This window comes from Arthrobacter sp. 'calajunan' (assembly GCF_046940185.1).
In the GTDB taxonomy this organism is placed as follows: Bacteria; Actinomycetota; Actinomycetes; order Actinomycetales; family Micrococcaceae; genus Glutamicibacter; species Glutamicibacter soli.
On record NZ_JBKZDY010000002.1, the window covers coordinates 170,363 to 226,905 of the forward strand.

Here is a 56,543-nt window from a genome sequence, read left to right on the forward strand (position 1 = left end):
TCTGGGTTGGGCAGCCCTGCGTCGGCCAGCACCTGGGCCACACGCTTCTTGGGATTGTCCCCCGCCAAGCCGTTGGCCTTCAGGGTTTCCTTGACCTGGAATCCGATCTTCCATACCGGGTTGAGGTTCGACATCGGGTCCTGCGGAACCATGCCGATGTGGTTGCCGCGCAGCTCAACGAATCGCTTTTCGCTGGCGTTGGCAATATCTTCGCCGTCGAACAGGATCTGTCCTGCGGACACACGGCCGTTGCCGGCCAGCAGGCCGATGGCGGCCAGTGCCGACGTCGACTTGCCGGATCCGGACTCGCCCACGATGGCCACGGTTTCGCCGGGCATCACGGTGAAGTTGGCGTCGCGCACCGCGTGCACCGGTCCGTCAGGAGTGGAGAAGGTGATCGCCAGATCCTTGACTTCAAGCAGCGGCTTGGGAGTTGCGTTCTCGCTCACGGGCTAGGCTCCCTTCCGGGCCTTGGGATCCAGTGCGTCGCGCACTGCATCGCCGAGCATGATGAAGCTCAAGACAGTTACTGAAAGGAACAGTGCTGGCCACATCAGCATCATCGGATTGCTGCGAAGCTGGGTCTGGGCGGTGGCAATGTCGTTGCCCCAGCTCATGATATCCGGCGGCAAGCCAACGCCCAGGAAGGACAGGGTTGCCTCGGCAACGATGTATACACCGAGATTCACGGTCGCAACCACGATGATCGGAGCGATCGAGTTCGGCAGCACGTGCTTGACCAACGACTTGAACTTGGACAGGCCCAGCGAGCGCGAAGCCTTGACGAAGTCCGCATTGCGCGCCTCGATGACGGCACCGCGGGTGATGCGGGCCAGCTGCGGCCAGCCGAAGATGGCCAACGTGATGATCACCGTCCAGACGCTCTTGTTGTCTCGGAAGGCAGGCAGCTGCATAACGATGATTGCACCGAGGATCAGCGGCAGGGCGAAGAAAATGTCGCCCAAGCGAGCCAGGATGGTGTCGATCCAGCCTCCGTAGAAGCCTGCCAGCGCACCGATGGTGCCGCCAACGATGATTACGATCAAGGTCGTGAAGATGCCGACTAGGAGGGACGCACGCGTGCCGTAGATGACGCGGGAGTAGATGTCGCATCCTTGGAGGTTGAAGCCCATGATGTGGCCTTCACGCCCCGGCTCGTTCGAATTTTCCAGCGCGCAATACGTGGGGTCTTGCGACGTGAACCACTGAGGGAACGCGGCAACGATGATGACAGCGAGAATCAGGATTGCGGAAATGATGAACAAAGGCTGCTTGCGCAGCGAGCGCCAGGCCTCGGCCCACATGGACAGCGGCTTGCCCGTCTCCTTGACGGAGTCGACTGCCTGCAGAGGTGTCTCGTCCAACGGAGCCACATAGTGCTCGATCTTGTACTTGGAGACCTTGCCAGCTCGGCGGTTGACGGGCAGGCCGGCCTCGGAATTGAAGTTCTGGTTCTCAGGCATAACGGATCCTAGGGTCAAGCAGGGCGTACAGCATATCCACGATCAAGTTGGCGATCACGAACACGATCACCAGGACACCGACCACGGCGACGACGGTGGGCGTCTCGCCCTTGAGGATCGCTCGGTACAAAAGGTTTCCGACACCGGGGACGTTGAAGATACCCTCGGTCACAATGGCGCCGCCCATGAGCGATCCGAGGTCGGCACCAAGGAAGGTCACCACGGGAATCAGCGAGTTGCGCAGGACGTGGACACGCACCACACGGTTGCGGCTCAATCCCTTGGCCGTAGCGGTACGCACATAGTCCGCGCTCTTGTTCTCGATCACGGAGGTACGGGTCAAGCGGATCACGTAGGCCAGCGAAACCAAGCCCAGAACCATGGCGGGGAGAATCAGCTCGCTCCACGTGCCGGCACCGGAGACAGTGGGTTTGGCCCATTCAAGCTTCACACCGATCACGAACTGCAGTACGAAGCCGAGCACGAAGGTCGGAACCGCGATGACGATCAGCGATGCAACCAGAATGGTCGAATCAAAGAACTTGCCCTTGCGCATACCGGCGATCACGCCGAAGATGATGCCGAAAACGCCTTCGATCAGCAATGCCAGGATCGCCAAACGGGCGGTCACTGGGAAAGCCCGTCCAAGCAGGTCGGCCACAGGCTGGCCAGAGAAGGACATGCCGAGATCGAAGGTCACCAGATTCTTCAGGTAGAGCCCGTACTGGATCCAGAATGGCTGGTCAAGATTGTATTGTGCGCGAAGCGCTGCTTCGGTCGCAGGCGTCATCGGCTTGCCACCGGACAGTGCCGCGATCGGGTCACCCGGAGTCGCAAAAACCAGGAAGTACACCAGCAACGTAGCTCCGATGAATACCGGAATCAGCTGCGCAATGCGCTTGAGGGTAAAACTTAACATGCTTGCATCTCACCTCGAGACACCAGAGGGCGCTTGGCCATTATTTTCCTCTTTCCGTCGGAGATTATCCGACGTTACTTTTTTGCGAGGCAGGACAGACACGCCAAAGGGAGACCCTAGTTGTTGCGGGTCTCCCTTGACGTTGTTCCCAGCTATTCAAGCCTTTGATCAGGCTAAACGCTGAACGTAATTACTTGCCGGCGATCTCGTTGTACAGCGGGACACCGTTCCAGCCGAATTCGACGTTGGAGACGTTTTCGCTCCAGCCGCCCTGAACAGCCTGGTACCACAGCGGGATGGCGGGCAGGTCCTTCATCAGGATTTCCTGGGCCTGGTTGAAGATCCCGGCACCTGCAGCAGGATCGGTCGCTGCCAAGCCTTCCTTCAGCTTGGCGTCGAACTCCTTGTTCGAGTAGTCGCCATCGTTGGAGCCTGCGCCGGTGCCGTAGAGGGCGCCGAGGAAGTTGTACAGCGATGGGTAGTCGGCCTGCCAGCCGGTACGGAAGCCGCCGGTCATCTTGCGCTCGGTGACCTGCTCACGCAGTTCCTTGAAGGAGCTGTATGGTTTGGCCACGGCGTTGATGCCCAGGTTGTTCTTCAGCTGGTTGACAACAGCCTCGACGTATTCCTTGTTGCCAGCGCCGTCAACGTTGTAGCCGATGGACAGTTCTGCATCTGCATCCCACTTCGAAATGGCATCTGCGTCGGCCCAGGCCTTCTTGGCGGCCTCGGCGTTGAAAGTCAGCACTTCACTGCCTGGAATGCTGTCGGAGTAACCGTCGATTACCGGTGCGGTGAAGTCCTTGGCAATGACCTTGCCGCCCTGGTACACCTTGTCGATGACCAGCTGGCGGTCGATAGCCTGCGAGATAGCGGCACGGCGCAGGTTGCCTTCTTCGCCCTGCTTGAAGTGATCCAGGTAGCCCGGGATGGTGATGGTCGCGTTGCCTGCGTAAGGCGAGTTGACCGAACGGTCACCCAAGTCACTCTGGTACGAAGCCAGCTGGCTTGGCGGAACCTGATCCAGGACATCCAAGTTGCCGGAAATGAGATCCTGGTATGCCGAGTCAGTCGACTGGTATACCTTGAAGTCGATTCCGCCGTTCTGGGCCTTGCGTGGACCGTCGTACTTCTCGTTGACTTCCAGCTTCAGGTTGACGTCGTGGTTCCACTCGGCCAGCGTGTATGGACCGTTGCCGACCGGCTTTTCGCCGAAGGCCTTGGGATCCTCGAACGCTGCTTCAGGAAGCGGGAAGAAGGCGGTGTAGCCAAGTCGCAGCGGGAAGTCGGACTCAGGCTGCGAGAGCTCTACGGTGAAGGTGGTGTCATCCACGACCTTCAGGCCCTCCATGGTGTCCTTCTTGGCGTTCTCTGCGCTAACTTCCTTGTAGCCCTTGATGGACTCGAAGAAGTAGGAGTTCAGCTGGGCGTTCTTTGCAGCGGCGCCGAAGTTCCAGGCGTCCACGAACGAAGCAGCGGTCACTGGCGAGCCATCGGAGAAAGTCTGGCCGGACTTGATCTTGATGGTGTAGTTCTGGGAGTCGGTGGTTTCGATCGACTCGGCCAGCTCATTCTGGGTCTTGCCATCGGCGGTGTAGCTCACCAGGCCGGTGAAGATCAGATCCATGACGCGGCCGCCACCAACTTCGTTGGTGTTGGCCGGCAGCAGGCCGTTCTGCGGTTCGGTGGTGTTTGCCGAAACGACGTATGAAGTGTCGCCTGCCTGGGCGTCGCCGTTACCCTCAGGGGTTTCAGACGAGCCGCCGCCACATGCCGACAGGGTCAATGCCAGGGCCGCGGACAGAGCTACGGCCTTCGATGCGTGCGAGATTCGCATCCTTCTTCTCCTCAACAGTTCGTTGCTGCTTCCGCAATTCGCGGAGCCGTGCGGTATAGCGTGAGCTATAGCACTTAGTGAATGAGATTACATCAAAGATTGCGAAACAACCAATGAATAATCGTGAAAGTAGTGCTTGATAATCTTTTAGTCACTCAAACTTATAATATAATTACAAGTCAAAAGCTAGACGTAATCAAAGAAAAAAGTTCATCATTCCGGGATCCTCAAGGACCGCACCGATACCGGCAAGTAACTCGCTGGCTTCCTTGCCATCCACGACCCGGTGGTCGAACGACAAGGCCAGCGTTGAAGTATGCCGTAGTGCTACTTCTCCTCGGTACTCCCAAGGCCTAGGCTTGACTTTGCCTAAGGCGAGAATCCCTGTCTGCCCCGGAGGCAGAATAGGCGTACCGGCATCGACGCCGAACACCCCAACGTTAGTTATTGAAAAAGTACCGCCGGTCAGCTGGGACGCCGTCAGGCTGCCGGCCCGCGCATGGTCGATGAGCTCGGTCAATTCAGCGGCCAACAATGTTAGTGGCTTATTCTGCGCCTGTTTGAGCACGGGGACAAGCAGTCCGCGGTCACTGGCGACCGCCATACCGAGATTCACGTCTGCGAATTGGATAATTTCATCGTTCTCGCCGTCCCAGCGCGCATTGACGCTCGGGAAGTTCAGCAGCAGGCGTGAAACCACCAGTGCCGTCAGCGACGTGATGTTCAGTTTCAGGTCCCTGAATTCGCGGCGGGCACGGAGCTTGTCGATCAGTTCCAACGACTTCGTGACATCAACCGTCAAGAACTCGGTGGCATGCGGCGCCGTGAATGCCGACTGCACCATGGCATTGGCGGTGGCCCGTCGCATGGCGCTGATCTTCACCCGCCTCTGCCCATCCACGGCAGCCGGCTCGCCCGCAACAGGCCGCGATTCTACAGCGGGTGCCGCGGGAGAACTGATCAGAGCTTCAATATCCCGGCGCAGCACCAGGCCATCGGGCCCGCTGCCTCTCACCTCGGCGATGTCGATACCGTGGTCTCGGGCAAGCTTGCGGACCGGGGGCGTGCTGCGTGCCACGGTGGCCCGCGCCGCTTCGGGCACCGCGGCAGCACTTGCAGCAGCAGACCCCTCGGCGGCAACGGTCTTGCCGCGGCCGCGGCGAGCCGGACGCTTGCCGCTGGCCGCCGGAGCGCCGTAGCCCACCAGCGTCGGAGTCCGCTCGGCGGCGCCCTCCTTCTCCCCCGGGGCTTCAGCTCCTGGCTGTGCACCGCCCTTGCCGTCCAGGTCCACAGGCTTGTCGTCGAAGGTCACCAAGGGGCCTCCCACAGGAACCACCTGGCCCTCGTCGGCATGCAGCTTCTGCACGATGCCAGCGAAAGGCGAGGGAAGCTCAACCACTGCCTTGGCGGTTTCCACTTCGGCAATGATCTGGTTCAGGCTGACGTGCTCGCCGACCTTGATTTTCCAGTTCAGCACCTCGGACTCGGTCAGCCCTTCGCCGAGATCCGGCAGCTTGAAGGTTTGGGCGGTCATCACTTGGCAGCTCCTTCGGTTGCCTCGTGGTGGCGCATCACGGTGTCGACCGCATGCATCACCCTGTCGAGATCAGGCAGGTGGTGGCTTTCAAGCCGGGATGGCGGGTAGGGGACGTCGAAGCCCGTGACCCGCAGCGGGGCGTGCTCCAGGTAGTCGAAGCAGCTCTCGGTGATCTGGGCGCAGATCTCGGCCCCCATCCCGCTGGTGCGGCTGGCCTCGTGCACCACCACGAGCTTGCCGGTGCGCTTTACCGATTCGGCAACGGTGTCGATATCCAGCGGGTCCAGGCTGCGCAGGTCGATGACTTCCAGGCCGACGCCTTCGTCTTCCGCCGCCTGCGCCGCGTCCATGAGCGTGTAGGTGGTCGGGCCGTATCCCACGACAGTGACGTCGTCGCCTTCGCGCAGCACCTTGGCCTTCGGCGAGGAGTCGCTCTCCGGCGTAGCCAGCTCGACCTCAGCCTTTTCGTGGTAGCGGCGCTTGGGCTCGAAATAGATCACCGGATCATCGCTGGCGATGGCCTGACGCAGCATTGTGTAGGCGTCCTGCACGCTGGACGGCGCGAAAACACGCAGCCCGGCGGTGTGGGCGAAGTAGGCTTCCGGGGATTCGCTGTGGTGCTCGGGCGAACCGATGCCGCCGCCGTAGGGAATGCGCACTGTCACAGGCATCTTCACCCGGCCGCGCGAGCGGTAGTGCAGCTTGGCCAGCTGGGAGACCAGCTGGTCGAAGGCGGGATAGGTGAATCCGTCGAATTGGATCTCCACCACCGGCCGGTAGCCGCGGTAGGCCAAGCCGATGGCGGCGCCCACGATCCCGGATTCGGCCAGCGGGGTGTCGACGACCCGGTGCTCGCCGAAGTCCTTCTTCAATCCGTCGGTGACGCGGAAGACCCCGCCGAGGGTTCCGATGTCCTCGCCGAGCAGGACCACTTTCTCGTCCTCGGTCAGCGCATCGCGCAGCGACTGGTTCAGCGCCTTGAGCATGGTGGTGGCCATCAGTGCCCCTCCCCCTCGAACTCCGACAGGTAGCTGAGGTAGCCCTCGCGCGCCCGGGTGCTGGGCTCGTGCGCCTCGGAATAGACATTGTCGAACAGCTCGCCCACCGCGGGGTCAGGCATCGCGGTGATGGCGGCGCGCAGCTGCGCGGCCAGGTCGTCGGCGGCGTTCTGCGCGCGCTGCTCATAGGACTGGACGTCGGCGCCGATCACGTGCAGGTACTTGACCAGCCGGTCGATCGGGTCCTTGGCCCTCCACTTCTGAAGCTCTTCATCCTTGCGGTAGCGCGTCGGATCATCGGCGGTGGTGTGCGAACCCATGCGGTAGGTGACGGCTTCGATGAATGTCGGGCCCAGCCCGTTGCGGCAGTGCGCCAAAGCGGCTTGGGTCGCGGCGTAGACGGCCAGGATGTCGTTGCCGTCAACACGCCAGGTCTTCAGGCCGAAGCCGTGGGCCCGGTCGGCGATCTGGGTGCGGCTCTGCAGCGCCACCGGCTCGGAAATGGCCCACTGGTTGTTCTGGCAGAAGAACAGCACCGGCGCCTGGTAGCTGGCGGCGAAGACCATGGCCTCGCTGACGTCGCCCTGGCTGGTGGCGCCGTCGCCGAAGTAGGTGATGGCCACGTCGTCGGTTCCGTCGAACTTGATGCCCATGCCGTAGCCGGCGGCGTGCAGGGTCTGCGCACCGATCACGATCTGCTGGCAGGCGATGTTGACCTCGTTGGGGTTCCACCCGCTGGACTGTGCCCCGCGCCAGACGCTGAGGAGGTCCTCGGCCTTAACACCCCGGGCCCAGGCCACGCCGTGCTCGCGGTAGGAAGGGAAGATGAAATCGGAATCGCGGGCGGCGCGCACCGAACCGATCTGCGCAGCCTCCTGGCCGAGCAGCGGGGCCCACAGGCCCAGTTCGCCCTGGCGCTGCAAGGCGGTCGCCTCGTGATCCAGCCGCCGCAGGACAACCATGTCCCGCAGGAAATCCGCCAAGTCCGACTCGGTCAGCTTGGCAACGTAATGGTCTAGTTCTCGGTCCGGGACCCGTTCCCCGGCGACGTTCAGCAGCTGGTGCGTAGGTATGCACTCCGCGGCTACATCGATGTGCTTGGTGGACACGATCAGCATCCTTACTCTCGCGTAGTCGGTGCCCGAGGCAGTTTCACACTTCAGGCTTAATGTGATGCTACTCACGCAACGCAGATTGCACAATGGCCAGATTCGAATTCGGGCAAAACGCACTGTCCGCCCTCCGGTATCGGTGCTAACGTGCTCATTATGCAGCTACTTGACCAGACGGACCGCCGCATCCTGCTTGCCCTGTCCACCGCCGCCAAGCGGACCGCCTCAGCCGTGGCAACCACCTTGGGCCTGGGCCGCAATACCGTGCAGACCCGCATCACCCGATTGGAGAACGAGGTCCTCGATTCGCTCGACCGGCGCATCCCCGCGAAGTCGCTGGGTTACGGGCTGCTCTCATTCGTCGAGCTTCATGTGGACCAACGCCATTTGGAGGACATCGCGGCCAAGCTGGAACAGATCCCGGAGGTGCTCGAGGCGCACGGACTGACCGGCTCGGCGGACATCCTGGTCCGGGTCGCCGCAAAGGACGCCGAAGAACTTTTCCGGGTCCACGGCCAGCTGCTGCATATCGAAGGGGTCAACCGGGCCGATTCGGCGCTGTCGATGGCGGAGCTGGTCCCCTACCGCACCACGCGGTTGCTGGAGCATTCGCTGGCAGACGGGCCTGCGCGCAAGCAACCTGCATGAGCAACGGATCGAGAAGGCGGGGGTGTTTCGCCCCCGCCTCTCACACCACCGGACATGCGGGCCCGCATCCGGCGGTTCGCTAAGTCATTGAAAACGGTCCCACGCACGGCGAAAGAACACCACACCCAAATCCTCCCAATAAGAGGTTGGCAAGGCACGATGCAAAATCGGCGACTTCGCCACACGCCAATACGCGCGCGAACTATTCCCCCACTCGTAAGCCTTCTGCCCCGCGATCCCTAGACGGCGAAGATTCGCCACCCGAGTGCGAGGACGCTTCCATTCCTTCCAACGAATCTGACGCAACCGGCGCCTAAACCATTCATCAAGGTCCGAGAATCTCCTGTTGGTCATCGCCAGCCGGAAATATCCCATCCAACCCCGAACATAATTGTTCAGTTCACCGATGCGGTAGTCCATCGACACACTCCACCGCCGAGAAGTCAGATCCCGGATTCGCCTCTTCATGCGCTTCCACGCCTTCGAAGCGACCCGGACCCTGACCTGCCCTCCTTTGACGAAGTAGAAACCAAAACCCAGCAACGTAGCTACACTCGCCGGATTGATCACTGATTTCTGCCGATTCACCCTCAGCTTCAGACGCTGCTCAAGGACTTTCGTCGCCTGAGCCAACACCCGCTCGGCAGCACGCTTCGACTTCACGAACACCCGGATATCATCGGCATAACGCACAAACCGGTGCCCCCTCGACCAGAATTCCTGATCGAAATCATCCAACATGATGTTAGACGGCAACGGCGACAAGGGCGACCCCTGCGGGGTGCCCTCCACCGTTTCCCGCCGGACACCCTGCGCCATGATCCCAGCCTTCAAATACTTCCGAATAAGCTTCAGAACCCGCCGGCCCTTCACCTTCCGCGCAACCCTGGACATCAGCACGTCATGGTTCACCCGATCAAAGAACTGATCAAGGTCAACCTCGACCACCCACCGATACCCCTGCTCCATGACCGTACGGGCCACCACAGCAGCATCATGGGCGCTCTTGCCCGGCCGGAACCCCTTGATCCCTGAGCCCATCCCCACCGACCACCGGTTCACCACTACGCGCAGAAGAAGTCGAAGAGACCAAAGGTTCCACCGAGCACTCCTAAAATTTCCTTCCGCCCCACGAACAGTGGGCGACTACGATTACCGCAATGAACACGAGCACCGATGCTTCAGATACTCAATTCCCAGCGTTCAGCCCTTCCCCGCCTCCGTCAACGAACCCTGTAAGGGAACTCGGGCTTACCTTCGGGCTCCACACCCGAAGTGAATTCCATGGCAGGTACTATGACCTCTGCTGACTTCTGCCCCATCGATCCCGTCCTCGCGGACAGGATCGCTCCACCAACTAACGCTGGTGACGCACTGGGACAGACCTCCCCAGATAAGAACATCCACTTTCCCCCTGCGCCTGCCACATTTACACATCTGCCGTTTGTTGATGGAACAAAACCGGTGGGACGGGCTTCACCATCTCTAGCTGGCTTACCCCGGCAAACATGCCTTCTATGTGATTCGTGTTCCTCAGTGCAGGATTTTGCCTCCGGCTTCCTTCCCACCCCACCTCACGGTGACGCAGTTGCCATTGGCTAGGCCTTAAACCACCTTCTCGGCCAGAGGACTTTCACCTCCAAGTAAATGCCCATGCTGGGCGCACCAGAAATGCGGACGGGACCAGCCTGAGTGGCTGATCCCGTCCGCATCGGTTTTCCGCTAGGTGATTGAAATGAAGGCTAGTGGTCGACTGCCTTCTCTGCACCGACACCGGTCAGCGAGCGAACTTCCATTTCCGCCGCCTTCTTTGGATCCTCGCTTCCCGGATCGGTGATCGAGCCCAGCCAGCCGAGCAGGAATGCCAGCGGGATGGAGACGAGGCCCGGGTTGGCCAGCGGGAAGATCGAGATATCGATGCTCGGGATCATCGAGGTTGCCGCACCGGAGAAGACGGGCGAGAAGATGATCAGCAGGATGGCCGAGCCCAGGCCACCGTACATCGACCAGACTGCACCGCGGGTCTTGAAGCCCTTCCAGAACAGCGAGTAGAGGATGGTCGGAAGGTTGGCCGAGGCGGCTACCGCGAAGGCCAGCGCCACCAGGAAGGCGACGTTCTGGCCCTGGGCACCGATGCCGCCGGCGATCGCGAAGACGCCGATGACCAGTACGGTGCGACGGGCAACCTTCATTTCCTTCTCCGGGGTGCTCTTGCCCTTGGAGATGACCGATGCGTAGACATCGTGGGCGAAGGAAGCAGCTGCGGTGATGGTCAGGCCGGCCACCACCGCCAGGATGGTTGCGAAGGCCACCGCGGAGATCAGGCCCAGCAGCAGCGTGCCGCCCAGTTCGTAGGCCAGCAGCGGGGCTGCGGAGTTCACGCCGCCCGGGGCGGCCTTGATCTTGTCCGGGCCGATCAGGGCGCCGGCGCCGAAGCCGAGGACCAGGGTGAACAGGTAGAAGGCCCCGATCAGCCAGATGGCCCAGACGACCGACTTGCGGGCTTCCTTGGCGGTTGGCACGGTGTAGAAGCGCATCAGCACGTGCGGCAAACCTGCGGTGCCGAGCACCAAGGCCAGGGCCAGGGAGATGAAGTCGAGCTTTGAGGTTTCGGACTTGCCATACTGCATGCCCGGGTTCAGGATCTCAGGGTTGCCAGCCACTTCGGCGGCCTTGCCCAGCAGCTCGGAGAAGTTGAATCCGAACATGGCCAGGGTCCACACGGTCATGATCAGGGCGCCGGCGATGAGCAGGCAGGCCTTGATGATCTGCACCCAGGTGGTGCCCTTCATGCCGCCGACCAGGACGTATAGGATCATCAGCGCGCCGACGATGACGATCACCAGCGACTGGCCTGCCTTGGAGTCGATGCCCAGCAGCAGGGACACCAGTGCGCCGGCGCCGGCCATCTGCGCCAGCAGGTAGAACACGCACACCGCGAGGGTGGAGATCGCCGCGGCGATGCGCACGGGACGCTGCTTCAGGCGGAAGGAAAGCACATCTGCCATGGTGAACTTGCCGGTGTTGCGCAGCAGCTCGGCCACGAGCAGCAGGGCAACCAGCCAGGCCACGAGGAAGCCGATGGAGTACAGGAAGCCGTCGTAGCCGTTGATGGCGATGGCGCCGACGATGCCCAGGAAGGATGCCGCCGACAGGTAATCGCCGGCGATGGCGGTGCCGTTCTGGGTTCCGGTGAAGGAGCGTCCGCCGGCGTAGTAGTCAGCGGCGGTCTTGTTGTTCTTGCTGGCTCGGAGCACGATCACCAGGGTGACGCCGACGAAGGCTACGAAGATGGCGATGTTCACCAGCGGGTTGCCGACAGTGGTCTTCTCAGCCGCCGCCGCAAGGATGGTTAGGTTGTTCACTGATCTGCTCCCTGGTTCTCCAGACGCTCACGGATCTTGGTGGCCTTCGGATCGAGCTTCTTGTTGGAGAAGCTCACGTAGGCTGCGGTGATGACGAAGGTGGACACGAACTGCAGCAGGCCCAGGACGATGCCCATGTTGATGTTGCCCAGGACCTTGATGGACATGAAGTCGTGGAAGTAATCGGCCAAAAGAACGTAGGCGAAATACCAGACCAGGAAGAAGATAGCCATGGGGAATACGAAGCTGCGGTGGGTGCGGCGCAGTTCCTGGAATTCCTCCGACTTGCTCTCCGCCACGAAATCAATGTCGTCTTCGACATTGTGGTGGGGATTGGCACTCATGATGCCCTCCTTGTGCGGGTGGTTGGATGATTGAAACCTGATGTGATGCAAGGCACATCTCGACTGTGACTAAGTTCACTATCTGCGAAAGTTCCGTCCCCGACTAGGGGTTTGGGCCCAGCCATGGCTCAGCGGAGCAAAACCTGCGCCCAACGGCACATCTATCGACGACAAGCGGTCGGGCAACGGGTTGTGACCTTAGGATTGATGTATGTCCCCAGCCCTGCAGATCACCCTCATCGTCACCATCGTGACGGTCGGCATTGCCGTCATCGGGTATTTCGGATTCAAGATCTCCCGCTCAACCAAGGAGATGGGCACCGACGCGGAGGAAGCGACCTTCACCACCCTGCACCACATGTCCGTCGCCGTTCCCCACCTGGAACGGGGGCTGACGGTGGAAGGAGCCGCGAAGAGCGCCAAGGCGCTGCGCAGGCTGCTGAACTGCCCGGTCCTGCTGATCTCCGACACCCGCCACATCCTTGCCACGGATGCCGGCATCGAATTCACCGCGGATCTCGAAGAGCAAGCTTCGGAAGCATTCAGCACCGCGCTGGCCACCGGCAAAACGCAGGTGAAGCGGCTCTCCGGCCAGGATTTCGTGGCCGCCCCGATCATGGTGGGAAACCAGCCGGTGGGTACGGTGACCGCCCTGACCCCGCGTGCCGGGGCTGGATTCGTCCGCGCCGTCTCGGAGGTGGCGGTTTTCGTCTCCGCGCAGGTCTCCACCGCGCAATTGGATGAGAACAAGGCGATGCTGCTCGAAGCGCAGATGCGGGCCCTGCGCGCGCAGATTTCGCCCCACTTCATCTACAACTCGCTGAACGCCATCGCCTCGTTCATCAACACGGATCCAGCCCGCGCCCGCGAGCTGGTGATCGAATTCGCTGACTTCACCCGCTACTCCTTCCGCCGCCGGGGGGAATTCACCACCCTCGCCGAGGAGCTGGAGGCCATCGACCGCTACCTGCTACTGGAAAAGGCCCGCTTCGGCGACCGCATCAAGGTGTCTTTGCAGATCGCCCCGGAAGTGCTCTCGACCAGGATCCCGTTCCTCTCGTTGCAACCGCTGGTGGAAAACGCGGTGCGCCACGGCCTGGAAGCCAGGCCCGACGGCGGGGTTATTTCCATCACCGCTACCGAGGACGGGATGCACGCGGTCATCAGCGTGGAAGACGACGGCGTGGGCATGGATCCGGAGCAGCTGTCCAGCGTGCTGGCAGGCACCACGGTCAACATGCATGTGGGTCTGCGCAACGTTGACGTGCGGCTTCGCCAGCTCTACGGCAATTCGAACGGGCTGATCATCGACACCGCGCCAGGCGCAGGTACGCAGATCACCTTGCGCATCCCGAAGTTCCTGGCTCCGGGCACGGCATCGATCGACGAATGAATTCCATGGGTCCCGAAGGCAAACACAACAGAAACGATAGAATCAACTCATGATTAATGTGGTTGTCGCCGACGACGAACTTCCGGCAGTGGAAGAGATCGCGTTCCTCCTGAGCCAGGACTCCCGAATCGGGAAAATCCACCGCGCAACCTCTGGCGCCGCGGCGTTGAAAGCGCTGGAGGAAAACGAAGTGGACGCGCTCTTCCTCGACATCCACATGCCCGCGCTCTCCGGCCTTGATATCGCACGGGTCATCTCCCGCTTCGCCAACCCGCCGCTGGTGGTCTTCGTGACCGCCGACGAGGACCAGGCCTTGGAAGCCTTCGAGCTCGCCGCGGTCGACTACGTGCTCAAGCCCATCCGCCCGCAGCGCTTGGCCGAGTCCGTGCGCCGCCTGTGCGAGCTCGTTGAGGAAGCCCCCGCCAAACCCGAAATGATCACCGTGGACCAGGGCGGCATCACCAAGCTCATCCCCCGCGGCGACATCGCCTACGTCCAGGCCCAGGGGGACTACGCGCGCCTGCATACCAAGGACTCCAGCTATCTGATCCGCGTCCCGCTGAATGATCTGGAGCAGCAATGGGCGGAGTCTGGTTACGTGCGCATCCACCGCTCCTACCTGGTGAGCATGGACAAGATCGAAAACGTCCGGCTGCAGACCGGCAAGGCGGCCGTGCTGGTCAACGGGACCGAGCTGCCGATCTCCCGGCGCGCCCTGCCCTACCTGCGCGAGCGCCTGGCCGCCAACCGCGTCCGCCCGCTCTAGGCCCGGCGTGATTCCGTGAAGCGCGACTCCCCGGAGGCTCCCCTGCCTGGACGCTTTGCCCAGCAGCGTCCGCAGCGGGTACGCGTCCAGGCTCCCCAGAATGCCTCGCTGACCGTTTCCGCGGTCAAGCCGGAACATACGGCCCAGGAATTCTACGTCCAGCAGTTGATCCGCTCCCAGTTGCGGCTGGCCTGCGCCGTGGCCGCAGGGCTGCTGACCATGCTCGTGGGCATCAGTGCGCTGCTGGCCCTCTGGCCGACAGTCTATGAATTCACTTTGTGGCATATACCCCTGCCATGGTGGATTCTCGGGGTGGGGATCTATCCGCTGATCATCGTGGCCGGCATGCTGTTCAACGGCGCGGCGGCCCGCAATGAAAAACGCTACCGGAGCATCAGCCGTGATTAATCTGCTTTCAGCCCTGGCCTTGGTGGTGGTCTGCGTGACCACCATGCTGATCGCCTTCCACGGGCTGCGCCTGTCGCGCACCACCAGCGATTTCTACGTGGCCAGCCGCACCGTGCGCCCGTGGTGGAACGCCTCCGCCATCGGCGGCGAATACCTGTCGGCCGCCTCTTTCCTGGGTGTGGCGGGGCTGATTGTGCTCTCCGGCCAGTCCGGGCTCTGGTTCCCCATCGGGTACACGGCTGGCTACCTGATGTTGCTGCTGTTCGTCGCCGCGCCGCTGCGCCGCTCGCAGGCCTATACCATCCCCGACTTCGCCCAGATCCGCTTCGAGGAATCCAAGTCGCTGCGCAAGATCACCACCTACCTGGTGGTGGTGATCTGCTGGCTGTACATCGTCCCGCAGATGCATGGGGCGGCCCTGACCCTGTCGATCGCCACCGGGCTGCCCGGATGGCTCGGCCCGGTGATCGTGGCTGCGGTCGTGTGCATCACGGTGGTCTCCGGCGGCATGCGCTCGGTGACCTTCGTCCAGGCTTTCCAGTACTGGTTCAAGCTGGCAGCGCTCGTGGTCCCCACGATCTTCCTGCTCATCCAGGTGATCCCAGAGCAGTCCAGCACCGCGCGCCTCGACAGCATCGCGACCCAGCTGGAATCGGTGGCCGGGCTGAACCTGTACGAGACCATCTCCATCATCCTCGCGTTGCTCTTCGGCACCCTGGGCCTTCCCCACGTGCTGGTGCGCTTCTACACCAACCCCACCGGGCAGGCCGCACGTTCCACCACCGTGATCGTGCTGGGCTTGCTCTCGGTGTTCTACCTGCTGCCCACCACGCTCGGCGTGCTGGGTCTGCTCTACGCCCCGCAGCTGGGCGGCAACGCGGAGACCGACGCCACGGTGCTCCTGCTGCCCTCGGCGGTGCTGGACGGGTTCCTGGGCGACTCGCTGACCGCGATCGTGGTCGGCGGCGCCTTCGCCGCGTTCCTGTCCACCACCTCCGGGCTAGTGGTCTCGCTGGCCGGGGCGCTGTCCCAGGAATTCTTCGCCGGGACCGTGCGGGGCTTCCGCATCTCCACCGTGCTGGCCACCGCCCTGCCGGTGTTCATCGCGGTGGTGACCAGCTCGCTGGCGCTGGCCGGAGCGATCGGCAACGTCTTCGCTTTCACCGCCTCGACCATCTGCCCGCTGCTGCTGCTGGGCATCTGGTGGCGCTCGCTGACCGCCCGCGGAGCCATTGCCGGCATGCTGACCGGCGCGGCCGCCTGCGGCCTGGCACTGATGATTTCCAGCCTGCTGCCCGAGGTCGACACCCTCTGGTTCCACATGCTGCGCCAGCCGGCTGCCTGGAGCGTCCCGCTGGCCTTCGTGGTCATGATCGCGGTCTCCCGCGCCACCGCGCGCAGCGTCCCCGCCAATGCGGACCGCATCATGGCCCGGCTGCACGTTCCGGACCGCGACTCCGCCTTCTGATCCACCGCCCACCAGCACGTGGAGTGTGCAGAGACGCACAAGGCCGCCGGCCGCCGGGGAATAACCCGGGCAGGCGGCGGCCTGTGAAGCTGCGCGGTGCTAGTCGATCGAGGCCATCAGCTCGACCACGCGGTCGAGGAACGCGTCGACCTGCGACTCCTCGTAGCCGTCGGTTCCGGTGGACGAGCGGAACTCCACGCGGCGCACGGTGTCCACTGACATCGGCACGTCCTTCTCGAAGTAGTCGATCAGCTGGTCGCACAAGCGGTCCACGTCTTCGACGTTGTAGCTCGAAGCGTTGGTGCGCGAGGGGCGGCGGAAGCGCTCCCCCTTGGCACGGTGCAGTCGCCCGCGCAGGATCGCCGCCAGGCGGCCTACCTGCTGCAGCCAGACTTCCTCGCCCTGGTGGGCGATCAGGTCGTCGCGCTCGCGCTTGGCGAAGACGTCTTCCAGCCGGTCCAGCGCGCCGTCGACCTCGCGGGCCTGGTAGCCGCCCTTCTGCGGGGCGAAGGTCGTGCGGCGGATCAGGTGGCTGGTGACCACGCTGTCGTCGTTGCCCCCGCCGTTGAAGGTGGCACGGGCGCGGCTGAGGAACGCATCAACCTGCTTGACGTTGTAGCCGAATTCCGAATCCGGGACCCGGGAAAACGGAGCATCTTGCTGCTGCGACACGACTGATCCTTCTTCTCTCGATAAAGTCAGGGGCGGATCGAGGTGATCCGCGATCCCTAGTTATTCTATGGCGTGAGCCAAGGCATGGGTTAAAAGCCACACCGGCGGGCGTCATCCATGGGAAAGGATCACACCGCGCCGGTGCTGCGGCCTATGACAGGGAAACACTCCATGTCAGCAAGTGGGAGATCAGGTAGCCCAACGGGACGACGAAGACCACCGAGTCCAGCCGGTCCATGATGCCGCCATGGCCCGGCAGCAGGTTGCTCATGTCCTTGATGCCCAGCTCGCGCTTGATCATGGATTCGGAGAAGTCTCCCGTGGTTGCCGCGATCGTGGTGAAGAACGCCAGGATCACGCCGGTCCACCATGGCATGTCCAGCCAGAAGTGCATGGCCAGGGCGCCGACCGCCATGGATCCAAGCATCGAGCCGGCGAAGCCCTCCCAGGACTTCTTGGGCGATATCTTCGGGGCCATGGGATGCTTGCCGAACAGCACCCCGACGATATAGCCGAAGGTGTCGTTGCTGACCGCCAGCAGCAGGATCGTTGCGATCAGCCACTGGCCGTTGGGCTCCTCGAGGATCAGCAGCGCGAAGGACAGCAGCAGCGGGACCCAGCTGATGATGAACACGCTGCTCATCACCGAGGCCGCGGCCCCCTTCAGCCCCTCCGTCAACCGCACCAGCAGCGCGATGACCAGGCAGATCATGTAGGTGAAGCCCATGGCTTCCAGCCCGCCCCAGATCGCGCTGATCGGAAGCATCGCCGAGGCGAGGAAGAGCGGAACCAGCGGGACCGAGGTCTTGGCGTGGGTGGTCGCACGGGCGACTTCCCAGCTGCCCACCCCGGCCAGGGCCACAATCAGTCCGACCAGCAGAGGCTCGTAGAGGAACAGGCCCGCGAGCACCAGTCCGAGCATGAGCAGTCCGACGCCGATGGCGGCCGGCAGGTTGCGCCCGGCCCGGGACTTCTTGGGCTCGGCCGGCGCGCCGACCAGCAGTTCGGTCGGGATCGAGGCCCGGGCGGCGTCCGGTTCACCGGTTTCAGCCAGGTCCTTGGACTCGCTGACCGGAGGGGGCTCGGCAGGACCTTCGACCTTGAGTTCCTCGGGAGGAACCGGAGAGCGGTCCTCCGCGGTGAAAGCCGCCTTGGCGCGCTGTTTGGCCTGCTGCGAGTCCACCGCGGCGCTCGCGGCTGGCATCCCCGGTTCAATCACCGGCTGCGGCGGGCCTGCGTCCTCGGGTTCGCGCGCGGCAGGCTTCTTGCCGCGGCGCTTGGCTTCCTTCTGCTGGGCTTCGTGCAGGGCTCTCGCCTCGCGGCGGGTCAGGGGTTTGGCTTCACCGGATGCCACTGAGGGCACCGCCGAAGCCGTGCCCTCAGTGTGATCTGTCGAGCCTGGCATTAGACTTCCAGCAGCTCGGCTTCTTTGTTCTTCAGAATCTCGTCGACTGCGTCAACGTGCTTCTTGGTCAGTGCGTCCAGGTCCTTTTCACCGCGGTTGCCCTCGTCCTCGCCGATCTCGCCGTCCTTGACGAACTTGTCGATGGCGTCCTTGGCCTTGCGGCGCAGGTTTCGCAGTGCAACGCGGGCATCCTCGCCCTTGGCGCGGGCCAGCTTGACGTACTCCTTGCGGCGCTCCTCGGTCAGCACCGGAAGGGTCACGCGGATCATCTTGCCGTCGCTCGACGGGTTGGCGCCGACCTCTGGATCACCCAGCGCCTTTTCGATCTCGCGCAGGGCGGTCACGTCGAACGGGGTGATGGTGATGGTGCGGGCCTCTGGCACGGCGAAGGAAGCCAGCTGCTGCAGCGGGGTCGGCGAGCCGTAGTAGTCCACCATGACCTTCGAGTACATGCCAGGGTGTGCACGGCCGGTGCGGATCGTGGCGAAGTCTTCCTTCGCGGCCTCAATGGTGCGGTCCATCTTTTCGGCGGTTTCCGCCAGGGTTTCGTCAATCACCGGTACTCCTCAAGTACTCATTGCTGTTTCCACCAAGGGAAAATAAATCTAGAACAATCCTATGCCACGTTCACCGCTTATGCGGTGACGGTGGTGCCGATTCGCTCGCCGCGGATGGCGCGGGTGACATTGCCCTCACCTTCCATGCCGAAGACCAGCATGTCCAGCTTGTTGTCCTGGCACATGGTCATGGCGGTCTGGTCCATCACGCGGATGTTCTTGACCAGCGCCTCGGTGTAGGTCAGCGTGTCGAGCTTGGTGGCGGTCGGGTCGGTCTTGGGATCGGCGGTATACACGCCGTCCACGCCCGACTTGGCCATCAGCACCTCGTCGGCGTCGACTTCCAGGGCGCGCTGGGCCGCGACGGTGTCGGTGGAGAAGTACGGCAGTCCGGCGCCCGCGCCGAAGATGACCACGCGGTCCTTTTCCATGTGGCGGATTGCGCGGCGCGGGATGTAGTTCTCCGCGACCTGGGCCATGGCGATGGCCGACTGCACGCGGGTCTCGACGCCGCACTGCTCCAGGAAGTCCTGCAGGGCCAGGCAGTTCATCACGGTGCCGAGCATACCCATGTAGTCTGCGCGGGAGCGGTCCATGCCCGAAGCCGACAGCTCGGCGCCGCGGAAGAAGTTGCCGCCGCCGACGACGATCGCCACCTCGACCTCGCCCACAGTCTGGGCAATCTGCTCGGCGATGCCGCGCACGGTCTTCGGGTCGACGCCCACCTTGCCGCCGCCGAAAACTTCTCCTGAGAGCTTGAGCAGTACGCGGCGACGCTTGGTTTCTGGGCTGGTTGACATGGGGTCTAACTCCTGCAGTTGGTAATTCTGTGGTGAGGGGATCATCCCGAGTCCCAAGCTACCTTGAGATCCGGGCTCGAGAAAAGGGAGGCGAGTCACCGAGTGTATGCTCGGTGCCCACCTCCCTTTTCTCTAGTGCGGCCGGCTAGCGGCCGCGAACACATTTCGTGCGATTGCCTTCGGCGGTGAAGCTTAGGCGCCTACGCGGAAACGAGCGAAGGCCTCAGCCTTGGTGCCGGCCTCTTCGAGAACCGAACCAACGGACTTCTTGGCATCCTTGGCGAAGGCCTGGTCAACCAGGACAAGCTCCTTGAAGAAGCCGGTCAGGCGGCCTTCAACGATCTTGGTCAGGGCGGCCTCTGGCTTGCCTTCGGCGCGAGCGGTCTCGTCAGCGATGCGGCGCTCGTCGGCAACCTTGTCTGCTGGAACCTCGTCGCGGGTCAGGTAGGTCGGTGCCATTGCGGCGGTGTGCACTGCAACGTCGTGGGCCACGGCAGCAGCAGCTTCCGAAGCGGAGTCGACAGCCAGCAGCACGCCAACCTGGGCAGGCAGGTCCTTGCTGGTCTTGTGCAGGTAAGCAGCAACGTGCTCGCCCTCAACGCGTGCTACGCGGCGGACAACAACCTTCTCGCCGAGGATTGCGCCCTCTTCGATGACGGTGTCGCCAACGGTCTTGCCGTCAACCTCGAAAGCCAGCAGGGTCTCGACGTCGGCTGCGCCCGAGGCGACAGCTGCGTCCAGGACCTTGTTGGCCAGGGTGATGAACTTGTCGTTCTTGGCAACGAAGTCGGTCTCGCAGTTGATCTCGATCATGACGCCGGCCTTGCCCTCGACCTTGGCGGCAACCAGGCCCTCGGCGGTCGAGCGGCCTTCGCGCTTGGTAGCGCCCTTCAGGCCCTTGACGCGGATGATCTCGATGGCCTTCTCGGCGTCGCCGTTGGCCTCGTCCAGAGCCTTCTTAACGTCCATCATGCCGGCGCCGGTGCGCTCGCGCAGTGCCTTGATATCAGCAGCGGTGTAGTTTGCCACGTGCAATCCCATTCAGCTAGGAGTTTCAAGTTAGTTTGCTCGTGGGACGGGTCGGATACCCAACCCGTCCCACGAGAGTGTGGAGTTTCCCTTCACAGCACGCTAGTGCCTAAAGGGAAACTCCAGAAGTCACGGAAGTGACTACTTGGCTTCTGGAGCCTCGGTCTCGGCAGCAGCCTCGGCCTTGGCCTTCTCGCCCTCGAGCAGCTCGCGCTCCCACTCAGCCAGTGGCTCAGCGGCGCCCTCGGTCTTGCCTGCAGCCTTGTTGTTCTTGGCAATCAGGCCCTCTGCCACTGCGTCGGCAACAACGCGGGTCAGCAGGTTGACGGAGCGGATGGCGTCGTCGTTACCCGGGATCGGGTAGGTGACTTCGTCAGGATCGCAGTTGGTGTCCAGGATGGCGACAACAGGGATGCCCAGCTTCTGAGCTTCGTCGATTGCCAGGTGTTCCTTCTTGGTGTCAACGATCCAGATAGCCGACGGGGTGCGGGTCAGGTTGCGGATACCACCGAGGTTGTTCTGCAGCTTGGTCAGCTCGCGCTTCAGCAGCAGCAGTTCCTTCTTGGTGTGGCCCGAACCGGCAACGTCGTCGAAGTTGATCTCTTCCAGTTCCTTCATGCGCTGAACGCGCTTGGAGACGGTCTGGAAGTTGGTCAGCATACCGCCGAGCCAGCGCTGGTTCACGTATGGCTGGCCAACGCGGTTAGCCTGCTCGGCAATTGCTTCCTGAGCCTGCTTCTTGGTGCCGACGAACAGCACCGAGCCGCCGTGTGCAACGGTCTGCTTGACGAAGTCGTAGGCGCGGTCGATGAACGACAGCGACTGCTGCAGGTCGATGATGTAGATGCCGTTGCGCTCGGTCAGGATGAAACGCTTCATCTTCGGGTTCCAGCGACGGGTCTGGTGGCCGAAGTGTACGCCGCTGTTCAGCAGCTCTCGCATGGTTACGACTGGCATGTCGCAACTCCTTTCAGCAGTAGCGGACCGGGCGCACGAACGCCCGCGGTAACTGCCCTAGTTGTTTGGGTTGTTGCAGATGTACATTGTGAACATCCGCCCTGGCATGAACCCCGGAATGCTTGGCATTCCGCACGCCGTCCACCGATTCTCTCGGACCACTGGAACGGCCGGCTTCCCCGCTTGCGCGAGGAAGAACTTCATGCGCGAAGTCAATTTCCTGCCCGGAGCATCCGATTTTGGACACACCTCTGACAGAAAACTGCACTTTTCAGTGTACTACACCCCCAGGGGCCGCTTCGCCCGAGAGCAAGGTGATCTAGCGCCCACCGCGCTGCCCACAATCAGCGGTGAATCCAACACCGGTCGGCCCGGGGCATCGCAGGGTGGATCCATGAAACCCCTTCGAGTACTCGCACTGATCCAACTGCTGATTTTGGGCATCATGCTGACTGCCGCGGGCACATCTGGCAACACGGCCGCACAAGGCTCCTTGCCCACAGCCGCCGCCCGCCCGGGATGGCAATGGCCGCTGGCCGGCGAGCCCGCAATCCTGACCCCGTTCGACAAGCCCGAACAGAAATGGCTCGCCGGGCACCGCGGTGTGGACCTGCGGGCAGCCGAGGACACAAGCGTGCTGGCACCCCACCGGGGAAAGGTCGCGTTCCGTTCCACGGTCGTGGACCGACCAGTGCTTGTGATCGACCACGGCTCTGGTTTTGTCACCAGCCTGGAACCTGTCAGCAGCGAGCTCGCGGCCGGCGCCTGGATCGAGGCGGGAGACAACGTCGGAACCGTGGCCACCGGAGCGCATTGCTCGAAGCGTTGCCTGCACTGGGGTGTCCGACTCGATGGCGAATACATTGATCCGGCGCTGCTTATCAGGGATCTGCGGCCATCGATCCTGTTGCCTTTGCATTAGGCTTGCGCCGTTTCAACAGGACTGCAGGCAATTCACTGAAGACTTGAAACCGAAAAATCGCCCGGCGATCTGCTGGCGCAGATCACCGGGCGACCCGAGATGTAGGGAGTGACGGACTTGAACCGACGACCAAGGGATTATGAGTCCCCTGCTCTAACCAACTGAGCTAACTCCCCATCCGCGAGCTTTCCTGAAGTTTCAGGGGAAGCACACTCGAAATATTCTAGGGCATCACCAGCCCAAACGCCGATTCGGCGCACGGGCCCGAACCCAATTAGTGCATGGTCACCTTGTGTCCGCGGTACAGGGCTTCAAAGGCATTCATTGTTTTCTCCTGCGCATGGTTCAGCACCTTGCGGTGCCCAGCCTTGCCCAGCTTGGCCCGGCCAGCTTCGTCGAGCTGCAGGACCTTCTCCAGCTTCTTTGCAAGGTCTTGCCGGTCGCCCGGGGTGAACATGTAGCCGTTGACGCCCTCATCTACCAGGTGCGGCAGGGCCATGGCGTTGGCCAGCACCACGGGCTTGGACGCGGACAGCGCCTCCAAGGTCACCAGCGACTGCAGTTCTGCGGTGCCCGGCTGGCAGAACACGTCGCAGCGCAGGTAGGCCTTGCGCAATTCCTCGTCCGATACATGGCCCAGGAATCGCACCCTGTCGCTGACCTTCTGCTCGGCCGCGATGCGTTCCAGGTTCTTGCGCTGCTCTCCGCCTCCGACAATCTCGAGAATCGCGTTCGGCACCGAGTGCATCAGCGGCAGTGCTTCAATCAACTCGTTGATGTTCTTTTCCACGGCCAGGCGGCCTGCGAAGAGAATGGTCGGCTCCGCGTTCTTGGAGACGGTCTCCCCTGCAGCCAGTTCGTAGTTCCCGACCTCGATCCCGTTGGACAGCGGAAGGACGTCCTTGAGCCGGGCTCGTTCGCGCATGGCCTTCGCGGCCAGTGGCGTCGGTGTGGTGACGGCTTCGGCGCGGCCGAAGATCTTTCCCATGTCCCGCCACGAGTTGTGCGCGACGATCTTCTTGAACCAGACCGGGAACGGGAGGAATGGATCCAGGTTCTCGGGCATGAAGTGATTCGTCGCGATGGAGCGGACCTTGTTCTTCCGCGCCCAGGCGATGGTGTGCTGGCCGATCATGTAATGGCTTTGCGCATGCACTACGTCAGGCTTGATCTCCGCCAGCAGCTTATCGATCTGCCGATTGACCTCCCACGGGAAAACGATGCGGAAATAATCGTGGGTCGGCACGGAGTGCGACTTCAGCCGGTGGACGATGGCCTCGTCGCGAACCTCGGTGTAGGTCCGGCCGGACTCGCCGCGCGCGGCCAAAACGTGGACCCGGTGTCCGCGTTCGTGCATGGCCGTAGCCAGGCGGTAGCAGAACATGGCGGCGCCGTTGACATCCGGCGGGTAGGTATCGGCGGCGATGACGATGGTCAGCGGTTTATCCTCGGCCACAAGCATCCTTTGTCGTTCAACATGTACAGATTCCATTGCGTGCTGCGAAGCACTGCTATTCTTGTTCGCCCTGCGGGCTCTTCCTGCCCTGCGCTGCATGCTTGGCCCGCCGTTCGATGACGTCGGGATGGTGCCTGGACAGGGCCACCACGCCGATGATTGCCAAAATGCCGGCAACCAGCATGGCCAGCGAGATCAATACCGGAACATCCGGCCGGAGCTCTCCGAGGATGATCACGCCGATGGCAATGCCGATGATCGGGTCGATGACGGTCAGTCCCGCGATGACCAGATCAGGAGGCCCCTTGGAGTAGGCCTTCTGCACGAAATACGAGCCGATCAAGCCTGCGACGACCACGGAGAGTCCGGCGAGCCACGGCAGCTTGGACAGGCTGGAGTCCCCCAGATCCAGGACTGCCACGGCAATCATGCGTACCAGCACGGCGACGAACCCGAACAGGATTCCAGCGCCGGCGATGTAGAAGAAGGCCCCGAGCTTTTTGTGGAACAGCACGGTGCACAGGGCCACCGCAACCACCACGCAGGCGAGGATGAATTCGATCAGGTGGGCTTCGGCCCGCGTCATGCTCTGGTTGGTATTCGTCACCATGATGGCCATGAGCACGAAGCCCACCGAGCCGACCATGCAACTGGCGATTGCCAGTACCGTGGGCCGGTTCATCGTCAGGTCGGATTCCCTGGCATTGACCAAGGCGGTGATGACCAAGGCGATGGCGCCGATCGGCTGCACGACCGTCAGCGGAGCGTTCGCCAGTGCGAAGACATTCAGCGCCATGCCCAGGACCATCAGGAGCAATCCGCTCATCCAGCGTCCGTTGGACACGAGCTTGCTGATGTTCCCGATCTTCAGGTCGAGCCCGCCCACTGAATTGCGCACGGCCATGGCTTGGAAATGCGCACCGAAGGCAAGGCAAAAGGCACTGCATAGAGCCGCTGTAATAGCGATCCAAACCATGTCAGTGCCTTTCTGGCCTTGTTGTTTTCATGCCGCGAGGCGTTGCGTGTCCGCCCTGGGCATCAAAGCCTAGGAGCGCTTGAAGAGCTTGCGGATCACAACCGCCAAGGCGGTTGCCGATCCTGCTGCTACGACGAGAGGTTTGGCTTTTTCCATGCGTTCTGCAGCGGCTCTGTCGGACTCCGATAGGTCTTCACCGGCAGTGGATGACGGGCGAACGAAGCTGCGTGCCTTGGCGGCGGCATTGCTGACGCGCTCACCGGTGCTCTCAGCGAAGTGGCGCACCTTGTCGACCTTGGCCAACGGAACCTGGATGCTTTCGCCGAGGTTGTCGCGCAGGGCCTGGATCTGGCGGCGGCGCCGCTTCGTGCGCAGGATGAGCTCGTCGGCGCTTGGTGCCGGAGGCTTCGGCTCGCTGGGCTTGGAGTCCTTGCCTTCGGCGTCTTCGGACTTCTTCTTCAGCGGTTCGTCCAAGGTGCTGACGTCGAAGTTGCTGCCGTCCTTGAGAACACCGATATCGTGGCGGATGCCGCGGATCGCTGCTTCAGGCTTGAGCGGCATGGCCTTCTTGATCTTGCGGTATCCGACGAGTCCCAGAATTGCGGCAAGGATCAGGAAGAATCCGGCCAAGATCAGCGCTGCTGCCCAGCCGGGGAGCCAAATTGCCAGTACGTTGATCAACGTGACCACGGCGGCAATGCCGAAAAGCAGGACGAGGACCAAGGCCGCGCCTGCCATGGCGCCGGCCATGCCCAGGCTGATGCCCTTGCTTTTGAGCAAGGTTGTCGCGAGCTTGAGTTCGTCCGAGATCTGCTGCGGAACAAGTTCCTTGAGGCCTTCAACTTGCGCTTTGGCACTCTTGACGCTCGACTTCAGACTTTCATCAGTCTGCGTCGATTCAGCTTCAGACATGGTTTCTCCATATTCTTGATCGCCGGATAACCGGTAGTACTCACGCTAGCACTCCAGTTGTCGCGGGCGACTCAGTCTTCAGGCGTAATACTCATGGCTCGATCTCATGCCACGGGTGTATCTGTTCTCGTTCGAAAGTCTATCGCCTGAAACCGGCTGACTATAAGCGATGCAAAAATTTGTGCGTGCCCTGACCAGTACCTGAGCACTTCTGTCTACGAAAAAGAGAAACCTCCCAATCACCACAGGCGATTGGGAGGTCTATTTCGCTCCTCCAACTGGACTTGAACCAGTAACCCTTCGATTAACAGTCGAATGCTCTGCCAATTGAGCTATGGAGGATTGCAACGAGATATACTTTATCACTGGCCAAGCCGGGTTTTCAAATCGGCGGCGCCCCCGCGCCCGATGGGTATTTTCGCCTTGAATTTCCGGGTTTCACCGCTTGGATCGGAAAGCTTTTCCCGCGCTCCCCCTCAACTTTGCCCTGTGATTTGAAGCATATTCCGCGAGCTCGATCAACTGGCGGGCAGAGCGCTCCCAGGAATAATTTTCTGCGCGCAGCACCGCGAGTCGCGAATACCGGCTCCAAGTCTCATGATCTGCCAACCGGCGCACTTGGTCCGCAAAACCTCGGGGGTCGTCTGGTGCGGCAAAGAGAGCTGCATCATCCGCGACCTCCCGGAAGATCGGCATGTCGGTGGCGACCACCGGAGTTCCCATGCTCATGGCTTCAACCAGCGGCAGCCCATAGCCCTCTTCACGCGACAAGGTCACCAAGGCGGTGCATTCTCCCAAGAGCTCTTCGTATTCCTGGTCGCTGACGCCGTTATGGAAGATGACCTTTGCCCCCTCGGGCATCTGTTGCTCAAGTTCGCTGCGGCGCTGCTCTGCGATTCCGCTCAGCAGGTGCAGTTCGAAGTCGGGCAAGAATTCCATGCCGGCAAGCAGCGTCTCGACGTTTTTGTATTCCATGAATGAACCCATGTACAGCAGGGTCTTCTTGGGCTCGGCAGTTTCCGAGCGCCGAGCGAAGGTTCCACTGGGCGCATTCGAGACCAATCCAATGTGCTTGCGCGTCAGGTTGTGCTTGCGCATCAGGGAGGCTGTCGTATTGGAGACCGTGGCCACCGCATCCGCCCGATTCAGGAGCCAGCGCTGCGGCCAATACACCTGGTGGAAGAGGAACCAGCCGAGCCGGATCGGAGCCGGCAGAAATTTCGGGGCATGGGGATGCGAATAATAGATCAGGTCATGCAGGGTCAGGATTACCGGGTATTTGCGACCGAAGGTTCCCATGGTCTGCATCGGCGAGAACACGACGTCGGGGTTCAGCTTGTTGACCTGCAACGCCACCAGCGGCTCCAGTGCGCTGGTTGGGGATGACACCTTCAAGTAGGGCACGTCCGGCAGCATCGGCAGTTGCCTCGGATCGTTGACCAGCATCGTGACCTCGGCCAGCTCGGAGGCCGCCGCGATCAGCCCTGCCGTGAAACGGCTGATCCCATCGTGGTGGGTAATGCGGGTATATCGGGCATCGATCACGAGTTTCACGAGGTGAGTCGCCTTTGTCGTTGGCAGCGTATGGGAAGTTAAGCCTATCCGCTACGGTTCGGGGACTTCTTCATCGACAGACGGATCCTGCGCACGCCGGCCCGCCATGGCGAGCGACAGGTAGCAAACCAATCCCAGGACGTTCGCCAGTACCCAGGCGCCCAAGGCCGCGCGAATTCCGAAGACCGCGCCGATCCCTCCACCGAGCAGGCCTCCGAGCGGCACGACGCCGAAGGTGAACAAACGACGTGCGCTGGTCACGCGCCCCAGCAGCTGTTCCGGGGTAATCTCAGCCACCCACGTTGCCATTGACACATTGAACACCAAGATGAGCACGCCCCATCCTGCGGCATGTACCACGAGCAGAATGATGGCCAGCGGCGGCGCAGCGAATCCGGCGGCAAGCACCACCCCCGATAAGACAATTTGTCCAGCGATGGTCGGCAAGGCGAGCTCGCGTGGCGTAAACTTTTCGGCCAACCGCGGTGCCAGCAGGGCACCTGCCAGCCCGGAGAGCCCGCCCAGCGCCGCATACAGGCCGAACCCTGCAGCGCCCAGCCCCAGCTCATTGATGATAAAAAGTCCTTCGACGGCGGAGCCGATCGCCAGTCCCAAATTGGAGAACGCGACGCTCAAGGTCAGCGCCTTGAGTACCGGGCTGTCCCACACGTATCGCAAACCGGCGGGGAAGGCCCCCTGTCGCGAAGCGCTTCCCACGGATTCAGTCTCGGTTGGACGCGTAGCTGTCTTCCCCCGGACCGCGCACGAGGTGCCGAAGGCCGCGAGCAGCAGGGCTGCGGCGGCAGCCAGCAACGGCGGAGCGCCCAAAAGCGCGAACAGCGTTCCCGCAGCTGCAGGAATGATGATGCTCAAGGCCTGGTCGGCGGCGGCCAGCCGCGCAATGAGCCTGGCCATCGATGTCCGCTCATCGGCCAGCGCCGGGGCGGCGGCCGCTTGGGATGTTTCGCTGAAAACGTTGCAGAAGCCCAGAAGTGTCGCCAAGACCAGCCCCAGCGCGACGCTCAGCGCCCCGGCGGCGCTGAGGATCAGCAGGCACACCATGAGCGCGACTTTGGCTCCGAGACCAAGCCGCAGAACCCGCAATGGCCCGAGCCGATCGACCAAATATCCCGCTGGGAGCGTGGCCGCCACGAACGCCAGCGTTCCCAGGGCGTTGAGCAGACCCATGTCGAAGGCGTCGGCTGCCAACGTGGAAATGAAGAGCAGTTCCACGGTGAAATCACCAAGATTTCTGCCAGCGGCGTCCGCAGCATTCGAGCGCAGCAGCATTCGTTGCGACTTGTGCAGATCAGGCATGCGGACCCTCCTTTGGTTACTGAAACTTACCAGTCAAGGTGCCATTTTTACCCTCTCATGCATGTCGATCGATTAGCTCAAAGTTTCAAGTTGACCGATTCGGCGGAAAACACTCCGTTACCGGCGCCGAGTCGGGCGCACGGAGCACTGAAACCACCAAGTCAAACGGGTGAGAAACCTGCTCCCATACCACAGAATGCTGGCCAACGACCCCTGCGTCACGAAACTTTCTATTCGAGTTACCCGGTTTGCATTAACTAATTATCCTATGTTGTTAATAGTTTTCGTTAGGTAAGCCTGACCATACATATCCGCCAAGCTGAGGAGCATACACATGGGTACGCCAATGCCTTCCATGCAAAGAGTCACCGTCGATTCGCCGCCCGGCGACAGCTCGCTGTTATGCGCGCAGACCGCGGCGCAATTCGAAACCGAGACCGCCCGCGTAGTGAGCCATGTGGCCGCGCAGCTATCCACCGTGGCCTCCCCCGCCACCGGCGCAACCCCAGATCAACTCCGGCCGGCCATCGAGGCGGTTGACCTGAACAGCCCGCTGGGCAATCTCACCGAGGCCTTGGAGGAAATCCAGCATCTCTACTTGCGCGATGCGATCTACTTCCACGACACCCGTTACGCCGCCCATCTGAACTGCCCCGTGGCTATCCCCGCGGCAGCCATCGAGGCAGTGGTCACCAGCGTGAATACGTCGATGGACACCTTCGATCAAAGCGCCGGGGCAACCTTGATCGAACGCAAGCTCGTGGACTGGACCGCCGGGCTCATCGGCTTCGATGTCCAGGGCGCGGATGGGATCTTCACCTCCGGCGGCACCCAATCAAACCTCCAAGCCATGCTGATCGCCCGGAACATCGCGGCCTCCAAGCTGGACGGTCCGCTGCCCCACCGCCTGTCGAGGCTCCGGATCTACTGCTCTGCCGATGCCCATTTCTCCATCCGTGATGCCGCCATGCTGCTCGGCCTGGGCAGCGAGGCAGCCGTAGCGATTCCCACCGACTGCCTGCACCGCATGGATCCAGCCGCCCTGCGCCGGCAGATCGATGCGGATCTGCAGGCGGGGCTGCAGCCGATGAGCATCAGCGCAACGGCCGGCACCACCGACTTCGGCGCCATCGATCCACTGCTCGAACTGCGGCGCATCGCCTCGGAGCACGGAACCTGGCTGCATGTCGACGCCGCCTACGGGTGCGGCTTGCTGATCTCCCGGCACCACCGCAGCCGTCTGGCCGGCATCGAATCCGCGGACTCCGTGACGGTGGACTACCACAAGTCGTTCTTCCAGCCCATCGGATCCAGCGCGCTCATTTTGGCCCGCGGCCGGGATTTCGGTTGCATCGCCCATTACGCCGAGTACCTCAATCCGCGCTCCGAAGCCGCTGGCAGCGCCAATCAGGTGGACAAGTCCCTGCAGACCACGCGCCGCTTCGATGCCCTGAAGCTGTGGACGACGCTGCGCACGCTGGGCGCAGACCGGCTGGGATCCATGTTCGACCAGGTGATCGAGCTGGCGGAGATGGCCGAGCGCGAGGTGGCCCTGCGCGACGAGCTGCGGCTGGCCGCCCCGGTGCAGCTGAGCACGCTGGTCTTCGCCTTCAACCCACCGCATCTTTCCTTGCCGCAGGCGCAGAAGAACCAGCTCGCCGACCAGATCCGCCACCGGCTCTATGCCTCCGGCGAAGCCATGATCGCCGCCACCACCCACGACGGCGAGCGCCTGCTCAAGCTCACCTTGTTGAACCCGAACACGTCCCTGTCCGATATCAGCGCCATCCTCGATGCCATCTGCAAGGCAGGACGCGAAGTACTTTCCGATTTCGAAGCTGGAGTATCACTGTGAAGCATTTTGACGTCATTGCCATCGGGGCCGGCCCCTTCAACCTCGGTCTGGCAGCGCTGGCCGAACCGCTGGACCAGCTGAGCCTGGCCGTTTTCGAAGCCCGGGAAACTATCAGCTGGCACCCGGGCATGATGCTGCCCGGGACCCACCTCCAGGTCCCCTTCATGGCCGATCTGGTTACCATGGCGGATCCTACCAGCCGGTTCTCGTTCCTGAACTACCTCAAGCAGCAGGGCCGCATCTACCCGTTCTACATCCGCGAAGACTTCTATGCCCTGCGCTCCGAGTACAGCGCCTACCTCGCCTGGGCCGCCGGGGAACTGGCCAGCGTCCACCTGGGCCACCGGGTGCTGGCGGTCGAGCACTCCGCGGGCAGCTACCGCCTCTCCGTGCTCAGCGCCGGGGGCGTTGACGAATTCAGCTGCGACAAGCTGGTGCTCGGCACCGGTTCCCAGCCCTACCTCCCGCCGGTGCTCGGCGAGGGCGCCGCGGCCCGCGCCGTCCATTCGAGCGATTACCTGAGCCATCGCGACCGCCTGCTGCAGCCGCGCACGGCACGCCCGCACGTGACCACCGTGCTGGGCAGCGGGCAGAGCGCGGCCGAGATCTTCCTGGACCTGCTGCGCAACCTGCCGGACGAAGACCACCTCATCTGGGCGACCCGTTCGGAACGCTACTTCCCGCTGGAATACACCAAGCTGACCTTGGAGATGACTTCGCCGGAATACATCGACCATTTCCATGCGCTGCCCCAGGAGTCGCGCGACCAGCTGGCCGCCGAACAAAAGGGGCTCTACAAGGGCATCAACGCGGACCTGGTTAACGAGATCTACGACGAGCTCTACGAACGCAGCGTGGCCGGCCGCCCCGACGTCCATTTGCGCACCGGGTGCGCCGCCACCGACATCCAGCTGCGGCCCGAAGGCCTGGCCGTGAAGCTGCGCCACGAACGCACGGCGCAGGATTTGTCTTTCGTCACCGACGAGCTGGTGATGGCCACCGGCTACAAGAGCCAGCTGCCCGATTTCCTGACCGGAATCAGCTCTCGGATCAACACCCTGCCCGACGGACGGCTGGACGTTGACCGGGAGTACGGGATCGGTGAAGACATTTTCGTGCAGAACGCCGAGCTGCACACCCACGGGTTCACCGCCCCCGATCTGGGGATGGGCGCCTACCGCAATTCGGTGCTGCTCAACCGGATCACCAGGAGCACCGCCTACCCGGTGGAAGAACGCATCGCCTTCCAGCGCTTCGGCGCCGCGTCCCTCGACACCCTGCCCACCGCAACGGCCACCCACGCCTAGGAGCACCCATGACTTTTGAATTCCGTACCGTCAGCCTGCCGCACGACACGCAGCTGCTGCATTCCTGGATCGCCACCGAGCACGCCGCGTTCTGGGGAATGCGCCACGCCACCGCTGCACAGGTGGAGTCGGCCTACGCGCAGCTGCTGGACACGCCGCGCTACCAAGTGCTGCTGGGACTGGAGCACCAGGATCCCCGCTTCCTGGTGGAACTCTACGATCCGCTGGAGTCCCCGCTGGCCGGTGCCTACCGCCACATTCCCGGCGATCTCGGTCTGCATTTCCTGGCCCCGGCCGCCACCGCACCCGAAGCGGGGTTCACCTACCGTGCCCTGGCCGCCGCCGTGCAGCAGGGCTTCGACGATCCGCGGGTGCAGCGGATCATCGTCGAACCGGACCTGCGCAACAAGTCGATCCATGCGCTCAATGCCAGGGTGGGCTTCAGGCCCGTTGGCCCGGTGCGGCTGACCGAGGCGGACGGCGGCACCAAGCATGCGCTGCTGTCGATCATCACCCGCGCTGAATTCGAACAGGCCACCGGTGCGGTACTGACCGGTACCGTGCTGTCCCCCGAGCGCTGGGAACGCGCCAACCGCCATGTGCTGGCCAAGGCGCTGGGCGAATTCAGCCATGAACGGCTGCTGGAACCGGCAGAGCACGGCGAGCAGTGGTACAGCCTGCACAAGGACGGGCACCGCTACCGGTTCACCGCCGGGCGGTACCGGATGAACCACTGGCTGGTGCAGCCGTCCTCGATCATCCATGAACGCTTCGCTGACGGTTCCTGGCAGCCGGCCGGGGTCGACGTGCTCGATTTCGTCACGCTCTACCGCCAGGAGCTCACCCTGAGCGAAGCGCAGCTGCCCACCTACCTGGAAGAGCTCTCCTCGACGCTCAGCAGCCACTGCTACAAGCAGTTGCAGGCCTCGCACTCCAGCGCGCAGCTGGCGCAGCTCGCCGGCACTGCAGCGCAGTCGTTCCAGCGGATCGAAGCGGCTATGACCGAAGGACATCCATGCTTCGTCGCCAACAACGGGCGCATGGGATTGGGCCGCGCAGACTACCTGCGCTACGCCCCGGAGACGGGAACGGCACTGCCCTTGGGCTGGGTCGCGGCCCACCGTTCGCGGGCGCATTTCAGCTCGATCGACACCTTGGACTACGATGGCCTGCTGGCCGATGAACTGGACCCGGGCGAACGCGCACGGCTGGAGGGGGTGCTGGAGCGCGCACTCCGCGACACCGGCGACACCGGCGACACCGCAGCGGACTACATCCTGATGCCGGTGCACCCATGGCAGTGGGAGAACAGGCTGTCCATCACCTTTGCGAACGACATCGCCGCCCGGAAGCTGATCTGGCTGGGCGCCAGCGCGGATCACTACCAGCCGCAGCAGTCCATCCGCACCTTCTTCAACGTCGATACCCCGCAACGGCACTACGTGAAGACAGCCATGTCGATCCTCAACATGGGTTTCATGCGGGGCCTGAGCGCCGAATACATGAAGGCCACCCCGGCGATCAACCAATGGCTGGGCGAGCTTTTCGAGAAGGACGCGGTGCTTTCCACCCAGCCGGTGGCGCTGCTGCGCGAAATCGCCGCGGTGGGATACCGCAACCCCCAGTTCGAGGCAGCCACCGACGCTTCGGCGGCGCAGCGCAAGATGCTTGCAGCCCTGTGGCGGGAATCCCCTATCGGCGCGCTGGCCGACGGCGAGCGCCTGGCCACCATGGCAAGCCTGCTGCACGTCGATGACCAGGGCCGGTCTTTCGCCGCGGCCTTGATCCGCAGCAGCGGCCTGGACCCCGAGCAGTGGTTGGCCGCCTACCTTGACGCGTATCTGGTTCCCCTGGTCCACTGCCTGGCCGCCTATGACCTGGTGTTCATGCCGCATGGCGAGAACGTCATCCTGGTGCTCAAGGACGGGGCGGTGCAGCGGGTGCTGCTCAAGGACCTGGGCGAGGAGATTGCGGTGCTCTCGGACAGGGTTGAACTGCCCGATGAGATCCGCCGGGTACGCACCGGCGGCGACCCGGTGCTGTCGATCTTCACCGATGTCTTCGATTCGTTCTTCCGCTTCCTCGCGCCGCTGCTGGATGCCGAAGAGGTGCTGGGCGAGGACGACTTCTGGCGCATTGTCTCCCAGCGCCTGCTGGGCTACCGCAGCGCGTACCCGTTATTCGCCGAGGACTTCGACCGGTTGGGGCTGTTCGTTCAAGCATTCCCGCTCTCCTGCCTGAACCGCCTCCAGCTGCGCAACAACCAGCAGATGCTGAATCTTGCGGACCAGTCCGGCGGACTGCTGTATGCCGGAGAGTTGGAGAACCCGTTGGCTTCGGCGCTCGTTGCCATGAAGTAGCCCTTTCTTCTCTACGGGCGCCACGCCGGGACCATGCTGTGTTCCGCTGCGGCGCCCTACCCGATGCGGGCGGCGAGGGCGGCGGCTCCGTCGCCCTCGAGCCGGGGGCAGGCTTCGCGCCGCCCGGCCATTGCCATCACCAGATCCAGCAGGCTTCCGCGCACTTCAGGGCCGGCCCCGGTGGCGAAATCATTGTCCAGCGCAACCAGGGCCAGCCCCTTGACCAGGCCCTTGCTGTTCACCGCGAAATCCTTGGCTGCGAAAAACTCTGCGACCTCCCGCACCGCCGGGGCCGATGGCTCCAAAGCCAGGTTGTTGGGCCGGGCAATGTCCTGCCCGTGCACCAGCACCTCGCCGAGCAAACCCTGGCTGGAGCCCAACGGGGCGATGCGGCGGGTGCGGGCCAGGCGATAGCGCGCCAAGGTTTCGGAGAAGTCCCGCCCCAGCTGGCCGGCCAGCAGCCGCGTGTTGTGCCGGTCGGTGTTGAACCCCGAGCGTGCCATGTTCACCAGCCACCCCGGGGTCGCGGTGGACCCCGCCGCGCTGAGGTGCGCGACCACGTGCTGCACGTCCCAGTCCTCGCACAGCGTCGGCAGCTCCCATTGCCCGGGCTGAAGCGCCGCCAGCACGTTGTCCAGGCGCTGGCGTTCCTCATCAATCAACCGCCATCTTGCTGCATCGTCCATGGTTCCCAGCCTAGTTAGTTGTCGGGGTCTTCCGACCGGAAAATTTGTGCGCGCCCAATTCCATGTGGGAACCGCGATTGCCCTGAACTGGAAAAAACTTCACTACTAAGTGTTGCTAACTACTACTACTGAGTTCTACTATCTACCTGTACTCAACATCGCTAAGTAGACAGGAGATGCCATGGGAACACAGATGACCGAAATGCTGAAAGGCACCCTTGAAGGCATTGTCCTCTCGATCCTCGCTGAACGCCCCGCGTACGGTTACGAGATCACCGCTGAACTGCGCGAACGCGGCTTCACCGACATCGCCGAAGGCACCATCTACGCACTGCTGATCCGCATCGAAACCAAGAAACTCGTCGCGGTGGACAAGGTCCCCTCCGCCAAGGGGCCGCCGCGCAAGGTCTTCACCCTCAACGATGCAGGCAGGGCCCAGCTCAGGGACTTCTGGTCCACCTGGAACGAGCTGGTCAGCCGCATCGACAACCTCCCCCACGAAAGTAAAGGACACTGAATCATGGCAGCCAAATGGATCGAAATGATGACCGGATCCCTGGAACAGAAAAAGCAGTACAAGCGCAACGTCGCGCGGCTGGAGGCACTGGCCTCCCCGTACAAGGAAACTGCCGCCGCGCTGCAGCGCTACTTCCTCTACCAGGGCGCAGTCACCGACGGAGACATCCTGGTCGCCATGCTCGGAGACCTGGCCGAGCTCTTCGAGGATGCCGCCGCGGCCGGCACTCCGGTACGCGACATCGTCGGTGAGAACCCGGTGGAATTCGCCGAGGAATTCACCGCGGCCTACGGAGGCCAGCGCTGGATCGACAAGGAACGCACCCGGCTGATCGAGGCAATCGACCAGGCCGAACGGAAGGAAGAAGGGCAGTAGCCATGCAGGCAATCGAGGTCCACGGGCTGCGCAAGTCCTACAAGGACCTGCACGTGCTGCGCGGGGTGGACCTGGCAGTGCCCGCCGGAAGCATCTACGCGCTGCTGGGGTCCAATGGAGCCGGCAAGACCACGCTGGTCCAGATCATCAGCACGCTGCTGTCCGCCGACGCCGGGCAGGTGCTGGTCAACGGTTTCGACACCGCGGCCCAGCCCCGCCAGGTGCGCGAGTCGTTGAGCCTGACCGGACAGTTCGCCGCCATCGATGGCGTGCTCACCGGCCGGGAAAACTTGATCCTGCTTGCCAGGCTGCGCCGGGATCCGGACCCGGAGCGGGCAGCCGACGCGCTGCTCGAACGCTTCGACCTCACCGAAGCCGGCGCCCGCCGGCCCTCGACCTACTCAGGCGGCATGCGCCGGCGGCTTGACCTGGCCATGGGCCTGGTCGGAGGCGCCCCGCTGGTGCTGCTGGATGAGCCGACCACCGGCCTTGACCCGCAGTCCCGGATCCAGATGTGGAACATCATCCGCGAGCTGGCGGCTTCCGGGACCACCGTGCTGCTGACCACCCAATACCTGGACGAGGCCGAACAGCTGGCGGACCGGATCGCCATCCTGCACGACGGCACCATCATCCAGGAAGGCACCCTGGCCGATCTGCGCAAGCTGCTGCCGCCGGCCACGATCGAACACGTTCTCAAGGAACCGACGCTGGAAGACATCTTCCTGACCTTCGTCGGCTCCGCCGGCGCCCCGGAAGGAGCCTGATCATGAGCATCGCCGCGCTGCACGACACCCGCATTCTCACCGGACGCTCGCTGCGCCACATCCTGCGCAGCCCCGACACCATCATCACCACCGCGATCACCCCGATTGCCATGATGCTGCTGTTCGTTTTCGTCTTCGGCGGGGCGATCAACACCGGAAGCAGCGAATCCTACGTGAACTACATGCTGCCCGGAATCCTGGCCATCACCATCGCCTCGGGCGTCGCGTACACCTCCTACCGGCTGTTCCTGGACATGTCCGAGGGCATGATGCTCAGGCTCCGCTCGCTGCCCATCTCCCGCTCGAGCATGCTGTGGGGCCATGTGCTGACCTCGCTGGCGGCCAACGCCGTCTCCTTGCTGCTGGTCATCGGCGTGGCCTTCCTGGCCGGCTTCCGGCCCCGGGCCACCGTCCTGGACTGGCTGGCCGCCGCGGCCCTGCTGCTGCTGACAACCCTGGCCTTGACGTGGATCGCGGTTATCGCCGGGCTCAGCGCCAAGACCGTGGACGGGGCCAGCGCGTTCAGCTACCCGCTGATCCTGCTGCCGTTCATCAGCTCGGCGTTCGTTCCCACCGATTCCATGCCGAGCGCAGTAGCCTGGTTCGCCGAGAACCAGCCGATCACCGCCATCGTTGATTCGCTGCGTTCGCTGCTCACCGGGGCCGCTCTGGATGCGTCGATCTGGGTCTCCGTGGCCTGGCTGCTGGGCCTGCTCGCAGCGGCATGGGTCGTCTCCCTGTTCGTATTCAGGAGCAAGACCCGCGGCTGAGGCCACGAGCGGACGATACGGCCAAAAACAAACAGCCGCAGGATTCAATCCTGCGGCTGTTCGTGCGAGCTGGATCTACTTGGTGGCCCAGAGGCCGGACTCGTCCTTGAAGGACAGCGTTTCGGTCACGCGGATCTTGGCGTCCTCGACCGCCGCGGCAGGCACGTCGAATGCCAGCTGGTAGGAGCCTTCGCCCCCGGCGGTCAGGGTCGGCACATCCGTTGCCGGGTGCTCAGTCACCGCCATGCTGCTCGTGGTGCTGTAGATGCGCGAATCGGAGCCGACCAGCTCGACCGTCAGGTCGATCCACGGGTCGCCCTCCTCGGCACCGTTGAATTCGGTGGTGAGGTCGACCAGCACGTACTGGCCCTCGGGCTTCTCGTTGAACGGATTCGCGGCGGCGATTTCCTTGTCGGCTTCCAGGTTCACCGCATCCACGCTGACCGTGTATTCGCCGATGCCGGCAGACTGCCCCAGGCCCAGAGCCTGGGCCGGATCCTGCGCCTGTTCCAGCACTTCCTCGGACGCGGCGACTTCGCCGTCACTGGCATCCTCGATGGTGGCCGACAGCTCGTCCAGCGCCTTCACGTAGGCGGCCTGGGTGGCGAAAACCAGCACGATGGACACGACGGCGATGACGGTCGAGGCGATGCCCAGTCCCTTGCCGCCGTTCTTCTTGGACGCGATGATCAGCGAGATGACGCTGAGGACCAGGGAGATGAAGCCCAGCACCGCGGCGAAGTTGTTGACGATCGGCACCCAGCACAGGCACAGTGCAACGATGCCGATGACCAAGGCCGCGACGCCCAGGCCCTTTCCGGCGGACGACTTCGCAACAGGGGCGGGTGCCGGTGCCGGCATCTGGGGGCCGGGGTCCAGCTGATTTCCAACAGACATGAATGATTCCTCGAGTGATGATGGCGCGCTCGGCGCACCGGGTTTCAGCAGCGGCAGAAGGTGCAGCCCTCCTGCCTGCCGAGGTCTTGAACGACCTGGAATTCATCATTCCAAGGGCAACCTACAGAATGGCCCCACTCGATATTCCCTCCCTTTCCCCTAGCCAGAGCCTGCCGCCCCGGTGCAGAATGCGGTTATGGGCAACATGACGGATCGTCCCCACGGACTGGAGACCCTGCGCTACGTGCGGCTGATGCTGCTGGTCGTGCCGTTGCTGCTGATCGTCGCGATTCTCATCTACGCGGTGGTGAACCACCGGATCGAGGACTCGATCAGCTCCTACTACCTCGGACCGGCCCGGGACCTGTTCGTCGCCATGGTGGTCGCCACCGGCATCCTGCTGGTCGTGTACTCCGGCGCGCCGATGGAGGATCTGGCCCTGAACCTGGCGGGGTTCTACGCCATGTTCGTCGCGCTGGTTCCCACCCGCTTCGAAGCCTCGCTGGCCCTGCTCGATGAGGCGGGGCGTTCACGCGCCGTCCTGTCCGTGCGCGTGGCCATCATCGCGGTGCTCATCGTCACCGCGGTCTTTGCCTATCTGGGCCGGCGGACCCGGCGCTGGCCGAGCCCCGACCTGCTGGGCACGCCGCGGCGGCGCTTCTTGATGATTTTGTGCGGGCTGTTGCTGGCAGCATTCTTGCTGCTGGTCATCTGGCGGGTTATCGAGGGAACGTACTTTGCCGGCGTCCATATCACCGCGGCGTTCCTGCTGGTGTGCTCGATGGCTGTGGCCATCGCCAGCCATCTGGGAACCGGGGGCCTGTGCGACGGCGACACCAGCGGTGGACGGCGGACCCACTACGCGGCGATCCTCTGGCTGATGGGAGCGGGCCTTGCCGCTTGGCCGGTCCTCGTCTGGCTGGGGGTGCGGCAGGCGGTGTTCATCGTTGAATGGTTCCAGATCGGGCTGTTCGCCTACTTCTGGTACCTGGAATCGCGCAGGCTCTGGGAGCACTGATTTCCGGGGAAACAAAAATCTCCCAGCCGTGTGATACGGCAGGGAGATTTTCCTTGGCTCCTCCAACTGGACTTGAACCAGTAACCCTTCGATTAACAGTCGAATGCTCTGCCAATTGAGCTATGGAGGATTGCAACGAGATATAACTTTACCCGAGGTATTCCCGAATGCAAAATCGGTGCGCTAGGTTCCGCGAAGGATCCTCCGGCGCATCTCCAGCTCCATCAATTCCTTGTTGATCTGGGAATATTCGTTGCCGTCCGGATCCATCTCGGCGCGCTGCAGCTTGCCGATCAGCTCCGCCTTGCGATGTGTGATTTGAAGCTCAATCAATCCGTTGATGATGTCCGAGCAGTACCGATTCAGGTTGTGCTCGTCCAGCGCCGGAATGATGGTCACCGCAAGCTCGGAGACGAAACTGCGCAGCTGCTCGGGCACCTCCTCGCGGATGACCTCCACCCAGGAAGCGGCGGAGGCGCCCGCGGTGGAGGCCGCCACGATCCCGTCATGCACCGCGGCGTGGGCAGGGGCCATGAAGCGCGCCTCGTAGAAGGCCTGCCACTGCTCATCCGCCAGGCGCTGCGGCTGCTGGATGACAACTTCCAGGGCCTGGCGTTCAAGGCGCATCACCGGGTCGCGGCTGTCCGGGCGCTCGAAGGCGGGCGCCGCCTGGGCTCCCGGCGCGTGGCCCTGGGCGTGTGCCGGGGGCTGTGCCGCGGCGGCGTTGCGCGGCAGCTTGGCCCGCTTGATGGACGCTGCCACCGACCGGTTGACGTCCTCGTTGTTCATGCCCAGCCAGCCGGCCAGCTCGCGGGCGTAGGCCGGGCGGATCGCCGAGTCGCGGATCGCCGCGACGATCGGCGCGGTCTGGCGCAGCGCCTGGACGCGCCCCTCCACGGTGTCGAGGTTGAACTTCTTCAGCTCCGCGCGGATGGCGAACTCGAACAGCGGGCGCTTGTTCTCGATGAGCTCGCGCACCGCCTCGTCCCCGCGGTGCAGGCGCAGGTCGCAGGGGTCGGCGCCGGTTGGCTCCACGCACACGTAGGTCTGGGCGATGAAGCGCTGGTCCTCCTCGAAGGCGCGCAGCGCCGCCTTCTGACCGGCCGCGTCGCCGTCGAAGGTGAAGATCACCTCGCCGCCAGTGCCGTCGTCCTGCAGCAGCCGGCGGGAGATCTTGATGTGGTCGGTGCCGAAGGCGGTGCCGCAGGTGGCCACCGCGGTGGTGATGCCGGCCAGGTGGCAGGCCATGACGTCCGTGTAGCCCTCGACCACCACGATCTGGCGTCCCTTGGAGATCTGCTTCTTGGCCAGGTCCAGCCCGTAGAGCACCTGGGACTTCTTGTAGAGCTGGGTCTCCGGGGTGTTCAGGTACTTCGGGCCCTGGTCGTCCTCGTAGAGCTTGCGCGCGCCGAAGCCGATGGTCGCCCCCGACAGGTCGCGGATCGGCCACATGACCCGGCCGCGGAAGCGGTCGTAGATGCCGCGGTTGCCCTCGGAGAACATGCCGGTGAGCTTCAGCTCCTCGTCCACGAAGCCGCGGCTGCGCAGGTGCTTGAGCAGCCCGTCCCAGCCCTTGGGCGCGTAGCCCACCGAGAAGTGCGCCACCGCCTGCTCGTCGAAGCCGCGGCCGGTGAGGAACTCGCGCGCCGCGGCCCCCTCTTGGGTTTCCAGCTGGGCGCGGAAGAACTCCTCGGCGACCTTGTGCGCGTCGACCAGGCGCTGGCGCTTGCCGTAGTCCTCGCGGCGCGGGCCCGGGCCGCCGTCCTCGTAGTGCAGCTCGTAGTTGATGCGGGCGGCCAGCAGCTCGACGGTCTCGGTGAACGAGGAGTGGTCCATCTTCTGGATGAAGGCGATGACGTCGCCCGACTCCCCGCAGCCGAAGCAGTGGAAGGTGCCCAGCTGCGGCCGGATGTGGAAGGAGGGGCTGCGCTCGTCGTGGAACGGGCACAGCCCCTTGAAGGAGCCGATGCCCGCGGATTTGAGCGTGACATAGGATTCGACGACCTCGCGCAGGTCGGTGCGGTTGCGCACCTCGTCGATGTCTTCGCGCTTGATCAGCCCTGCCATGATTCCCTTCTAAAACAGCGTTGCGTCCGGGGCCTCGCCCTTGACCAGGTAGGAGTGCCACTGGGTGGCCGACACGTCGGTGAGCGAGGCAACCTGGTCGATCACCACGCGCAGCTGCGCGTCCGTATCCGCCGCGTCCTCCCAGTCCGCGGCGAAGATGGGCTCCAGGTTGTCCCGGCCGGTCTCCATCAGCAGCTGGACCAGTTCCGAGAGCAGCGTGCGCTGGTCCTCGTAGAGCGGCTGGCGCCCCTCAGAAGTCATCACGTAGCTGGCGGCGATGCCCTTCATCACCGCGATCTCGTGCGCGGTGGCTTCCGGGACGATCAGGCTCGCGTTGTAGCGGGTCAGGTGCCCGGTGCCGTAGCGGGCGCGGGTGGCGTCCATCGCGGCCGCGGCGAAGCGCCCGATGAACTGACTGGTCATGTCCTTCAGCCCTGCCATGGAGCGGCGCGATCCGTCGAAGTGCGCCACCCATTCCTGGCTCTGCTCCAGGCGGCGCAGCGCCGCCTCGATGTCCTCTTCCGCGGTGGTGGGCAGGTACCAGTCCTTGGTGACCTGCAGCGCCCGCGCACGGGCAGCGTCTTGCTTCAGCCAGCGCAGCTGCAGGTTGCCGCCGACGATGGCGTCCTCCACATCATGCACCGAATAGGAGATGTCATCGGCCAGGTCCATGACCTGGCCCTCCATGCACACCACGCCGGTTTGGGCCTCGGGCACCGAGCGCAGCCAGTCGAAGACCGGTGCGTCATCCGCGTAGACCCCGAACTTGCGGGTGGGTTTCCCGTCGACCTGCGGAGCGTCGGCGCGCAGCCACGGGTACTTGCAGGCAGCGTCCAGCGAGGCGCGCGAGAGGTTCAGCCCGGCCGAGTGGCCGTTGTGCCTGAAGGTCTTGGTTTCCAGCCGGGTCAGCAGCCGCAGGGTCTGGGCATTGCCCTCAAAGCCGCCGATGCCAGCGGCCAGCTTGTCCAGCGCCTTCTCGCCGTTGTGCCCGAAGGGCGGGTGGCCCAGGTCGTGGGCCAGGCAGGCGGTGTCCACCACGTCCGGATCGCAGCCCAGCGCGGCGCCCAGCTCGCGGCCCACCTGGGCCACCTCCAGGGAATGGGTCAGCCGGTTGCGCACGAAGTCGTCCTGGGTCGGGGCGACCACCTGGGTCTTGGCGCTCAGCCGGCGCAGCGCCGAGGAGTGCAGCACGCGGGCGCGGTCGCGTTCGAAGGCGGTGCGGTAGGATTTCTTGGCCGGCTCGGGCACCCAGCGTTCCGCATCGGCATCGGTGTATCCGGGGATCTGAGTCATAGCTCCAAGTCTAGTGACTAATTGGCGGGCCGCCGGGGTTATCCACCGTCGGCGTAGAAGCTGGCCTAGCCGCCGGAGATGTCCAGCTCGGCGGCCTTGATCATTTCGCGGTGCGCATCGGTCATGGTGCGGGTGTCCAGCCAGCCGTCAGGGACGTGGGTCTTCTTGGGGTGGCCGGCGCGTCCACGGGTGCCTTCGGCGGCCTCGCCCGGGTACGGCAGGTCCAAATCCAGCTGGTCCAGCAGTTCGCGCAGGCGCGCAAGGGACGGGACCTGGGCCAGCTGGGAGCGGATCTCCCCGCCCACCGGGTAGCCCTTGAAGTACCAGGCGATGTGCTTACGGATGTCGCGCATGCCCTTGCCCTCGTCCTCGAAGAACTCGGCCAGCAGCTCGCCATGGCGGTACACGGTGTCCGCGACCTTGCGCACGCCGGGGCGGATGCGGTCGGCACGACCCTCGAAGGCCGCCTGCAGGTCGCCGAAGATCCACGGGCGGCCCTGGCAGCCGCGGCCGACCATGACGCCGGCGGCGCCGGTCTGCTCCACCATCTCGATGGCGTCCTCGGCGCTGAAGATGTCGCCGTTGCCCAGCACCGGCATGTCGTCCATGGCCTCGCGCAGGGTGGTGATGGCCGACCAGTCGGAGTGGCCGGCGTAGTACTGGCCCGCGGTGCGCGCGTGCAGGGTCACCGCGGCGGCGCCGTGGTCGCGGGCGATCTTGGCGGATTCCAGGTAGGTCTGGTGGTCGTTGTCGATGCCGGTGCGGATCTTCACGGTCAGCGGGACATCTCCCTTGGCCGCCTCGCGGGTGGCCGCCTCGATGATCGAGGTGAACAGGTCGGTCTTCCACGGCAGGGCCGAGCCGCCGCCCTTGCGGGTTACCTTGGGCACTGGGCAGCCGAAGTTCAAGTCGATGTGGTCTGCGCGGTCCTCTTCCACCACCAGGCGCACGGCGGCGCCGACGGTGGCCGGATCCACGCCGTAGATCTGGATGGAGCGGATGTCCTCGTCGTCGTCATGGGAGATGATGCGCATGGATTCCGGGTTGCGCTCGACCAGCGCGCGGGCGGTGACCATCTCGGTGACATACAGCCCGCCGCCGTATTCGCGGCACAGCCGGCGGAAGGCGCGGTTGGTCACGCCGGCCATCGGGGCCAGCACCACCGGGGTCTCGATGGTGAGTTTGCCCAGCTGCAGCGGGGGCAGCTTGAGGGTCGGCGTTTCGCTTTGCACATCAGTCAGGGTCGTCACCACTCCATTATCGCCCATGGGGGCAAATCCAGTGGTGAGATCTTGATCAAACCGCAATGTCACAGTACTGGTTTATCAATCCGCGGTAGTAGAAAATTAGGCTATGACAAGTATTTCTATGCCTGCGAAGGGCGCATTGATCGCCCTGGCAACGCTCAGTGTGGGCTTGATTATAGCCGCCCTGATTGTTGTTTCCCTGCGCCCCGCCCCTCCGCTGCGCGATGCTGACACCCCTACCGGGGTGGTCCAGCGCTACGTGCTCGCGTTCCAGTCCTCGGACCTGTCCGCGGCGCAGAAGCTTGTCGAGGACGGCGGCGACAAGCAGGTCTGCGACCCCTACTCCAGCGAGGGTGAGATCGCACAGGTCAGCCTGGTTCGCGAGGCCACCACCGAACAGACGTCGACCATTACCGTATCCATGGCCTACGGGAGCGAAGGCGGGTTGTTCTTCGAATCCTACGAATCGCAGGACGTCTTCGAACTGAAGAAGGTCAACGGCACCTGGCTGATCACCGCCACACCGTGGCAGATGGGCCTGTGCACCGCCGAAGAAATGGGGCTCTAGCCATGAGCTCACCGTCTAAATCCGCCACCGGGCAGACCGTCAACGCCCTGCGCGGCCTGATCCTGCACGGCCTGCTGCTGGTCCTGCTGATCCTGCTGGGCACGGGGCTGTCGTTGCTCGTCGGCATGGCCCTGCGTGGCCTGGTCGTCGACGACGACCGGCAGCTGGTCCTGGCCACCGCCTTGGCCTTCACCGTCATCCCCGGGCCATTGGCCTGGCTGCTGTGGGTGTGGATCCGCAAGAAGCTAATCGACGCGCACCCCACCGATGCGGCCATCTGGTCCCTGCAGGGGGCGGCCGTCTACCTGATCGCGCTGGTGATGTCCTCGGTCGCGCTGCTACGGCTGCTTTCCGGGCTGGTCGACGGCATTGCCTCGAATTCCTGGCAGGAGTTGACCGGCACCGTCGTGGGCTGGGGCTTGGTGGCCTTCTGGCAATTCCGGATGCTGAATTCAGTGAAGTACGCGCCGCGCGAACTGCCGCACCTTGCGGCCTGCCTGGGCAACGCCTATGCGCTGGGCCTGACCGCATTCTCCCTGGCCGCGGCACTGCGCACCGCGCTGGATCTGCTGTTCGTTCCGTCCGTGATCTTGGTGGGCCAGAGCCCGCTGCCGCGCCTGCTGGGCTCGGTGATCTGGGTGTTGGGCGCCGCCTTATTGTGGTTCTGGCACTGGAAGCTGCAACGGGTCCAGGCCCTGCGCGATATCTTCAGCTCCTTCGTGGTGATGCTGGTCGGCGTCTGCCTGGCCGCGCTGGCCACGCTGCTGGCGGCCGCGGCGACGTTGAACATCGTCATCCCGCTGCCGTGGGATTTCACCGAGATGGGCCTACGTTTCGCGGACTCGGGGCCGCTGGCGATCTCCGCGCTGCTGTCCGGCGCCATTTTCTGGACCTACCACCACCGGCAGCTCGCCGGCCGCGGCCTGCTGGTGGTAACGGTGTCGCGGCAGATCATCAGCGGCATTTCGCTCGCGCTGTTGGCCAGCGGCTTGGGCATGGTCGTGAACGCGCTGCTCGCTTCGGTCTCCTCGCCGCTGAATTCCGACACCGCTCCGTCGGTGCTGCGCACCGGCATCGCGCTGGCAGTGGTCGGTGTGGTGTTCTGGGCATTGTACTTCCGTCCGGGGGTCCCGGCAGATCCTGAGTCCCGGCGCGTGTACCTGGTGCTCTTCTTCGGCGTCAGCGCCGTGGTCGCCCTGGTTGCGCTGTTGATTGTCGGTTACCGCGTCTTCGAGATCCTGGTGGCCGGCACGTCTGCTGCGCTGAACCTGTTGGACTACATCCGCGCCCCGCTGGGATGGCTGCTCGCCACCGCGGGGGTGTCGGCCTACCATTTCGCCCTGTGGAAGTCGGACCGGGAACGGCTGGCCGCCCAGCGGCCGCAAGCCCCGGCGGCCCCGTCCGCAGGCTCCCCGGTTCCGGCCGAGCCGGCCCCGGCAGCAGCACGGACGGTCATCGTGGTGGCGCCGCATGGCAGCGACCATCTGCTCGCCACGCTGCAGCTCACCGAAGGACTGGCGGTGCGCTGGATCGCTTCCAGCGGCCCGCGCCTGCCCGAGGAAATCACCCAGCAGCTGGCCAACCGGATCACCGAAACCCTGGCCGCCCGGCCCGGCTCGCTGCTGGCCGTGGCCGGCTCCGACGGACAGGTGAGTTTCACGGAACTGGCGGACTGATCCCGGGCACCGCCGCGAGGGGTGCGGCAAGGAAGGCGCGCTCCTGGCTGGAGACGACGCGTGATCCCACGGCGGACAACGACAGGCCAGGGCGCCTTCGCCTCTTGCCTTCGGGCTCGAGGCCTGCAGGGGTCGATCGGTATTGAACCCTTAGGCATCAACGGGCGAAGGAATCCGACCGGGACTCAACCGAAACGGAGAATTGACGAATGGACCACGTGCGCTTGAGCGGCCGGCTGCTGTGCAAAAACACGACGGAAGCCGAACTGATGACGGCTTATCTCCCCGGGCATATCGAGCTCACCCGCAAGGAGCCGGGCTGCATCCTTTTCGAGGTCGCACCGACGCAGGATCCGCTGATCTGGTTGGTCGAGGAACGTTTCACCGATCCAGAGGCGTTCAGGACCCACCAAGAACGCGGGGCTTCGAGCTTGTGGGGACGGATGACCAGCGCAATCACCCGCGACTACAAGATCAGCGGGCTGGGCTGATAACGCCGCAAGCCATGGCAGGCCCTCCGGAGCCGTGTTAGCGTACAGCCGTGGCGGGCGCGCAGGAGTCGACCAGACCCGCTTTTTGGGGTCGGGTTCTGGCTTCGCTCGTGGATTACCTGATGATCCTCGGGTGGATGCTGGCGCTCGCGGCCACCGTCGCTCTGCTCTGGTTAAGCACCGGCAAGATCTATAACTGGCTTGAGCTGAGCCCGACCGGCGCACAGCTGCTGGGTTTCGCGGTCCTGGCGCTGCCCGTGGGCAGCTCCCTGTTTCCCACCGAGTCCTCCGCCGCCCGGGCGACACTGGGCCAACGCCGGCTGCAGCTGCAGGTCGTCGACGAGCGCACCGGTGAACGGGCTTCCTTACCGCAGATCCTGCTGCGCATCGCGGGCAAGCTGCTGCCGTAGAAGATCGCGCCTTTCTCCGTCTGGAATTTCGCGGCCATCGCTTCCACCGCCAGCAGCATGTTTCCGGTCTGGCTCTACACGGCGGCGGTTGTCGCCAACGTGCTGCCGGCGATTTATCTGCTGATGCCCGAGGTACAGCGCGAGGGCCGCGGACCACATGACCAGGCGGCCGGCACCAAGGTCCTCAGGCTCCGGCCAGCGCCAGCAGAACTCCTCCCAGGGCGCCGATAACCACCACGCTCCACGGCGGAAGCTTCCACGACACCAGCAGCACGAAACACAGCAGGCCCAGGACGAACTGTCCTGCTCCCGTGACCGCGCTGGTGAACACCGGGCTGTATAGCGCGGCGGCCAGGATACCCACCACCGCCGCGTTGGCTCCGCGCATGAGGGCCTGCGCCCGCGGATGCGCTGACACTTTGTTCCAGAACGGCAGCACCCCCACTAGCAGCAGGAAGCCGGGAAGGAAGATGGCCGCCAAGGCGATCGCTGCACCGAGCACGCCGCCAGGACCCACCGTGGAGATGGTTCCCAGATAGGCGGCGAAGGTGAACAGCGGCCCTGACACTGCCTGCGCCGCTCCGTATCCGGCCAGGAAATCCTGGTTCGAGACCCAGCCGGTGTCCACCACCGCGCCCTGCAGCAGCGGCAGCACCACATGCCCGCCGCCGAAGACCAGCGCGCCCGAACGGTAGAACGCGTCGAACAGCGACAGCGCTCCCCACCCCGTGGCCGCCGCCGCAATCGGGGCACCCACCAGCAGCAGGGCCAAAGTGCCCAGGCTGACAGCGCCGGCACGGCGGCTGACAGTGAAACGCAGCGGCGCCTCCGAGCTCCCTGCCTGTGCAAGCTCAGGCGTGCGGCAAAAGAAGTAGCCGGCCGCCAGACCCAGCACGATCGCCAGCACCTGTCCCAGGCTGCCGCCCAGCAGCAGGGCGGCCAGCGCGGCGACCACCGCAATCGTGGCGCGGGTGGCATCCGGGGTCAGCGTCTTGGCCATGCCCAGCACCGCCTGGGCGATGATGGCCACCGCCACGATCTTCAGCCCGGAGAGCACCCCCTGGCCTATCGTCCCGGAGAAGAGCGAGGCACCGTAGGCGAACAGGGCCAGCAGCACCGCGGAGGGCAGCGTGAAGGCGGCAAAGGCGGCCAGCGCCCCGCGCATCCCGGCGCGATGCAGGCCCAGGGCGAAACCCACCTGGCTTGAGGCAGGCCCGGGAAGGAACTGGCACAGGGCCACCAGCTGCGCATACTGCGTGTCGGTGACCCAGCGGCGGCGTTCGCTCAGCTCGGTCCGGAAGTAGCCCAGGTGCGCTATCGGCCCGCCGAAAGAGGTTAATCCTAGCTTCAGGAAGACCCGGAACACTTCCCACGCCGATCCCCTTGGGGTGTGCTGCTCGCTGTTCATGGAATCAGCCTACTCGGGCAAGGAAAACACCAGGTAAACGGCGTTTCGTCCAGAACTAGCGGTGGATTTTCTGCCGGGTTTCCACCGCTGCGGTGGTCCCGCGAGCCCCCGATACCGAAGCCAGCGCCACCGCCAGCAGGGTCAGCAAGGTGCCCAGCACCGTCGCGGTGCTCACGTGGCTGCCGGCGGCCGGCACCACGATGTCCAGCACCAGCGAACCGACCAGCTGCCCGCCCACCGCGGCCAGGCTGGTGACCAGCACCCCCAGCCGCTTGATCACGGTGGCGGTCAGGCCCACGAAGATGCAGCCCAGCAGCCCGCCGATGTAGTACCAGGGCTCGGTGGGCAGCGGCGCGAGTTCCACCCCGCCGGCCAAGCGCGCGAGCAGCACGGTGGCCAGCACCGCGAAGCCCACCACGAAATTCACCATGGTGGCGGCGATCGCACTGCCGTAGGCCGCTGACTGCGCCCCGTTGGCCGCGCCCTGGAAGCCCATCAGCATGCCCACCAGCAGGGCGAAGCCCATGGGCAGCAGCTGGCTGGCCAGCTCGGTTCCGGCCGCGCCGGGGTTCACCGCCCACACCACACCCGCAATGGTCAGCACCACGCCGGTCACGCGCAGCGCGTTGATCTTGCGCGGCACCGCCCCGCCGAATCCCACGCGGTCCATCACCATGGAGCCGATGGACTGCCCGGTGACCAGGCAGACGGTGAACAGGGCCACCCCGATCAGCGGGACCGTGGCGGACTGGCTGAACACGATCATCGCTCCGACCGCTCCGGCGGCCAGGTACCACCAGGGGAACCGGCGCGCGCGCAGCACCGCAGGGATCCGCCGCACGCCCCGACGGGCCGTGGGCGTCACCAGCGCGGTGAGCACCAGGGCCAGCATGCCCACCCCGAAGCTGAACGTGGCCGCGGCGATCGGGTCGCCCAGCGCCGTGGCCAGCGCGCCGTTGATGCGCGACTGGATGGACAGCAGCAGCCCGGAACCGACGCTGAGCAGGATGAAAAGCAGGGTGCCGCCGGTGCGGGAGCCCGGCGTGGTGGTGCGGGAGGTCAAGAGCTGGCTTTCGTGCGGTAGATGTCCGGTTCACAAACTGCAACGGGACCTGCAATGCAGGTCCCGTTGCGGTGTGCCATGGCTAGCGAGCTGCGTCGCTGGCCATGATGTGGGTTGTGGAGATGACGGTGGCCTGCTCCACGCTGGCCAGCGCATCGACCAGCGAGGAGAGCACGAACATCGACGAGTCGACTTCGAGCTTCACCGGGTACTGGTAGACCAGCATGGCGACCATGTCGCGCACCGCCTCGGCCACCTCGTCGTCGCTGAAGGCCGGGTTGTGTCCCACCAGCACGTCGGAGGGGGCGTTCTCGCGGGCAGGGATGTAGCTGACGGCGAAGGCCAGCGGCACCCCGCCCTCGGACTTCGGCTTATCGCGCAGCACCAGCGCGGCCTGCGCCCCGGTGTTCTCGTCCAGCAGCATACGCTGGGCCGAGCCCACGGTCATGGCCGCCGGGTCCCAGTCCGCGTGCACCGCATTGTAGAAGTCCATGACCAGGCGGGTCAGTTCCACGCTGCCGGTGGACAGCTCCTCGATGACGCGGTCATTGGTGTCGAACACCGGTTCCGCCAGGGCTCCGGGTTCGATGATGACGTCTCGCGAGACCTGGATTTCGCCCAGGCCCAGCGCGGCGCAGAACGCCGCGGCGGCCTGCGCGCTGTCGCCGGCGGTCACGGTGTAGCGGGCCTTGAGCTCGCTCGCGGTCCCCGCCGGGATCTGCTCGCGCAGCCGCGCCACCAGTTCGGTGCCCACGCCGTTGCGGCGCATGTCCGGGGCGACCTCGACGTACAGCCACAGCCGCTGCGGGTGCAGCGACGAGGCGAAGACGACGCCCGCGCCGACGGCCACCGTGTCGACGGTGGCCACCAGCGTGCGGGAGAACGGCGCATCGCTGTTCTCGCGCAGCATGGTGCGATCCTGGTGGGCCTGCGGGGACCGCGGGTCGCCGAAGATCTGCAGCAGCTCAAGGTCGTCCCCGGAACGCCAGGGGCGGAATTCCAGTTCATTCATCGGGCGCCTAGGCTCCGTTCAGACGCTCGGCGAGGTAGGTCGCCACCTGGTCCAGGGAGACGCGCTCCTGGGCCATGGTGTCGCGCTCGCGGATGGTCACTGCCTGGTCCTCGAGGGTGTCGAAGTCCACGGTGATGCAGAACGGGGTGCCGATTTCGTCCTGGCGGCGGTAGCGGCGGCCGATGGCGCCGGCATCGTCGAAGTCGATGTTCCAGCGCTTGCGCAGCTCGGCGGCCAGGTCCTTGGCCTTCGGCGAGAGGTTCTCGTTGCGCGAGAGCGGCAGCACCGCGGCCTTGACCGGAGCCAGGCGCGGGTCGAGCTTGAGCACGGTGCGCTTGTCCACGCCGCCCTTGGTGTTCGGGGCTTCGTCCTCGGTGTAGGCGTCGACCAGGAATGCCATCATCGAACGGGTCAGGCCGAAGGACGGCTCGATCACGTACGGGGTGTAGCGTTCGCCGGTGGCCTGGTTGAAGTAGCTCAGCTCTGCGCCCGAGGCCTTGGCATGGCTGGACAGGTCGTAGTCGGTGCGGTTGGCGACGCCCATGAGCTCGCCCCATTCCGAACCCTGGAAGCCGAAGCGGTACTCGAAGTCGATGGTGCCGGCCGAGTAGTGGGCGCGCTCATCCTCGGGAACGTCGAACTGGCGCAGGTTCTCTTCCTTGATGCCCAGGTCCAGGAACCAGTCCCAGCAGTCCTTAACCCACGCATCGAAGAACTTCGGTGCGTCTTCCGGAGCAGTGAAGAATTCGATCTCCATCTGCTCGAACTCACGGGTGCGGAAGATGAAGTTGCCCGGGGTGATCTCGTTGCGGAAGGCCTTGCCGATCTGGCCGATGCCGAACGGCGGCTTCTTGCGGCTGGCGGTGAGCACGTTGGCGAAGTTCACGAAGATGCCCTGGGCGGTCTCCGGGCGCATGTAGGCCAGGCCGGCTTCGGAGTCCACCGGGCCGAGGAAGGTCTTCATCAGGCCGGAGAACTGCTGCGGTTCGGTGAACTGGCCCTTGGTGCCGCAGTCGGGGCAGGCGATTTCGCTCATGCCGTCCTGCGGGGCGCGGCCCTTCTTGGCCTCGAAGGCCTCGATCAGGTGGTCCTGGCGGTGGCGCTTGTGGCACTGGGTGCACTCGACCAGCGGGTCGGTAAAGGTTGCGACGTGGCCGGAGGCCTCCCAGACGGCCTTGGGCAGGACGATAGACGAGTCAAGACCCACCATGTCCTCGCGGCCGCGCACGAAGTTCTGCCACCATTCGCGCTTGATGTTTTCCTTCAGTTCGGTGCCCAGGGGCCCGTAGTCCCATGCGGAGCGGGAACCGCCGTAAATTTCACCGGCCTGGAAGACGAACCCGCGACGCTTTGCGAGGGAAATGACCTGATCAAGCTTGGACTGTGGCGCCATATCAACTCCATAGGAAATTACGAGGCCGCTGGTTGCGGTCCGTAGAAAAATACATACCCTCCAAGACTATCGTTTCAAGGCCTGTGAAACTAAGTCGGTCCAAGTTATCGGCAGGTGAACTTCCCCGCTCTTTTGCCACAGCAGCGCATGGACACCCCGTGCATAGGGAAGAATGGAGCACATGAGTGCTTCCGAAGCTTTTGAACTTGAAATCCGCGACGAGTCCATCCGGCTGGGACAGCTGCTGAAGCTGGCCAATCTTGCCGAAGACGGCATCCACGCCAAGGAACTGATTTCCGAGGGCGAAGTGACCGTGAACGGCCAGGTGGAAACCCGCCGCGGCGCCCAGATCCGCCAGGACGACGTGGTGTGCGTCAACGGAGAATGCGTGAAGGTTTCCAGCCGCGCCTAGTTCAAGGAAGTTCGGCTTCTGGGGGCGAAGGCGCTTGCCGACTGATTGGGAAGAGATGTCGGTATCCACAGGGCAAGTCTCGATCTTCAAGCACCGGCTTGTCGCTGATGGAGACTGGACGCGGGCAACCGAACAAGAAGGATGCCGTTCTGCTACCAGGATGGACCGGACGGCGCATATTGTGTCAAAGCTTCTGGCTGCAAAGTGCCTGTTGGCAATCTGAAGCGACTATCTATCGCTTAGAACCGTAGACGGTCGTCTGGGTGTGCCATGAAGCCAACGCTGCCGATGACCGACCGTTCACCAAGGCGTCCCCCGAAGATCGATATCGCCTTCCGGCCATTCACTCGCATGGCGCTTGACGGAACAGACGAGATTCGGGGCTCCCGCTGACACAATTTTTGAGCTCTGGTCGAGACGAGACAAACTACGCTCCGTGGCGTAAATCCGAACCCATCCTGCAGACTCGTAAAACGGTACAACTTCTTCTCTGCATCCAAGAAAACCAAATTCGATGCCAGCATCGTCGCGCATCACAGTTTGAGCGCAGCGCATTGTTTGTCTACCGATGCCGGTCCCGCGAAAACGTTTGTCTACTAGGACGCCGCCTGTTCCTGCAACCAGGATGTCCCGTGTCCCGACTAAAATCAGTCGACGCTGGAAACCAACGTGTGCAACCAACTCTCGTCCATGGAACGCCAACACATGAGTATCGGCAGGAGAATAGCCGTAGGGTTGTTCGGAGTCCCATGCGCCGAACTCGTTTAGGTACTCACTGTCGAAAAGTCTCTCAAGTGCACCAATTTCTTCCGTCGTAAGCTCGAAGTGCCGACGCACCTGCATAACTCCGTCCATGCCTCGCGTCTAAGCCGATGCACTGGTTGTACAGTCGATGCCGGGCTGCCCGTAGACCGGGTTTTTACAGGTGACGATGGGGTTCATGTCCGTCTATCCGCGTAAAACAAAAATTTCGTCCGGTCCGTCGCCGAACGACACCGGCTCATTTGCAGAAAAGACGCTCACTGACCATGGCGATGTGAGGCGAAATGGGGTTAGGTGCCAATCGGAGAATCGGTGCATCAGGTTCCGCCCGTTCCGGCCACAGCCTTGTCATGAGCTTTCGGTCCGCCTTGGAAATCTGTAGTCGTACCAAGGACGAAAATGCCGCCATGATTCAGCAATTCTGCGACCTGGCGAAAACTTGCCTTTGGTTCATCAACCTTCAAGAATGAAGGAATGTTCCCCGACATGAGGATTGCATCATAGGATCGGGAAGACCTTTCAGAGCGAGGTTTCCGGATGTGGTGTCGATGGCCGCTATGTTGCGAAAATACGCATGGCCATAGAGGTCTGCTGCAACGTCGGGGACTTCAGTGGTTGGATCAACTCTGTAAGCATCATGCCCAAGAGTTCGCAACCCGTTGACGGCATTGCCGATGCCGCACCCGATATCAAGGACAATGGAATTTCGCTTGATCATCATGTCAACAAACCGAACATCGACTTCCATATCATAGTCCAGGCTGAGAGCCCTTCATCGCGGGCCACAGGGCCTGAGCCAAGTACTCCGGCTCCGCAGGTCCGGCCTAGGATTCCAGCTTCAAGACTTCGCGTTTGAGGAAGGCATCGACATCCTGGATTTCTTCCATGCTCACCGAGTGGGCAATCTGCGGGTAGGTCTCGCTGGTCAGCTCGGTGTGGGATGGAACCCAGCCAAGGGTGAATTCGATCTTGTCACGGGTGATGACCGGGTCAGCGAGGTCCCGACCCCAGAACAGCGGCAACGGGTTGGCTTTGAGCTTCGCGTCGTCGAAGATCTCCAGTTCCGGGGCTTCTACTGCGAAACCGGACAGGCCGACCACTGCGGACACCGCCTCGCGCTGGTAACGGGCCAGCGACGTGGCCATGGCCATGCCCTGCGAGAAGCCGAGCAGCGTGAGGGACGAGTGCTGCGCCGCAATCGGTTCCAGGAAGGCCCAGAGGCCTTTCACGCTTTGCGCCACTGCGTCGACAGAGTAGTCGATCTCCTGCGACAGCGGGAACCAGCTGAACCCCGGTCCGGCCTGCAGCGGAGCCCGCACCGAAAGATAGGTGAATTCCTGCGGCAAATAGCGCGACAGGCCCATCAGGTCTTCTTCATTCGAGCCGTAGCCGTGCAGGAACACCAGCAGCGGCGTGCCCAGTCGGGATTCATCATTGCGGGAAATCAGCGCAACCGTGGATGCTTCAGGATTAGTCATAGTGTTCTAAGCCTAGCGACCCCCGCCCCTCGCCAGCGCATCGGACGACGCCAAAAGTACCAATCGCCCCGTTGCAATTCTGTAACGTTTGGATTTACTCGGGGCGTTGGCTTAACCATCGTGGTTGACTTGTGGAAATAGATGAACGATGTTTTCTCCACCCACCGAAAGCAGCCTCCGCGATGAATTTTGATGACGCCCCGCCGGAACTGATCGAAGAGCTCAACGATCCGGAAACACTATTCGATTCCGACCCGACCGGCACCATGGACGCGGCCTTTGCCGGCGTCAGCATCTTGTCCATACTCTTCCTTGTCGTTTTCACGCTGGTAGTCGTATTCATCATCGTTGTCTGGGTGCGCAACTACCGGGCGGCGAAGAACGCCGGGGTTGACATCTTCACCGTGCAGACCGACATCGCGGCCAAGGCCTCGAAGTCCGCGCTGCTCGCCCCGGCCCAGTCAAAGGAGGACCGGCTGCGCGAGCTGGAGGATCTGCGTTCCAAGCAGTTGATCAGCGCCGAGGAATACGCCGAGGCCCGCAGCAAGGTCCTGCTCGGATAGTTTTCTCGAATCGTTGACACAACGTTACTAACGAGTAACAATGTAGCTTGTGGCTATTTCCCCAAGTTTCGAAACTCCTGATTCCGAGAATTCCACGGTGCACCCTTGGCGGCGCTATGTAGCGGTCGGCGATTCTTTCACCGAGGGCGTGGGAGACCCCGATCCCCTGGCCCCGCAGTCCTTCCGAGGCTGGGCCGACCGTCTGGCCCAGGAGCTCAGTCGGGGCGTGCCTGACTTCGCCTACGCCAACCTCGCGATCCGCGGCCGGCTGATTGCCCAGATCATCGAGGAGCAGGTCCAGCCGACCATTGATCTGAAGCCCGACTTGATTTCCATCTGCGCCGGAGGCAACGACGTGCTGCGCCCGGGAGGGGATCCGGACAAGATCGCCGACCAGCTCGATTCCACGATTTCCCGGCTGAATTCCACGGGGGCCACCATCCTGCTGTTCACCGGGCCGGATATCCGGGACACCCCGGTGCTCGGAAGCATCCGCGGCCGCGTGGCCATCTACAACGAGAATGTCCGCACCGTCGCCGCACGCTACGACGCGATCGTGGCAGACATGTGGGCGCTGCGCGAACTGCACCAGCCGGTGATGTGGTCTGCGGACCGCCTGCACTTCTCGCCGCTGGGCCACCAGCGCATTGCGGCGATGGCACTGGATGCCTTGAACGTCCCGCACACGCTTGACACCCGTATCGACGCAGTCGAGGACACCCGCAGCTGGAAGGAAGCGCGGATCGAGGACCTGCACTGGGCCCGTGAGCACCTCGCCCCATGGGTACTGCGCCGGCTGCGCCACCAGTCCTCGGGAGATGGCATCACCGCCAAGCGCCCCACCCCGATGCCCTTTGCGGACAGCGCCCCGAACGACTCGCTGGGCGCCGGCGACAGCGCCCGATAGCCCCCGGACACGGCGGAGGCCGCGCCACCGATAACTGGTGGCGCGGCCTTCGCTTTGTGCGTGGATCAGTCTTCGTCGAAGACCAGGGTACGCAGCACCCCATCCAGCTGGGCGGCGTCCGTCAGGAAGCCGTCATGGCCGATCGGCGAATCGATGTAGTGCACGGGCTTGGGTGTGGCCAACGAGGCGGCCAGCTTCACCGACTGCTCCGGGTAGTACAGGCGGTCCGATTTCACGGCGGCCACCAGCACATTGACCTGCTCCAGCCGAGCCAGCGCCTGCTCATAGGAGCCGTGCCCGCGCGCCACGTCGTGGCTCATCAAGGCCTCGGTCAGCACCAGGTAGCTGTTCGCGTCGAAGCGGTTGACCAGCTTGCTGGCCTGGTGGTCCAGGTAGCTTTCCACCTGGTAGCGGCCGCGCTTGCCT

At 63.7% G+C, this 56,543-nt stretch carries 55 protein-coding genes, 3 tRNA genes and 1 pseudogene (2 of these 59 running past the window's edge); 21 read left to right on the forward strand and 38 right to left on the reverse strand.

Annotated elements, in window-relative coordinates:
* The 7 genes from RF641_RS03285 to pdhA all read right to left on the reverse strand — a co-directional run.
* Positions 1-449 carry the start of an ABC transporter ATP-binding protein gene (locus tag RF641_RS03285; RefSeq protein ID WP_113606679.1) on the reverse strand. The gene continues 1,195 nt to the left of window position 1, outside the view, so 449 of the gene's 1,644 nt are visible here — the first part of the coding sequence; it begins with the start codon at positions 447-449; its stop codon lies beyond the left edge, outside the window.
* 3 nt (positions 450-452) lie between these two features.
* On the reverse strand, positions 453-1,463 hold the full coding sequence (locus tag RF641_RS03290; RefSeq protein WP_082124092.1) for an ABC transporter permease: 1,011 nt from the start codon (positions 1,461-1,463) through the stop codon (positions 453-455).
* A complete protein-coding gene (locus tag RF641_RS03295; RefSeq protein WP_047121048.1) occupies positions 1,456-2,382 on the reverse strand; it encodes an ABC transporter permease in 927 nt (308 codons plus the stop codon). Before RF641_RS03295 ends, RF641_RS03290 begins: the two co-directional genes overlap by 8 nt.
* 190 nt (positions 2,383-2,572) lie before the next feature.
* On the reverse strand, positions 2,573-4,219 hold the full coding sequence (locus RF641_RS03300; protein ID WP_161447549.1) for a peptide ABC transporter substrate-binding protein: 1,647 nt from the start codon (positions 4,217-4,219) through the stop codon (positions 2,573-2,575).
* A 196-nt stretch (positions 4,220-4,415) separates the two neighbouring features.
* The gene (locus RF641_RS03305) at positions 4,416-5,753 is read right to left on the reverse strand and encodes a dihydrolipoamide acetyltransferase family protein (RefSeq protein ID WP_424572494.1); all 1,338 of its coding nucleotides are present in this window, start codon (positions 5,751-5,753) and stop codon (positions 4,416-4,418) included.
* A complete protein-coding gene (locus RF641_RS03310; RefSeq protein WP_113606681.1) occupies positions 5,753-6,754 on the reverse strand; it encodes an alpha-ketoacid dehydrogenase subunit beta in 1,002 nt (333 codons plus the stop codon). The genes RF641_RS03305 and RF641_RS03310 overlap by 1 nt, the downstream gene beginning before the upstream one ends.
* Positions 6,754-7,872, reverse strand: coding sequence for a pyruvate dehydrogenase (acetyl-transferring) E1 component subunit alpha (gene pdhA / locus RF641_RS03315; RefSeq protein WP_424572495.1), 1,119 nt, complete (start codon positions 7,870-7,872; stop codon positions 6,754-6,756). Before pdhA ends, RF641_RS03310 begins: the two co-directional genes overlap by 1 nt.
* A gap of 150 nt (positions 7,873-8,022) precedes the next feature.
* On the opposite strand from pdhA, the gene RF641_RS03320 reads away from it, so the two are divergent.
* Entirely contained in the window at positions 8,023-8,514 is a 492-nt protein-coding gene (locus RF641_RS03320) for an Lrp/AsnC family transcriptional regulator (RefSeq protein ID WP_047121200.1), read from the forward strand.
* Between the two features lie 84 nt (positions 8,515-8,598).
* On the opposite strand, the gene RF641_RS03325 is transcribed toward RF641_RS03320, so the two are convergent.
* The 4 genes and pseudogenes from RF641_RS03325 to RF641_RS03340 all read right to left on the reverse strand — a co-directional run bounded on the left by RF641_RS03325 (position 8,599) and on the right by RF641_RS03340 (position 12,223).
* Positions 8,599-8,982, reverse strand: coding sequence for a group II intron maturase-specific domain-containing protein (locus RF641_RS03325; protein ID WP_424572659.1), 384 nt, complete (start codon positions 8,980-8,982; stop codon positions 8,599-8,601).
* 78 nt (positions 8,983-9,060) lie between these two features.
* Positions 9,061-9,594, reverse strand: a pseudogene (locus RF641_RS03330) (reverse transcriptase domain-containing protein); the annotation flags it as partial.
* A 662-nt stretch (positions 9,595-10,256) separates the two neighbouring features.
* On the reverse strand, positions 10,257-11,864 hold the full coding sequence (locus RF641_RS03335) for a solute symporter family protein (RefSeq protein WP_047121197.1): 1,608 nt from the start codon (positions 11,862-11,864) through the stop codon (positions 10,257-10,259).
* 11 nt (positions 11,865-11,875) lie between these two features.
* Entirely contained in the window at positions 11,876-12,223 is a 348-nt protein-coding gene (locus tag RF641_RS03340) for a DUF485 domain-containing protein (protein WP_161447556.1), read from the reverse strand.
* 211 nt (positions 12,224-12,434) lie between these two features.
* Between RF641_RS03340 and RF641_RS03345 the strand changes: the two genes are divergently transcribed.
* The 4 genes from RF641_RS03345 to RF641_RS03360 are packed head-to-tail and all read left to right on the forward strand — an operon-like array spanning position 12,435 to position 16,258.
* Positions 12,435-13,616, forward strand: a complete 1,182-nt coding sequence (locus RF641_RS03345) for a sensor histidine kinase (protein ID WP_047121041.1) — start codon at positions 12,435-12,437, stop codon at positions 13,614-13,616.
* A gap of 49 nt (positions 13,617-13,665) precedes the next feature.
* Positions 13,666-14,382, forward strand: a complete 717-nt coding sequence (locus RF641_RS03350) for a LytR/AlgR family response regulator transcription factor (protein ID WP_047121040.1) — start codon at positions 13,666-13,668, stop codon at positions 14,380-14,382.
* Between the two features lie 15 nt (positions 14,383-14,397).
* Positions 14,398-14,790 (forward strand): hypothetical protein, encoded by a 393-nt coding sequence (locus tag RF641_RS03355; RefSeq protein ID WP_052772604.1) that lies wholly within the window; start codon positions 14,398-14,400, stop codon positions 14,788-14,790.
* A 43-nt stretch (positions 14,791-14,833) separates the two neighbouring features.
* Entirely contained in the window at positions 14,834-16,258 is a 1,425-nt protein-coding gene (locus RF641_RS03360) for a cation acetate symporter (protein WP_424572660.1), read from the forward strand.
* Positions 16,259-16,357: 99 nt separating this feature from the next.
* Here RF641_RS03360 and RF641_RS03365 read toward each other — a convergent pair whose 3' ends face one another.
* The 6 genes from RF641_RS03365 to rpsB all read right to left on the reverse strand — a co-directional run bounded on the left by RF641_RS03365 (position 16,358) and on the right by rpsB (position 21,678).
* Positions 16,358-16,930, reverse strand: a complete 573-nt coding sequence (locus RF641_RS03365) for a DivIVA domain-containing protein (RefSeq protein ID WP_047121039.1) — start codon at positions 16,928-16,930, stop codon at positions 16,358-16,360.
* A 151-nt stretch (positions 16,931-17,081) separates the two neighbouring features.
* Positions 17,082-18,284, reverse strand: coding sequence for a phosphatidate cytidylyltransferase (locus RF641_RS03370; protein ID WP_424572496.1), 1,203 nt, complete (start codon positions 18,282-18,284; stop codon positions 17,082-17,084).
* Between the two features lie 50 nt (positions 18,285-18,334).
* Positions 18,335-18,892: a ribosome recycling factor gene (frr, locus tag RF641_RS03375; RefSeq protein WP_047121038.1), complete on the reverse strand. Its 558-nt coding sequence runs from the start codon at positions 18,890-18,892 to the stop codon at positions 18,335-18,337.
* 77 nt (positions 18,893-18,969) lie between these two features.
* A complete protein-coding gene (gene pyrH, locus RF641_RS03380) occupies positions 18,970-19,692 on the reverse strand; it encodes a UMP kinase (protein ID WP_047121037.1) in 723 nt (240 codons plus the stop codon).
* 192 nt (positions 19,693-19,884) lie between these two features.
* Positions 19,885-20,721, reverse strand: coding sequence for a translation elongation factor Ts (tsf, locus tag RF641_RS03385; RefSeq protein ID WP_047121193.1), 837 nt, complete (start codon positions 20,719-20,721; stop codon positions 19,885-19,887).
* Positions 20,722-20,862: 141 nt separating this feature from the next.
* On the reverse strand, positions 20,863-21,678 hold the full coding sequence (rpsB, locus tag RF641_RS03390; protein ID WP_047121036.1) for a 30S ribosomal protein S2: 816 nt from the start codon (positions 21,676-21,678) through the stop codon (positions 20,863-20,865).
* 202 nt (positions 21,679-21,880) lie between these two features.
* Here rpsB and RF641_RS03395 point away from each other — a divergent pair, with 202 nt between their 5' ends.
* Positions 21,881-22,600 (forward strand): M23 family metallopeptidase, encoded by a 720-nt coding sequence (locus tag RF641_RS03395; RefSeq protein ID WP_342352843.1) that lies wholly within the window; start codon positions 21,881-21,883, stop codon positions 22,598-22,600.
* A gap of 102 nt (positions 22,601-22,702) precedes the next feature.
* Here the strand turns inward: RF641_RS03395 and RF641_RS03400 are convergent.
* The 7 genes from RF641_RS03400 to RF641_RS03430 all read right to left on the reverse strand — a co-directional run bounded on the left by RF641_RS03400 (position 22,703) and on the right by RF641_RS03430 (position 28,815).
* Positions 22,703-22,776: transfer RNA gene (locus tag RF641_RS03400), tRNA-Ile, on the reverse strand.
* A 98-nt stretch (positions 22,777-22,874) separates the two neighbouring features.
* Entirely contained in the window at positions 22,875-24,062 is a 1,188-nt protein-coding gene (locus tag RF641_RS03405; RefSeq protein WP_047121034.1) for a glycosyltransferase, read from the reverse strand.
* 49 nt (positions 24,063-24,111) lie between these two features.
* A complete protein-coding gene (locus RF641_RS03410; RefSeq protein ID WP_424572497.1) occupies positions 24,112-25,032 on the reverse strand; it encodes a DMT family transporter in 921 nt (306 codons plus the stop codon).
* A gap of 69 nt (positions 25,033-25,101) precedes the next feature.
* Positions 25,102-25,944 (reverse strand): phage holin family protein, encoded by an 843-nt coding sequence (locus tag RF641_RS03415; protein ID WP_052772603.1) that lies wholly within the window; start codon positions 25,942-25,944, stop codon positions 25,102-25,104.
* A gap of 269 nt (positions 25,945-26,213) precedes the next feature.
* Positions 26,214-26,286: transfer RNA gene (locus RF641_RS03420), tRNA-Asn, on the reverse strand.
* Positions 26,287-26,382: 96 nt separating this feature from the next.
* On the reverse strand, positions 26,383-27,498 hold the full coding sequence (locus tag RF641_RS03425) for a glycosyltransferase family 4 protein (RefSeq protein WP_047118261.1): 1,116 nt from the start codon (positions 27,496-27,498) through the stop codon (positions 26,383-26,385).
* Positions 27,499-27,549: 51 nt separating this feature from the next.
* On the reverse strand, positions 27,550-28,815 hold the full coding sequence (locus RF641_RS03430; protein WP_047118260.1) for an MFS transporter: 1,266 nt from the start codon (positions 28,813-28,815) through the stop codon (positions 27,550-27,552).
* A gap of 334 nt (positions 28,816-29,149) precedes the next feature.
* Here RF641_RS03430 and RF641_RS03435 point away from each other — a divergent pair, with 334 nt between their 5' ends.
* Genes RF641_RS03435 through RF641_RS03445 form a run of 3 tightly spaced genes read left to right on the forward strand, consistent with a single transcriptional unit; the run spans position 29,150 to position 34,337 of the window.
* On the forward strand, positions 29,150-30,670 hold the full coding sequence (locus tag RF641_RS03435) for a pyridoxal phosphate-dependent decarboxylase family protein (protein WP_424572498.1): 1,521 nt from the start codon (positions 29,150-29,152) through the stop codon (positions 30,668-30,670).
* Positions 30,667-31,977 carry a lysine N(6)-hydroxylase/L-ornithine N(5)-oxygenase family protein gene (locus RF641_RS03440; RefSeq protein WP_231735982.1) on the forward strand — a complete coding sequence of 437 codons (1,311 nt, stop codon included), beginning with the start codon at positions 30,667-30,669 and terminating at the stop codon, positions 31,975-31,977. Before RF641_RS03435 ends, RF641_RS03440 begins: the two co-directional genes overlap by 4 nt.
* Positions 31,978-31,985: 8 nt before the next feature.
* Positions 31,986-34,337 (forward strand): GNAT family N-acetyltransferase, encoded by a 2,352-nt coding sequence (locus tag RF641_RS03445; RefSeq protein ID WP_424572499.1) that lies wholly within the window; start codon positions 31,986-31,988, stop codon positions 34,335-34,337.
* A gap of 56 nt (positions 34,338-34,393) precedes the next feature.
* Here RF641_RS03445 and RF641_RS03450 read toward each other — a convergent pair whose 3' ends face one another.
* Entirely contained in the window at positions 34,394-35,023 is a 630-nt protein-coding gene (locus RF641_RS03450) for a maleylpyruvate isomerase family mycothiol-dependent enzyme (RefSeq protein WP_047118258.1), read from the reverse strand.
* Positions 35,024-35,204: 181 nt separating this feature from the next.
* Here RF641_RS03450 and RF641_RS03455 point away from each other — a divergent pair, with 181 nt between their 5' ends.
* The 4 genes from RF641_RS03455 to RF641_RS03470 are packed head-to-tail and all read left to right on the forward strand — an operon-like array spanning position 35,205 to position 37,452.
* The gene (locus RF641_RS03455; RefSeq protein WP_047118257.1) at positions 35,205-35,540 is read left to right on the forward strand and encodes a PadR family transcriptional regulator; all 336 of its coding nucleotides are present in this window, start codon (positions 35,205-35,207) and stop codon (positions 35,538-35,540) included.
* Between the two features lie 3 nt (positions 35,541-35,543).
* Positions 35,544-35,915 (forward strand): DUF1048 domain-containing protein, encoded by a 372-nt coding sequence (locus RF641_RS03460; RefSeq protein WP_161447623.1) that lies wholly within the window; start codon positions 35,544-35,546, stop codon positions 35,913-35,915.
* 2 nt (positions 35,916-35,917) lie between these two features.
* Positions 35,918-36,682 (forward strand): ABC transporter ATP-binding protein, encoded by a 765-nt coding sequence (locus tag RF641_RS03465; RefSeq protein ID WP_424572500.1) that lies wholly within the window; start codon positions 35,918-35,920, stop codon positions 36,680-36,682.
* Positions 36,683-36,684: 2 nt separating this feature from the next.
* On the forward strand, positions 36,685-37,452 hold the full coding sequence (locus RF641_RS03470; protein ID WP_424572501.1) for an ABC transporter permease: 768 nt from the start codon (positions 36,685-36,687) through the stop codon (positions 37,450-37,452).
* Between the two features lie 75 nt (positions 37,453-37,527).
* Here RF641_RS03470 and RF641_RS03475 read toward each other — a convergent pair whose 3' ends face one another.
* Entirely contained in the window at positions 37,528-38,349 is an 822-nt protein-coding gene (locus tag RF641_RS03475; protein ID WP_113606693.1) for a DUF4190 domain-containing protein, read from the reverse strand.
* 196 nt (positions 38,350-38,545) lie between these two features.
* Between RF641_RS03475 and RF641_RS03480 the strand changes: the two genes are divergently transcribed.
* Positions 38,546-39,367, forward strand: coding sequence for a hypothetical protein (locus RF641_RS03480; RefSeq protein ID WP_053797608.1), 822 nt, complete (start codon positions 38,546-38,548; stop codon positions 39,365-39,367).
* 54 nt (positions 39,368-39,421) lie between these two features.
* On the opposite strand, the gene RF641_RS03485 is transcribed toward RF641_RS03480, so the two are convergent.
* The 4 genes from RF641_RS03485 to dusB form a co-directional block, all read right to left on the reverse strand.
* Positions 39,422-39,497, reverse strand: a tRNA-Asn gene (locus tag RF641_RS03485).
* Positions 39,498-39,550: 53 nt separating this feature from the next.
* Positions 39,551-41,434, reverse strand: a complete 1,884-nt coding sequence (dnaG, locus tag RF641_RS03490) for a DNA primase (RefSeq protein ID WP_424572502.1) — start codon at positions 41,432-41,434, stop codon at positions 39,551-39,553.
* Between the two features lie 9 nt (positions 41,435-41,443).
* Complete coding sequence (locus RF641_RS03495) at positions 41,444-42,727, reverse strand: deoxyguanosinetriphosphate triphosphohydrolase (protein ID WP_047118574.1); 1,284 nt, start codon at positions 42,725-42,727, stop codon at positions 41,444-41,446.
* 65 nt (positions 42,728-42,792) lie between these two features.
* A complete protein-coding gene (gene dusB / locus RF641_RS03500; RefSeq protein WP_113606695.1) occupies positions 42,793-43,977 on the reverse strand; it encodes a tRNA dihydrouridine synthase DusB in 1,185 nt (394 codons plus the stop codon).
* 103 nt (positions 43,978-44,080) lie between these two features.
* Here dusB and RF641_RS03505 point away from each other — a divergent pair, with 103 nt between their 5' ends.
* The 4 genes from RF641_RS03505 (at position 44,081) to RF641_RS03520 (ending at position 47,119) form a co-directional block, all read left to right on the forward strand.
* On the forward strand, positions 44,081-44,542 hold the full coding sequence (locus RF641_RS03505; protein ID WP_047118573.1) for a hypothetical protein: 462 nt from the start codon (positions 44,081-44,083) through the stop codon (positions 44,540-44,542).
* A 2-nt stretch (positions 44,543-44,544) separates the two neighbouring features.
* Positions 44,545-46,218, forward strand: a complete 1,674-nt coding sequence (locus tag RF641_RS03510) for a DUF5671 domain-containing protein (RefSeq protein WP_047118572.1) — start codon at positions 44,545-44,547, stop codon at positions 46,216-46,218.
* A gap of 209 nt (positions 46,219-46,427) precedes the next feature.
* Entirely contained in the window at positions 46,428-46,709 is a 282-nt protein-coding gene (locus RF641_RS03515) for a putative quinol monooxygenase (protein ID WP_047118571.1), read from the forward strand.
* Positions 46,710-46,759: 50 nt separating this feature from the next.
* Positions 46,760-47,119, forward strand: a complete 360-nt coding sequence (locus RF641_RS03520) for an RDD family protein (RefSeq protein WP_286158849.1) — start codon at positions 46,760-46,762, stop codon at positions 47,117-47,119.
* A gap of 184 nt (positions 47,120-47,303) precedes the next feature.
* On the opposite strand, the gene chrA is transcribed toward RF641_RS03520, so the two are convergent.
* The 4 genes from chrA to RF641_RS03540 all read right to left on the reverse strand — a co-directional run bounded on the left by chrA (position 47,304) and on the right by RF641_RS03540 (position 51,995).
* A complete protein-coding gene (gene chrA / locus RF641_RS03525; protein WP_424572503.1) occupies positions 47,304-48,527 on the reverse strand; it encodes a chromate efflux transporter in 1,224 nt (407 codons plus the stop codon).
* 55 nt (positions 48,528-48,582) lie between these two features.
* Positions 48,583-49,590 (reverse strand): DMT family transporter, encoded by a 1,008-nt coding sequence (locus RF641_RS03530; protein ID WP_052772288.1) that lies wholly within the window; start codon positions 49,588-49,590, stop codon positions 48,583-48,585.
* 82 nt (positions 49,591-49,672) lie between these two features.
* Positions 49,673-50,602: a GNAT family N-acetyltransferase gene (locus RF641_RS03535; protein ID WP_047118568.1), complete on the reverse strand. Its 930-nt coding sequence runs from the start codon at positions 50,600-50,602 to the stop codon at positions 49,673-49,675.
* A 7-nt stretch (positions 50,603-50,609) separates the two neighbouring features.
* Positions 50,610-51,995, reverse strand: a complete 1,386-nt coding sequence (locus RF641_RS03540; protein ID WP_047118567.1) for a glycine--tRNA ligase — start codon at positions 51,993-51,995, stop codon at positions 50,610-50,612.
* A gap of 181 nt (positions 51,996-52,176) precedes the next feature.
* Here RF641_RS03540 and RF641_RS03545 point away from each other — a divergent pair, with 181 nt between their 5' ends.
* Positions 52,177-52,407: an RNA-binding S4 domain-containing protein gene (locus RF641_RS03545; protein ID WP_047118645.1), complete on the forward strand. Its 231-nt coding sequence runs from the start codon at positions 52,177-52,179 to the stop codon at positions 52,405-52,407.
* A 300-nt stretch (positions 52,408-52,707) separates the two neighbouring features.
* On the opposite strand, the gene RF641_RS03550 is transcribed toward RF641_RS03545, so the two are convergent.
* The 3 genes from RF641_RS03550 to RF641_RS03560 form a co-directional block, all read right to left on the reverse strand.
* Positions 52,708-53,262 (reverse strand): GNAT family N-acetyltransferase, encoded by a 555-nt coding sequence (locus tag RF641_RS03550; protein WP_082123831.1) that lies wholly within the window; start codon positions 53,260-53,262, stop codon positions 52,708-52,710.
* A gap of 367 nt (positions 53,263-53,629) precedes the next feature.
* Positions 53,630-53,917: a hypothetical protein gene (locus RF641_RS03555; RefSeq protein WP_152666802.1), complete on the reverse strand. Its 288-nt coding sequence runs from the start codon at positions 53,915-53,917 to the stop codon at positions 53,630-53,632.
* 76 nt (positions 53,918-53,993) lie between these two features.
* The gene (locus tag RF641_RS03560; protein ID WP_047118566.1) at positions 53,994-54,647 is read right to left on the reverse strand and encodes an alpha/beta hydrolase; all 654 of its coding nucleotides are present in this window, start codon (positions 54,645-54,647) and stop codon (positions 53,994-53,996) included.
* Between the two features lie 182 nt (positions 54,648-54,829).
* Between RF641_RS03560 and RF641_RS03565 the strand changes: the two genes are divergently transcribed.
* Positions 54,830-55,210, forward strand: coding sequence for a hypothetical protein (locus RF641_RS03565; RefSeq protein ID WP_052772287.1), 381 nt, complete (start codon positions 54,830-54,832; stop codon positions 55,208-55,210).
* Positions 55,211-55,265: 55 nt separating this feature from the next.
* On the forward strand, positions 55,266-56,117 hold the full coding sequence (locus tag RF641_RS03570; RefSeq protein ID WP_047118643.1) for an SGNH/GDSL hydrolase family protein: 852 nt from the start codon (positions 55,266-55,268) through the stop codon (positions 56,115-56,117).
* Positions 56,118-56,182: 65 nt separating this feature from the next.
* Here the strand turns inward: RF641_RS03570 and metX are convergent, their stop codons facing one another.
* Positions 56,183-56,543: the 3' portion of a homoserine O-acetyltransferase MetX gene (gene metX / locus RF641_RS03575; protein ID WP_082123830.1), read on the reverse strand. The gene runs 788 nt beyond the window's last position; the window shows 361 of its 1,149 coding nt (coding positions 789-1,149); the start codon falls outside the window, past its right edge — the gene reads right to left on this strand; it ends in the stop codon at positions 56,183-56,185.

Coding starts and splice junctions, on each gene's coding strand:
- RF641_RS03290 (WP_082124092.1), bottom strand. CDS start 1,463: ATGCCTGAGAACCAGAACTTCAATTCCGAGGCCGGCCTGCCCGTCAAC.
- RF641_RS03295 (WP_047121048.1), bottom strand. CDS start 2,382: ATGTTAAGTTTTACCCTCAAGCGCATTGCGCAGCTGATTCCGGTATTC.
- RF641_RS03300 (WP_161447549.1), bottom strand. CDS start 4,219: ATGCGAATCTCGCACGCATCGAAGGCCGTAGCTCTGTCCGCGGCCCTG.
- RF641_RS03305 (WP_424572494.1), bottom strand. CDS start 5,753: ATGACCGCCCAAACCTTCAAGCTGCCGGATCTCGGCGAAGGGCTGACC.
- RF641_RS03310 (WP_113606681.1), bottom strand. CDS start 6,754: ATGGCCACCACCATGCTCAAGGCGCTGAACCAGTCGCTGCGCGATGCG.
- pdhA (WP_424572495.1), bottom strand. CDS start 7,872: ATGCTGATCGTGTCCACCAAGCACATCGATGTAGCCGCGGAGTGCATA.
- RF641_RS03320 (WP_047121200.1), top strand. CDS start 8,023: ATGCAGCTACTTGACCAGACGGACCGCCGCATCCTGCTTGCCCTGTCC.
- RF641_RS03325 (WP_424572659.1), bottom strand. CDS start 8,982: ATGAAGAGGCGAATCCGGGATCTGACTTCTCGGCGGTGGAGTGTGTCG.
- RF641_RS03340 (WP_161447556.1), bottom strand. CDS start 12,223: ATGAGTGCCAATCCCCACCACAATGTCGAAGACGACATTGATTTCGTG.
- RF641_RS03345 (WP_047121041.1), top strand. CDS start 12,435: ATGTCCCCAGCCCTGCAGATCACCCTCATCGTCACCATCGTGACGGTC.
- RF641_RS03350 (WP_047121040.1), top strand. CDS start 13,666: ATGATTAATGTGGTTGTCGCCGACGACGAACTTCCGGCAGTGGAAGAG.
- RF641_RS03360 (WP_424572660.1), top strand. CDS start 14,834: ATGCTGATCGCCTTCCACGGGCTGCGCCTGTCGCGCACCACCAGCGAT.
- pyrH (WP_047121037.1), bottom strand. CDS start 19,692: ATGTCAACCAGCCCAGAAACCAAGCGTCGCCGCGTACTGCTCAAGCTC.
- rpsB (WP_047121036.1), bottom strand. CDS start 21,678: ATGCCAGTCGTAACCATGCGAGAGCTGCTGAACAGCGGCGTACACTTC.
- RF641_RS03395 (WP_342352843.1), top strand. CDS start 21,881: ATGCGCGAAGTCAATTTCCTGCCCGGAGCATCCGATTTTGGACACACC.
- RF641_RS03405 (WP_047121034.1), bottom strand. CDS start 24,062: ATGCTTGTGGCCGAGGATAAACCGCTGACCATCGTCATCGCCGCCGAT.
- RF641_RS03410 (WP_424572497.1), bottom strand. CDS start 25,032: ATGGTTTGGATCGCTATTACAGCGGCTCTATGCAGTGCCTTTTGCCTT.
- RF641_RS03415 (WP_052772603.1), bottom strand. CDS start 25,944: ATGTCTGAAGCTGAATCGACGCAGACTGATGAAAGTCTGAAGTCGAGC.
- RF641_RS03430 (WP_047118260.1), bottom strand. CDS start 28,815: ATGCCTGATCTGCACAAGTCGCAACGAATGCTGCTGCGCTCGAATGCT.
- RF641_RS03435 (WP_424572498.1), top strand. CDS start 29,150: ATGGGTACGCCAATGCCTTCCATGCAAAGAGTCACCGTCGATTCGCCG.
- RF641_RS03445 (WP_424572499.1), top strand. CDS start 31,986: ATGACTTTTGAATTCCGTACCGTCAGCCTGCCGCACGACACGCAGCTG.
- RF641_RS03450 (WP_047118258.1), bottom strand. CDS start 35,023: ATGGACGATGCAGCAAGATGGCGGTTGATTGATGAGGAACGCCAGCGC.
- RF641_RS03455 (WP_047118257.1), top strand. CDS start 35,205: ATGGGAACACAGATGACCGAAATGCTGAAAGGCACCCTTGAAGGCATT.
- RF641_RS03460 (WP_161447623.1), top strand. CDS start 35,544: ATGGCAGCCAAATGGATCGAAATGATGACCGGATCCCTGGAACAGAAA.
- RF641_RS03465 (WP_424572500.1), top strand. CDS start 35,918: ATGCAGGCAATCGAGGTCCACGGGCTGCGCAAGTCCTACAAGGACCTG.
- RF641_RS03470 (WP_424572501.1), top strand. CDS start 36,685: ATGAGCATCGCCGCGCTGCACGACACCCGCATTCTCACCGGACGCTCG.
- RF641_RS03475 (WP_113606693.1), bottom strand. CDS start 38,349: ATGTCTGTTGGAAATCAGCTGGACCCCGGCCCCCAGATGCCGGCACCG.
- RF641_RS03480 (WP_053797608.1), top strand. CDS start 38,546: ATGGGCAACATGACGGATCGTCCCCACGGACTGGAGACCCTGCGCTAC.
- dnaG (WP_424572502.1), bottom strand. CDS start 41,434: ATGGCAGGGCTGATCAAGCGCGAAGACATCGACGAGGTGCGCAACCGC.
- RF641_RS03495 (WP_047118574.1), bottom strand. CDS start 42,727: ATGACTCAGATCCCCGGATACACCGATGCCGATGCGGAACGCTGGGTG.
- RF641_RS03505 (WP_047118573.1), top strand. CDS start 44,081: ATGACAAGTATTTCTATGCCTGCGAAGGGCGCATTGATCGCCCTGGCA.
- RF641_RS03510 (WP_047118572.1), top strand. CDS start 44,545: ATGAGCTCACCGTCTAAATCCGCCACCGGGCAGACCGTCAACGCCCTG.
- RF641_RS03515 (WP_047118571.1), top strand. CDS start 46,428: ATGGACCACGTGCGCTTGAGCGGCCGGCTGCTGTGCAAAAACACGACG.
- chrA (WP_424572503.1), bottom strand. CDS start 48,527: ATGAACAGCGAGCAGCACACCCCAAGGGGATCGGCGTGGGAAGTGTTC.
- RF641_RS03535 (WP_047118568.1), bottom strand. CDS start 50,602: ATGAATGAACTGGAATTCCGCCCCTGGCGTTCCGGGGACGACCTTGAG.
- RF641_RS03540 (WP_047118567.1), bottom strand. CDS start 51,995: ATGGCGCCACAGTCCAAGCTTGATCAGGTCATTTCCCTCGCAAAGCGT.
- RF641_RS03545 (WP_047118645.1), top strand. CDS start 52,177: ATGAGTGCTTCCGAAGCTTTTGAACTTGAAATCCGCGACGAGTCCATC.
- RF641_RS03550 (WP_082123831.1), bottom strand. CDS start 53,262: ATGGACGGAGTTATGCAGGTGCGTCGGCACTTCGAGCTTACGACGGAA.
- RF641_RS03555 (WP_152666802.1), bottom strand. CDS start 53,917: ATGGAAGTCGATGTTCGGTTTGTTGACATGATGATCAAGCGAAATTCC.
- RF641_RS03560 (WP_047118566.1), bottom strand. CDS start 54,647: ATGACTAATCCTGAAGCATCCACGGTTGCGCTGATTTCCCGCAATGAT.
- RF641_RS03565 (WP_052772287.1), top strand. CDS start 54,830: ATGAATTTTGATGACGCCCCGCCGGAACTGATCGAAGAGCTCAACGAT.